This is a genomic window from Halogranum amylolyticum, from assembly GCF_900110465.1.
Lineage (GTDB): Archaea > Halobacteriota > Halobacteria > Halobacteriales > Haloferacaceae > Halogranum > Halogranum amylolyticum.
Window position 1 is genome coordinate 1 of sequence record NZ_FODV01000003.1, and the last position, 57481, is coordinate 57481.

Below are 57481 nucleotides of genomic sequence, written 5' to 3' on the forward strand. Positions count from 1 at the left end.
CCCGCACCACGAATTCAGCAAGCGCCCGAGGCGGGATTTGAACCCGCGTCACAACCGTGACAGGGTTGTATGATGGGCCACTACACCACCCGGGCTTGCTACACTCTGGTATTTGCCGATGTATTAAATAAGAGTTGCTATCTATCGTCGCGGATGGTACTAAATACCGAACCACATCGTCGACAAATCGGAGTTATGAGACCTCGCCAGTGAACTCGTATTCACGGGCCCAGTTGATCGAGGGATGGTCGATTTTACCTTCGAATCGAAGTTCCATCTTCTGCTCAGTCGCGTCGCCGATTCCGATCCAGTACAACGTCTCGGTTTCTGGATACCGAACGAGGAACGCATCGATCTCGCCGTGATACGTATGCTCGTGATATTCTCCGCCTTTCGTCGTCTGCGAGTGGGTATTGAATCGAATCGTCTCCTCTTTGTTCTGCCACGCAGTCTTACATTGAACTCGATAGAGGCACTTGCCAGTGTCGACAACGAGGTCGTACTTGTCGTTGTCACCGAACGGCACGGATACACTGTAGCCATTCGCAATCAACTCGGAGAGAACCTTTGCCTCAGTCTCGTCACCGGCATCTTTCGTGTTTTTCATCCGAGTACAGTTGATCAACGAAATCGGCCACTCGGCGATAAGATGCTTTGCTCGAGACTGAGAGTCAGAGAAGCGCCCGAGGCGGGATTTGAACCCGCGTCACAACCGTGACAGGGTTGTATGATGGGCCACTACACCACCCGGGCTTGCTGCACTCAGTGCTTTTTCGGAGAGAGAGATAAGGCTTCTCATCTCGTCGCACCGTGGGTCGCTGTGCCGCGATTGAGATGGGCATAACGACTATATCATCGGGAATCATGAGTGGACGTAACACGAGTCTCGTCGGCCGCCCTCCACGGCCGCAGAGCGGCGCGTCAGCGGCGGTTAGCAAGGACTAAATGGATGGGCCGTTTACGCCGCTGTAGTATCTCGTGATAGCTTCTCCCCACAGCCAACCCCATCCAACATGGTAGACGTAAGCCAACACAATCTGGTTCCGGAGCATACTGTCCTCGACGAGCCGGAGCGCGTCGAGGAGGTACTCGAAGAGTACAACGTGGAGAAAACAAACCTGCCGAAGATCAAACGCAAGGACCCGGCACTCCGCGACACCGACGCGGAACCGGGTGACGTCGTAGAGATCGTACGAGACTCTCGAACGACTGATCAAGCGGTCGTATATCGACTGGTGGTCGAGTAATGGATCGACAAGCACGACGAACGGTTTCACGCGAGTACTTCTCGCAGGAACGGCTCGCAGAACATCACTTCCGCTCGTTCAACAACTTCATGGAGCGGGGGATGCAGGAGGTCGTCGCCGAGAAGGAGACGATCGAGACCGACATCGGCGACAAGGAGGGCGAAGAGCCCGTCTACGTCGAACTCGGCGACGTCCGCGTCGTCACTCCGCGTGTTCGGGAGGCCGACGGGTCGGAGGAACTCCTCTACCCGCAGGAAGCACGCCTGCGGAACATCACCTACGCCGCGCCGGTGTTCATGGAGATGTCCATCATCCGCGGCGGCGAAGAGGAGGAGGAGGTCGTCGTCGACTCCGCGGAGACCAAGGTGGGCCGGATGCCCATCATGGTCGGCTCGAGCAAGTGTAACATCTCGGGGTTCGACGACGAGGAGCTCGTCGAGATCGGCGAGGACCCCGTCGACCCCGGCGGCTACTTCATCGTCAACGGTTCCGAGCGCGTCCTCATGACCTCGGAGGACCTCGCACCCAACAAGATCCTCGCCGAGTACGACACGAAGTACGGCGACGAGATCCAGGTCGCAAAGACCTTCTCGCAGCGCCGTGGCTACCGGGCACTCGTCCTCTGCGAACGCAACCGTGAGGGGATCCTCGAAGTGTCGTTCCCGTCCGTCTCGGGCAGCGTCAACTTCGTCACCCTCGTCCGGGCGCTCGGACTCGAGTCCGACGAGGAGATCGTCCACCGCGTCTCCGACGACCCGGAGATCGTGAAGTTCATGCTCGAGAACCTGGAGATGGCCGAAGTCCAGACCCAGGAGGAGGCAATCGAGAAGCTCGGCAAGCGCGTCGCCAGCGGACAGGGCAAGAACTACCAGCTGAAACGCGCGAACTACGTCATCGACCGCTATCTCCTGCCGCATCTCCACGAGGAGGGCGTCGAGGACGAGGAGGTCCGCAGCAACAAGGCGTTCTACCTCTGTCGGATGGCAGAGGCGTGTTTCGAGCTCGCACTCGGCCGCCGCGACTCCGACGACAAGGACCACTACGCCAACAAGCGCCTCAAGGTCTCGGGCGACCTGATGAAGGACCTGTTCCGGACGGCGCTGAACAAGCTCGCACGCGACGTGAAGTACCAGCTCGAACGCGCGAACATGCGGAACCGGAACCTCACTGTCAACACCGTGGTTCGCTCGGACGTGCTGACCGAACGGCTCGAACACCCCATCGCGACGGGCAACTGGGTCGGTGGCCGCTCCGGCGTCTCCCAGTTGGTCGACCGAACCGACTACATGGGCGTGTTGTCGCACCTGCGTCGGCTCCGTTCGCCGCTGTCGCGCAGCCAACCCCACTTCGAGGCGCGTGACCTGCACGCGACCCAGTGGGGTCGCATCTGTCCCTCCGAGACCCCGGAGGGACCGAACTGTGGGCTCGTGAAGAACTTCGCGCAGGCGATGGAGCTCTCACAGAACATCGAAGACGAACAGGCACTCAAACGCGAACTGGCGTCGATGGGAGTCGAGGGTATCCCGGGTCTCGAAGGCGTCGAACCACAACCGGCAGACGACTAACATGGCTCAGGCACGAGAGGCGAAAGTTTACGTCAACGGGAGCTTAGTCGGGACGCATCCGGACCCGAACGAGCTCGCAGCACAGATTCGAGAAGCACGACGTCGCGGCGACGTCAGCCAGATGGTGAACGTCTCGGTCAAGGAGCGAACCCGCGAAGTCATCGTCAACGCCGACGCGGGTCGTGCTCGCCGACCGCTCATCGTCGTCGAAGAGGGCCAGCCGCTCCTCGGTGACGATGAGATCGAGGCCGTCGAGAACGGCGAACTGGAGTTCGAGGACCTCGTCGAACGCGGCTACGTCGAGTTCATCGACGCTGAAGAGGAGGAGGACATCTACGTCGCCGTCGACGAAGAGGAGGTCTCCGAGGACCACACGCACCTCGAGATCGACCCACAGCTCATCTTCGGTATCGGCGCCGGGATGATCCCCTACCCCGAGCACAACGCCTCGCCCCGCATTACGATGGGCGCAGGGATGATGAAGCAGTCGCTCGGGCTCCCGTCGGCGAACTACCGTATCCGCCCGGACACGCGTCAGCACCTGCTGCACTACCCGCAGCTGTCGATGGTGAAGACGCAGACGACCGAGCAGATCGGCTTCGACGAGCGCCCCGCCGCACAGAACTTCGTCGTCGCGGTGATGTCCTACGAGGGGTTCAACATCGAGGACGCGCTCGTGATGAACAAGGGGTCGGTCGAGCGCGCGATGGCTCGCTCGCACTTCTTCCGGACCTACGAGGGTGAGGAACGGCGTTATCCCGGCGGTCAGGAGGACCGCTTCGAGATCCCGAGTCAGGACGTCCGCGGTGCACGCGGCGAAGACGCGTACACGCACCTCGACGAGGACGGCCTCGTCAACCCCGAGACGGTCGTCGACGAGAACTCCGTCCTCCTCGGCAAGACGTCGCCGCCGCGGTTCCTTGAGGAACCGGACGACATGGGCGGGCTCTCGCCGCAGAAGCGCCGCGAGACGTCCGTCACGATGCGCTCCGGCGAGGACGGTGTCGTCGACACCGTCACGCTGATGGAGGGTGAAGACGGCTCGAAGCTCTCGAAAGTCTCCGTCCGCGACGAGCGAATCCCCGAACTCGGGGACAAGTTCGCGTCGCGACACGGCCAGAAAGGTGTCGTCGGTCACCTGGCACCCCAGGAGGACATGCCGTTCACCGAACAGGGCGTCGTCCCCGACCTGGTCCTCAACCCGCACGCACTACCGTCGCGGATGACGGTCGGTCACGTGCTGGAGATGCTCGGTGGCAAGGTCGGTGCCCTCGAAGGGCGCCGCGTCGACGGGACCGCCTTCCAGGGCGAGTCCGAAGAGGAACTCCGTGGCGCGCTCGAAGACCACGGGTTCAACTCCGCCGGCAAGGAGGTCATGTACTCGGGCGTGACCGGCGAGAAGGTCGAGGCGCAGATCTTCCTCGGCATCATCTTCTACCACAAGCTGTACCACATGGTGAGCAACAAGCTGCACGCCCGTTCGCGCGGGCCGGTGCAGGTGCTCACTCGCCAGCCTACCGAGGGGCGCGCCCGCGAGGGTGGGCTCCGTGTGGGTGAGATGGAGCGTGAGGTGCTCATCGGTCACGGTGCGGCGATGGCCCTCAAGGAACGGCTGCTCGACTCCTCGGACCGCGAAGAGGTGTACGTCAGCGCCGACACCGGGATGGTAGCGGTCGAGGACAGAGAGCAGCGCCGTATCTACGACCCCATCACCGGGGACGAGGACAACATCCACAAGATCGAGGTCAGCTACGCGTTCAAGCTCCTGCTCGACGAGATGAAGGCGCTCGGCATCCGACCGAAGATCGAACTGGAGGACGCAGTCTAAGCGGAGGTATCACGAATGTCAATGCAGACACCAAAAGAGATCGGCGGCATCCAGTTCGGGTTGATGGACCCAGAGACGTATCGCGACATGTCCGCCACGAAGGTCATCACGGCGGACACGTACGACGACGACGGCTACCCCATCGACATGGGGCTGATGGACCCGCGGCTGGGCGTCATCGACCCGGGGCTGGAGTGCCGCACCTGCGGGCAGCACTCGGGGTCCTGTAACGGCCACTTCGGCCACATCGAACTCGCCGCGCCAGTGATCCACGTCGGCTTCACGAAGCTCATCCGTCGCCTGCTGCGGTCGACCTGCCGCGACTGCGGTCGACTCGCACTCACGGCGGAGGAACAGGAGGAGTACCACGAGAAGCTCCAGCGGACGAAGGAGCTCGGCGAGGACTGGAGCGACGTGATGAAGGCCGCGGTCCGGCAGGCCCGCAAGGCCAAGCGATGTCCCTACTGTGGCTCGCCGCAGCACGACATCAAACACGAGAAGCCGACGACCTACTACGAGGTCCAGGACGTCCTTTCGGGCGACTACTCGGAGCTCATCGCACAGGCGATGCAGCCGGACCCCGACGACGAGGACGACGAGGGGATGTCGCCGCAGGCGCTCGCCGAGAAGACCGGCATCGACCTGCAGCGCGTCAACGAGATCATGTCCGGGTCGTTCCGCCCGCGGAAGGACGACCGCAAGGCGCTGGAGAAGGCGTTGGACGTCGACCTGACCGAGGAGGACATGAACAAACTGATGCCCTCGGACATCCGCGACTGGTTCGAGGACATCCCGGACGACGACCTCGCCTCGCTGGGTATCGACCCGAGTCGGTCCCGACCGGAGTGGATGATCCTGACCGTCCTGCCGGTGCCGCCGGTGACGGCCCGTCCCTCCATCACGCTGGACAACGGCCAGCGTTCCGAGGACGACCTGACCCACAAGCTGGTCGACATCATCCGCATCAACCAGCGGTTCATGGAGAACCGCGAGGCGGGTGCGCCCCAGCTGATCATCGAGGACCTGTGGGAACTGCTGCAGTACCACGTCACTACGTTTGTCGACAACGAGATCTCGGGCACGCCGCCGGCGCGTCACCGCTCCGGTCGTCCGCTGAAGACGCTCTCTCAGCGCCTGAAAGGCAAGGAGGGTCGCTTCCGTGGCTCGCTGTCCGGGAAGCGCGTCAACTTCTCGGCACGGACCGTCATCTCGCCGGACCCGACGCTCAGCCTGAACGAGGTCGGCGTCCCCGAGCGCGTCGCTCGGGAGATGACCCAGACGATGAACGTCACCGAGCGCAACATCGACGAAGCGCAACAGTACGTCCGTAACGGACCCGAGGGCCACCCGGGTGCCAACTACGTGAAGCGGCCCGACGGTCGTCGCCTGAAGGTGACCGAGAAGAACTGCGAAGAGCTCGCAGAGAAGGTCGAACTCGGCTGGGAGGTCAACCGCCATCTCGTCGACGGCGACATCGTCATCTTCAACCGACAGCCGTCGCTGCACCGGATGTCGATCATGGCGCACGAGGTCGTCGTGATGCCGTACAAGACGTTCCGGCTGAACACCGTCGTCTGCCCGCCGTACAACGCAGACTTCGACGGCGACGAGATGAACATGCACGCGCTGCAGAACGAGGAGGCCCGCGCGGAGGCGCGCGTCCTCATGCGGGTGCAGGAACAGATCCTCTCGCCGCGCTTCGGTGAGAACATCATCGGCGCGATCCAGGACCACATCAGCGGGACGTACCTCCTGACGCACGAGAACCCACGGTTCACGGAGACGCAGGCGCTCGACCTGCTGCGTGCGACGAGCGTCGACACGCTCCCCGACCCGGACGGCGAGGAGGACGGCGAGCCGTACTGGACGGGACACTCCATCTTCTCGGAACTGCTGCCCGACGACCTCTCGCTCGACTTCACGAGTTCGACCGGCGACGACGTCCGTATCGTCGACGGTCAGCTCGTCGAGGGGACGATCGACGAGGACGCCGTCGGAGCGTTCGGCGGGGAGATCGTCGACACCATCACGAAGGTCTACTCGGAGACGCGCGCTCGCGTGTTCGTCAACGAGATCGCCGCGCTGGCGATGCGTGCCATCATGCACTTCGGGTTCTCCATCGGAATCGACGACGAGTCGATCCCGCCGGAGGCCAACGAACAGGTCGACGAGGCCATCGAGAACGCCTACGAGCGGATCCAGGAACTCATCTCGACGTACGAGGCGGACGAACTCGAGTCGCTGCCGGGTCGTACCGTCGACGAGACGCTCGAGATGAAGATCATGCAGACGCTCGGGAAGGCCCGTGACTCTGCCGGTGAGATCGCCGACGATCACTTCGGCGACGACAACCCGGCGGTCATCATGGCTCGCTCGGGTGCCCGTGGGTCGATGCTCAACCTGACGCAGATGGCCGGCTGTGTCGGCCAGCAGGCAGTTCGGGGCGAACGCATCAACCGCGGGTACGAGGACCGTACGCTCAGCCACTACAAGAAGAACGACCTCTCGGCGGAGGCACACGGGTTCGTGGAGAACTCCTACCGTGGCGGACTGACGCCGCGTGAGTTCTTCTTCCACGCGATGGGTGGCCGCGAAGGGCTGGTCGACACGGCAGTCCGTACCTCGAAGTCCGGGTACCTGCAGCGTCGGCTCATCAACGCTCTCTCGGAGCTCGAAGCGCAGTACGACGGTTCGGTGCGCGACACGTCGGGCACCATCGTCCAGTTCGAGTTCGGCGAGGACGGCACGAGTCCGGTGAAGGTCTCTTCGAGCGAGGACGGCGACGTCGACGTCGAACAGATCGCCGACCGCATCATCGAGTCGGAGTTCGACAGCGAAGCGCAGAAAGAGCGGTTCCTCGGCCGACGCGAGCCGCCGACGAACCTCTCGGAGCACGCCGGTCCCGGTCGGAACAAGGCCATAGGGACGGAGGTGGAGTCCGATGACTGACGAAGAGAAGAGCGTCAACCAGCTCGTCGGCGAGTACGACCACGTGACGGAAGATATCGCGCTCGTGGTCGAGGATACGGAGCTACCGCGCCGTCTGAAGACGCGCGTCTACAAGACCATCGAGAGCCGCGAGGGGCTCGTGACGCCCGAGCAGGCCAACGAGATCGCCGAGGCGGTCGAGAACCGGTACATCGACACCCGTGTCGACCCGCTGGACCCGGTCGGCACCGTCTCCGCGCAGTCGATCGGTGAGCCGGGGACGCAGATGACGATGAACACGTTCCACTACGCCGGTGTGGCCGAGATCGACGTCACCCAGGGGCTCCCCCGTCTCATCGAGCTGGTGGACGCCCGGAAGACGCCGGACACGCCGATGATGACCGTCCACTTGGAGTCCGCCGAACAGAACGAGGCGGACGTCCCCTACGCGACGGACCGCGAGCGGGCCCACGAGGTGGTCTGGGACATCGAGGCGACGAAGATCCTCGCGCTCGGTGACGTGTCGACGAACGTCGCCGACATGCTGGTCCAGATCGACCTCAACGACGACACGCTGGCCGAGCGATGGCCGCGTGCGAACGACGTCACCGAGGTCGCCCAAGAGATCGCAGAGACCATCGAGGACGCCCTCGGCGTGAAGACGCGCCGGTCCGGCACCGTCATCGAGTTCGGCCCCGACCAGCCGAGCTATCGACAGCTGCTCCAGCTGGTCGAACAGCTCCGCGAGATCACGTTCAAGGGGATCGAAGAGATCAGCCGCGTCGTCATCCGCAAGGAGCAGACCGACGAGGGCGACGAGGAGTTCGTCCTCTACACCGAGGGGTCGGCCTTCGGCGACGTGCTCTCGATCGAGGGTGTCGACGCCTCGCGAACGACGTGTAACAACATCCACGAAGTGTACCGTGAACTCGGCGTCGAGGCCGCCCGCGAGGCGATCATCGAGGAGACGATGGACACGCTGCGCGAACAGGGTCTCGACGACGTGAACATCCGTCACCTGATGCTCGTCGCGGACATCATGACGAACCGCGGCACCATCGAGTCCATCGGCCGTCACGGGATCTCCGGCAGCAAGGACTCCGTGCTCGCACGTGCGGCGTTCGAGGTCACCGTCAACCACCTGCTCGACGCCGCCATCCACGGCGAGAACGACGATCTGGACGGCGTCATCGAGAACGTCATCGTCGGCAAACCCGTCGCCATCGGCACGGGCGACGTCGACCTGAAGATGGGGTCGTTCAGCGCGACGTCGGACGACTAGATGAAGGTCACGCTGTCGGACGAAGCGATGCGACTCATCGGCCTCTTCGACGAGTTGGCCGAAGTCAGCGCCAAGGACTGCCTCGTCGACGACGATCGGGTGGTGATCCTCGTCCCCGCCGGCGAGATGGGGAAGGCGATCGGACCGGCCGGCAAGACGGTCAAGCGGTTCGAAGAGCGCGTCGGCAAGGCGGTCGAACTGGTCGAAGACGCCGACACGCCGGAGGCGTTCGTCGCCAGCGCGCTCGCTCCGGCCGCGGTCCGACACGTCACCGTCTCCGAGCAGGACGACCGGGTCGCCTACGTCGAGGTCGAGGAGGCCGACCGCGGCGTCGCCATCGGGAAGGATGGCGCGAACATCCAGACCGCCCGCACGTTGGCCCGTCGTCACTACGACATCGACGACATCCAACTGACGTGACGGCGGTTCGTCCGACTGCGAACCGCCGCTCGTCCCGACGCGAGACGTCACTCCTGGCCGAGTGAATCGTCGGGTAAGGACAACCTAACCGACGAAAGTCGGCGGAGAACGGTCGAATACGACCGCTCACCGGCGTGCGGCCGTCGAACGTTTATCTAACTGATAACTAAGCCGATATAGAGCGTTCTGCGGGGTATGTCACAGCCACCAGTCCCCATCTCGTGTCCCTCGTGCGACGTCGACCTGCCGGCGACGCTCGCGGTGGCCGACGGGGGAAGTCCCGAACTCGGCGACACCCTCTACGGCGAACCGGTCACCTGCGAGCACTGCGCCGCCGAGTTCGAGGTGCTGTTCTATCTCGAGTGAGAGGGACTGTCGCAACTGGTATCGGTGTTCGTCGACCCTGCGCCGGCGAACACCGGAACGACTCACGACCGTCCCTCTGACGGCCTGTGCAGGCCGTTCGTTCCCTCTGCTCTCCTGAGCGGCCGTAACTCGAATCACTGAGACGCCCTCAGAACCGAGTAGCGGGGTGAAAGAAGGAATCTGAGGCCGTTTCTCCCGGAGCGAAAAGGGAGGCTTAAGTAGCTCCGTCCGGAACTCACGTTCACTATGGCGAACGGTAAGTACGCAGCACGCAAACTCAAACAGGACCGTCAGAGTCACCGATGGTCCGACTCGAAGTACGCGCGCCGTGAGCGCGGCCTTCGCAAGAAGTCCGACCCGCTCGAGGGTGCCCCGCAGGCCCGCGGCATCGTTCTCGAGAAGGTCGGCATCGAAGCAAAGCAGCCCAACTCGGCGATCCGAAAGTGCGTCCGTGTCCAGCTTATCAAGAACGGTAAGCAGGTCACCGCCTTCTGTCCGGGTGACGGTGCGATCTCCTTCATCGACGAACACGACGAGGTCACCATCGCCGGGATCGGTGGCGCGAAGGGTCGCGCGATGGGCGACCTCTCGGGTGTCAACTACAAAGTCGAGAAGGTCAACGGTGTGTCGATGATCGAGCTCGTGCGCGGTAACGCGGAGAAGCCTGTCCGATAATGTCCGAGAGCGAACCCCCCGAGCCGGAATCACCGGCCGACAGCGACGAAGCGGAGTCGAACGCACAGCTCTTCGGCGTCTGGGACGTCTCGGAGATCGAGTACGCCGACCCGAGCACCCAGCGCTACCTGAACGTGACCCCCATCGCGCACACGATGGGTCGTCACGCCTCCAAGCAGTTCAAGAAATCCGAGATCAGCGTCGTCGAACGCCTCGTCAACCGTCTGATGCAGACGGAGGACAACACGGGCAAGAAGCAGAAGACGCTGCAGATCGTCCGCGACGCCTTCGAGATCGTCCACGAGCGCACCGAAGAGAACCCGGTGCAGGTGCTCGTGACGGCCATCGAGAACGCCGCACCTCGCGAGGAGACCGTCCGCCTGAAGTACGGTGGCATCTCCGTCCCGAAGGCCGTCGACGTCGCGCCGCAGCGACGCGTCGACCAGGCGCTGCGCTACCTCGCAGAGGGGACGAAGTCCGCCTCCTTCAAGTCGAAGACGAGCGCCGCCGAGGCGCTCGCCCAGCAGCTCGTCGGTGCGTCGAACTACGACGTCCAGACGTACGCCATCTCCCAGAAGGAAGAGCGCGAACGCGTCGCCGCCGCGGCCCGCTAAGCAGTTCATCTCTCTCTTTCGACGCCGACTCCCGCGAGCGGCGGCACTGAAGTTCGCTTCAGCGAGTACTTTTCCGTTCGGTCGCCGAACCGTCGAGTATGACCGCAGGCGGGCGTCTCGTCACTCGCTACTACCTGTATCAGGCGACGCGGTCAGCCGGGTTCATCTACCCGGTGTTCACCCTGTTTCTCCTCCGGACGCTCTCGTTCACACAGGTCGGACTGCTCGGCGCACTCTCGTCTGCGGTGGTCGTGCTCAGCGAGGTTCCGACCGGATACGTGGCCGACCAGCTCGGTCGGCGGGCGAGTCTCGTCCTGTCGGTCGTGTTCACGGTGCTCTCGCTCGCCGGGTTCGTCGTGTTCCAGTCGTTCGTCGCGTACGCGGTCCTCTACGTGTTGTGGGCGCTCGCTCAGACCTTCGTCTCCGGGAGCGCCGACGCGTGGCTGTACGAACGGCTGGAAGAGCAGACCGACCCCTCGGCGTTCACCCGCGTTCGGGGCCGAGGCGAGTCGGTGATGCGGGCGACGTCCGTCGCGACGATGCTCGCCGGTGGCGTGTTGTACACCCTCGATCCGAGGTTCCCGTTCGTCGCTTCGGTCGCACTCAACGCGCTGGGTCTGGTCGTGCTGGCAAGCTTTCCGAGTACCGACCGGGCGGCGGCCGACGGGCACGTCACCGCGACCGATACCTTCAGGATCGTCCGCAAGCGGTTCACGCGACAGCCGATGCTGTCGGTCGTGCTCTACACGAGTCTCTTCTTCGCCGTCGTCAGCACCGGGGACACCTACATCCAGCCCGTGGCGAGAACGCTCTTCGAGCGGACGCTCTCGTCGGGTGTGAGTGGGTTCGGAGCACTTCCCGAGAGTGTCCTCCTCGGTGTTCTCTACGCGGCATTCACCGGCGTCTCCGCCGTGGCGAGTTATCACGCAGGGACGCTGGAAGCGACACTCGGGTTCCGGGACGCGCTGCTCGTCGTCTCGCTCGGGACGGCGGGACTCTTTCTCCTCCCGCAGTGGATCCTTCTCGCGTCGCTGCCGATGTTCGTCGCACTGCGCGGATCGACGACGCTCTTGTCGCCGCTCGTCAACGGGTTTCTGAACGGGCAGATAGAGACAGTCGGGCGAGCGACGACGCTGTCGGCGTTCTCGATGGTGACCCGACTGGCCCGGATTCCGCTGGCGGTGTTGGCGGGCGTCGTCGGTGACGTGTACGGCGAGACGACGTCCGTCGCAGTGCTTGGCGGGGTGTTCCTCGTGGCTGCAGCGATCGTGTGGGGAGTGCGGACGGTCGGCGACGGTAAGCGTGTGGCGTCGCGAGCGCAGGCGACTCAGTCGGCCGCGGGCGACGACCCCGAGTGAACCGCGTAGGCACGGGTGACGTCGACGAGCGCCTTGCGGTAGTCGCTCTCGGAGGGGTTGGTGACGAGCGACTTGAACCGGCGTTTGAACGCGTCGACGTCGACGTCGGGGGCGTCGTCGCCGGCGACCGCCGCGAAGTCGTAGAGCGGGTGGGTCGGGTCGACGAGGTCGTGTCGCTCGACGAGCGCCAGCGCGAAGGCGGCGTTGACGGCGGTGATGTCGGGGTCGGCGGCGGCCGTCAGCCGCGTCCAGTCGGTTCGGCCGGCTGCCGACGGTCGGTCGGCGACGGCGGTTGCCAGTTGCGACTCGAGGAAGGTCAGGAGCTTGGTCGCCGGCGCCAACGAGAGCGTGATGTCGTCGGCGTAGATGTCCTTCATGTGGTTCGCGATCTGATAGCAGTGGGCCAGTTTGCGGCGCTCGACCGACCGTCCGGTGAGTGCGAGGAAGAGCACCTCGTCGATGGACTGGGTGTGAGAGGGGTGAGACTCCTCGTATCGAGCCATGTGAGCGAACTCGTGGAGGGCGAGTTCGCGTGCCATGACGCTCGTGGCGGCCTGTCGAGAGATGTTCAACACGTGGTGACCGTCGTAGTGGGCCGCCCACGTCCGTTCGTCGGGGTCGTCCCTGACGCGGACGCGAACCGGCCACTCGAGGTCGTACTCGGTCTCGAACAGGTCTGCCGCGCTGAGAAACGGGTCGGGGGCGGCGGCCCCCAGCACGCGCACGTCCATGTGTAGTGGTATCAAGTGATACGGGAGTATGACTCTTGTGCCCGACGCACCGTCCGCGTATCGGTGGGTTCTCCGTTCCGTTCTCGCGGAGTGTGTCACCGTGACGCTCGCTCGGTCGAAACACTACCCTTTTGACCCTCCTACCGGAAGGAATCAGTATAATGGGCCGACGAAAGAAGATTGTTCAAGAATGTGAGAAACTGATGGACAAGCCGGAGCAGATCCGGAACATCGCCATCGCTGCTCACGTCGACCACGGGAAGACGACGCTCTCCGACAACCTCCTCGCAGGTGCCGGCATGATCTCCGACGAGACGGCCGGACAGCAGCTCGCCATGGACACGAAGGAGGACGAGCAGGAACGTGGGATCACCATCGACGCGGCGAACGTCTCGATGACTCACGAGTACGAGGACCAGAACCACCTCATCAACCTCATCGACACGCCGGGCCACGTCGACTTCGGTGGCGACGTGACCCGTGCGATGCGTGCCGTCGACGGTGCGCTCGTGGTTGTCGACGCCGTCGAGGGCGCGATGCCGCAGACGGAGACGGTGCTCCGGCAGGCGCTCCGCGAGGGTGTCAAGCCCGCACTGTTCATCAACAAGGTCGACCGCCTCATCAACGAGCTCCAGGAAGGGCCCCAGGAGATGCAGGAGCGGCTCTTCGACGTCATCTCCGACGTCAACGAGCTCATCCGTGGCATGACCGAGGAGAAGGACTACGACTGGACGGTCTCCGTCGAAGACGGCACCGTCGCCTTCGGGTCCGCACTCTACAAGTGGGGCGTCTCGATGCCGTCGATGCAAGAGACCGGCATCTCGTTCGGCGACATCATCGAGATGGAGCAGAACGACAAGCGGCAGGAGCTCCACGAGCGGACGCCGCTCTCGGACGTCGTGCTGGACATGGTCGCCGAGCACTTCCCGAACCCGCTCGACGCCCAGCCCCGCCGCATCCCCGCCGTCTGGCGTGGTGACGCCGAATCGGACATCGCGAGGCAGATGCGCGAGGTCGACGACGACGGCGACGTCGTCTTCATGGTGACCGACATCTCGATGGACCCCCACGCGGGCGAGATCGCGACCGGTCGCCTGTTCTCGGGGACCATCAAGAAGGGTCAAGAACTCTACGTCTCCGGCACCGCCAAGAAGAACCGCGTCCAGTCCGTGGGTATCTTCATGGGTGGCGAGCGCGAGGACCTCGACCGCGGCGTCCCCGCAGGCAACATCGCCGCCGTCACGGGTCTCCGCGACGCTATCGCCGGTTCCACCGTCTCCTCCGTGGAGATGACGCCGTTCGAGTCGATCGAGCACATCTCCGAGCCGGTCATCACGAAGTCCGTCGAGGCGACGAACATGGACGACCTGCCGAAGCTCATCCAGACGCTCCAGCAGGTCGCGAAGGAGGACCCGACCATCCGTGTGGAGATCAACGAGGACACCGGCGAGCACCTCATCAGCGGTCAGGGTGAGCTCCACCTCGAGGTCATCACGCAGCGTATTCAGAAGAACCAGGGTATCCCGGTCCACACCGGTGAGCCGATCGTCGTCTACCGCGAGGCACCGACGCAGAGCTCCCGCGAGGTCGAGGGCGTCTCCCCGAACCGCCACAACAAGTTCTACATCTCCGTCGAGCCTCTCTCGCAGGACATCATCGACGACATCAAGATGGGCAACATCGCGAACGACATGCCCGAACTGGAGCGCCGCGAGGCGCTGCAGGAGGCCGGCATGGACAAGGACGCCTCCCAGAACTTCGAGCACATCTTCGGGACGAACGTCCTGCTCGACGAGACGAAGGGTATCCAGCACCTCAACGAGACGATGGAACTCGTCGTCGAGGGGATGGAAGAAGCACTCAACGACGGTCCGCTCGCCGCAGAGCCGGTCCAGGGTGCACTCCTCCGTCTCCACGACGCGAAGCTCCACGAGGACACCATCCACCGTGGTCCCGCACAGGTCATCCCCGCCGCTCGCGAGGCTGTCCACCGTGCGCTCATCGACGCGAAGGTGAAGCTGCTCGAACCCATCCAGAACGTCCGCATCGACGTTCCCTCGGACTACATGGGCTCGGCCTCCGGCGAGATTCAGGGTCGTCGCGGCCGCGTCGACGACATGTACCAAGAGGGTGACCTCATGGTCATCGAGGGTATCGCACCCGTCGAAGAGATGATCGGCTTCTCCTCGGACGTCCGCTCGGCGACCGAGGGTCGCGCCTCCTGGAACACGGAGAACGCCGGCTTCCGCGTGATGTCCGACAGCCTTCAGACGGACAAGATCATGGAGATCCGAGAGCGCAAGGGCATGAAGCTCGAGCTCTCGCCCGCCGTCGACTACATCTAAGCGGCGACGCGCGCCTCGTCTTCTGCGGTTCTTCTCTCGGTGTCGACCAGCGTCGGCCACGTCGGAGAGAGCGACGTCGACACGACGAGTCGGAGAGCGACGCTACTCGTCGGGGGCGAACCCGTACGGTTCGCCGCGCGCGTGGCTCTCCGTCAGCAGAATGTACATCGCCTGACTCCACTGGAGGTTGCTGTTCCAGCGGACGTCGCCCTCGCCGTCGACCTGTTCGGGGAGGAGTCCCGCCGCCGTCGTCCACGCGAGCGCGTGCTCGAACACGTAGTCGGCGACGGCGTCGTCGTCGTGCCCGCGCTGCCAGCGGGCGACGTCGGCGTAGGCCTCACAGAGCGGCCACCCGCCGTCCTCGGGGTCGCCCGTGGGGGTGTAGTCGTCCTCGGGGTAGCGGGCGAGACACCGCGCACCGGGCGACGTCCACGACTCGTCCTCTGCGGCGGCGAGCGTCGAACCCAGCTCGTCGCTGTCGACCGCCGCGACGTTCCACGGCCAGTAGGCCACGAACGCGGCGGCGTCGGGCCGCTCGTTCGGCGAGACGTCGTCGTCGCGCTCGGGGCTGTCGGCGGTGACGTAGTGGTCGCCGAGGTAGGCGTCCGGGTGGAAACAGTAGTCGTCGAAGTTCCCCGCCCACGTCGCGGCGTGCTCGCGGCACTCCTCGGCGAACTCCTCGTCGCCCTTCTCGTCGGCGAGCGCCGCCATCGACCGTAGACCGGCGATGCCGGCGGCGACGCCCTCGGTGCTGTACCCCCACACTTCCTCCCACGGGTCCTGATGTTTCCCCGGGAAGCCCGCGCCGTTGTCGTACGCGAGCAGGAACTCCGCGGCCCGCTCGCTCATCTCGTAGTGGGCGTCGACGACGTCGTCGTCGCCGGTCTCCTGCCAGAGCAGCCAGTGGGCGTAGATCGGACCGCCGATCTGGTCGAGTTGGAGCACCGTCCAGTGGGCCTCGCCGTCGGTCCGGTAGTTCTGCCACCACGTCCCCTTCCGGTCGATGCCGCGGTCGTCGGTCACGTCGTCCGTGATCTGCGCTTCCTCGAGCCACCCGAGCGCTGCTCTCGCCTCCTCGGTCGCCCCCGCGGCCAGCGCAGCCTGGACGAGGATCACCTGGTCGCGCGGCCAGACGTAGCGATACCCCTGCTCGTTGGGGGCGAACGCGCCGGCGATCATCGGTCCGCGAGGGTCTTGAGCACATTTCAGACTCGTCAGCGACCGTTCGTACATCCCGGTGACGGTGTCGTCGTCGAGCGGCGACCCCGCGGTCGACTCGTGCCACGTTTCCCAGGCGTCGGCGAACGCGTCGCGTTCGGCCTCGTAGCCGTTGTCGAGCACCGTCGTCGCGGCCTCGAGGGCGTCCGCTTCGCTCCGCCCGAACCCGACGGCCGTCACCCACGTCGCCGACGCGTCGTCGTCGAGGAAGAGACCGACACCGACGTCGACGTGGCCCTCGTTGCCGTCGTTGTCGTCGATCTGGCCGTCGTTCTCCTCGTAGATGTCGGCCCAGGCGCTCTTGTCCGGTCCCTCGTCGGTGTCGACGAGGCCGACGCGCCGGCCGTCGAAACCGGTCTGGTCGGTCTCGGGCCGACGCTGTGCCAGGGCGACGTAGCGTTCGTTGTCCGCGTCGTGGGCGACGACGCAGTCGTAGCCGTCGGCCGTCGTCACGGACGCCTCCTCGCCGTCGGCGTCGGCCTCGCTCGAGTGGATCGCCGAGTTGAGCAGAGTGTAGGCGGTGTGGCTGTTGGTCTCCGACTGGTCGAAGGAGACGTCGCTGCGGACGAGCAGGGCGGCCGTCTCCGCGCTGACGAGGACGTCCTGTTCGAGGTCGGCGGTGGAGTCGTCGGCGAACTCGAAGCGGTTGCGGATGTGGACCTCGGGGACGCGACTCGACTCGTACTCGACGTCGCTGTCGACGGCGTCGTTGCGCACGTCGAGCGTCTGTTCGAGTTCGGCGTCCCACAGCAGCGTGTGCAGGTCCGTCGCTTGCAGGACGTCCGAGCGGAAGGCGGTCGGTTCCTCGATCAACGCACCCTGCCAGCCGGCGTCCGTGCTCGAGGGGTACTGGTTGACGGTGGCGAGGACGTAACTGCCGTCGCCGCTCGGTGCGCTGACGATCGCGTCTTTGTCGCTGGGGAGATGGTCTTCAGTCAACATGGCTGCGCTAGGGAGTACAGTTGTGTCTCAGTGCGGTAGTCGTGGCCAGACGTGTCAGATCAGTTCTCACAGAGCACGTCCAGGCGACTGCGACGGACGAGACGTGCCTTCACCGGACCGTACTCGCGAGACAACGTTAAGCGCGCTGGCCGTTCACGTCGGAGGTCGCGTCTCGCCACTCGGTCAGTCGTCGAGTACCCGTGCCGCGTCGTCGCGGGGGTCGTAGCCGAGCGTCCGGAGCGTCTCGGTCAGCGAGAGCACTCGGTCGGCGTTCCGCGAGATGGCGTGGGCCGTCACCGGCGTCTCCGGGAGGTCGGCCGTCGCCGACGCCACGATCGCGTCCCGACAGTCGCGCGGACTGAGCCACATCGCTCGCGCGAAGCGGACGGCGTCCGACTCGTACTCCGAGGGGGGGTCGTCGACGGTCTCGCGGAGTTCCGACTCGGACATGAGCCACCCGATGCGGAGGTTCACCACGTCGAGACCATGCCGGTGGGCGTAGAACTTCCCCATCGCCTCTCCGGCGACCTTGGTGACGCCGTAGTAGGAGTCCGGTGCGGTGTCGTCGTCCGGGTACATCGCCGACGCGTCGGCGGTGAGCGTCTCCGGTTCCGTCGGGTCGGCGACCGCCGTCGCGTTGATCGTGTGGTTCGAACTGGCGTAGACGACTCGCGAGAGGTCGTTCTCGACGGCCGCGTGGTAGGCGTTGTAGACGCCGTCGACGTTCACCTCGCTCACCGCGTCCCACTCGGCGTACGGCGAGGGGTTGGCGGCGAGGTGGACGAGGACGTCGGCGTCGTCCGGCAGTTCGTCGACGAACGCCTCTCGTTCGGTGACGTCGAGGACGGTGCTGTCGAGGTCGTCGTGCTCGCTGTGCGTGAACAGGGTGAGATCGTGGTCCGTCTCCGCGAACGCGTCGACGGCGACCTTCCCGACGTTGCCGGCGGCGCCGGTGATAGCGACGTGTGTCATCTCGGGCGTCGGTTCGGCCGGGTGGACTACATACGTGATGGCCACGTCGCCGGGACGGCGACCCCGATACCGGGCGTCGGAGAGAGCTTACCTCTACCACCTCCCTCGAAGCGTCGTCGCTACGGCCGTCTTCGAGCCGAGACGCCCCACACGTTCATCTACCTGCCACTCACATCTCGAAGTGATGGTACGGAGACACGAGCGTCATACGGATCGGCCGGTGCGTTCGTCACGTGATAACAGTCGCGCGACGGCGGAGAGAGTTGCGACCGACGAAGGCTTATACCGAGAGCAACGAGTGGTGTACAACATGCAACGGGGCACGCATCACCCGACCTGCATCGGCACGGAACTACGACACACGCGGTTCCTGCCGACAACAACAGTGGCGACGCGTGCCACGGAGGGTGGACGATGAGCGACGACACGACCGTCCTCGACGCGGAGGCAGACGAGAACGACGAGGAGATCGCTGAGACCGACGGCGGCGAGCCGGCGCACGCCCACACCATCCGACTCGAACTCGTCGACGAACCCGGGCAACTGCTGGCGGCGCTCGCGCCCATCTCCGAGAACGGCGGGAATCTCCTGTCGATCTTCCACGAACGGGGAAACCTCACGCCGCGCGGCCGCATCCCGGTCGAAGTCGACCTCGAGTGTCCGCCGGAGCGCTTCGAGACCATCGTCGAGGCACTACGGGACAACGGCGTCAACGTCATCCAGGCCGGCGCGGAGCGCTACGGCGAGGAGCTGAGCATCCTGCTCGTCGGCCACCTCATCGACACGGATCTCTCGGATACGCTCAAGCGCATCCAGAACTGTACGGACGCGACCGTGACCGACTTCTCGCTTTCGGCACCACAGGGGACCGACGACGTCTCCAGCGCCCGACTCCGACTGGCGACGCGCGCCGGCAAGACCGAAGAGGTACTCGCGGCCGTCCGCGACGTGGCCGACGAGAAGGAGTTACACGTCGTCGAACCGCTCACGGAGGTGGCCGCATGAGTCTCCGTATCGCCGTCCTCGGTGCGGGCGCGGTCGGCCGGTCGGTAGTCGAACTCGCCGGCGAGTACGGCCACGTCGTCACAGCCGTCGCCGACTCGGGTACGGCGGTCGTCGACGCCGACGGCCTCGATCCGGCGACGGTGCTCGACCGCAAGGAACGGGAGGGCATCGTCGGCGACCTCGACGCCGAGGCGGCGCTCACCGCGGAGTACGACGTCCTCGTCGAGGCGACGCCGACGACGCTCGGCGACGCCGAACCGGGGTTCTCGCACGTCCGACACGCGCTCGAGACCGACCGACACGTCGTGTTGGCGAACAAAGGACCCGTCGCCGAACGCTACGACGACCTCCGCGCGCTCGAAGCCGAGAGCGCGGGGACGGTCCAGTTCGAGGCCGCCGTCGGCGGCGCGATCCCCGTGCTCTCGACTATCGCGGACTTCGGATCGACGCATATCACCGCCGCACGCGGCGTGCTCAACGGGACGGCCAACTTCATCCTCTCGCGGATGGCCGCCGAGGGACTCGGCTACGAACACGTGCTCGCGGAGGCACAGGACCTCGGCGTGGCGGAGGCCGACCCCTCCTTCGACGTGGAGGGGACCGACGCCGCCCTGAAGTTCGTCATCCTCGCGAACGTGCTCGGCGACGGCGGCTACAGCCTCGCGGACGCCGAGGTGGAGGGGATCCAGAGTATCCCCGGCAGTGCGCTCGATCTCGCGGCCGAAGACGGTCGGACGGTCCGACTCATCGGCGAGGCGACGCCCGAGGGCGTCCGGGTCGGCCCGCGGCTCGTCCCGCAGAACGGGACGCTCGCGGTGAGCGGCACGCGAAACATCGTCCAGTTAGAGACGGAGTACGCCGGTAACCTCAACCTCAGCGGCCGCGGTGCCGGCGGTCCGGAGACGGCGACGGCCGTCCTCTCGGACGTCAGCCGACTGAGCTGAACCGTCCCGTCCGGTTTCTCTCCCAACTACTCGAACTCGGTCGTCTCCGAGCGGACGACCCGGTCGACGTCGCGGTCGCTCTCGTGGGCCGCCCGGTAGGCCTTCGTGTAGCGGCGGATCTTCCGGAAGAGCAGTAGGGCGAAGAAGCCGTCGTAGACGACGATGTAGACGATGAACGCGACGATACCCGGCAGCCCCGTTATCGCCGCGATCGCACCTGAGGCGACGCCGACCGTGGAGTTGTAGGTGGCGTGGATGAACGCCGCGATGATGAGCCCCTTGATGACGATGGGTCCGGCGTCCTCGCGGTTGAACTTCGCGAGGCCGAGATAGTAGCCCGCGAACGCCGAGTAGATGACGTGTCCCGGACCGGCCAGTGCGCGGACGACCGCGATACCGTTGCCCGCGCCGATGAGTCCGAGTCCGAAGTCGACGTTCTCGCCGAGCTGTTGGGCGATGTAGAGGGAGTTCTCGATAGTCGCGAAGCCGAGGCCGGCCATCGCGCCGTAGACCGCCCCGTCGACGACGGCGTCGAACCGGCTACTTCGGTAGGCGTAGAGGCGGACCGCGAGCAGTTTCACCGTCTCCTCAATCGGCGCGACGACGAGGAAGAAGAACAGCACCGACCCCACGACGGCGATCGACCGGAACATCGGGCCGAGCAGGCTGTTCACCACGGCCGCGAAGCTCGCCGTCAACACGCCGAGCATGAACGTCGCGACGAGCAACGAGAGCGGTTCGCCGGTTGTGACGTCACTGTAGTAGACGTACGCCGCGAGTCCGAGCGCGGGGATCGCCGACAGCAGTGTCAACACGCTGGTCTGGAGATCCGTCAGCGCGGCCAGTCCACCGATACCCAAGAGGATGAGAAACGCCGACGCGACGACGACGAACCGTGCGGACCACGCGAGGAGTCGGTACAGCGCGACCGCGAGTCCGTCGAGCGATGTCCGTTCCTCCCACGTCGAGATGTCGTAGAGGTCGACCGATTCGTCGGTCTCTTCTTCGACTGCATCCCGTCTCTCTGCCATGACGGCCACTACACACGGGAGGGGAATAACTGACCGGGCTCCGACCGGAGCGGCCGGCCGAGGGTTACGAGCCGCCGCTCCGACGACCGCCCGCAGGTCGAGAGCTCGCGGCCGACGAGATAGGCTGAAAACCCCGGCACTCCAAGGGAGCGTATGCACTTCGACCAACGCACGCAGCAGGCGCTGCGGGAGGTCGGTCTCGGCCGCGAGGAGCTCCGAAAAGCGTCGAAGCTCGTCACCGAGGCCGTCCAGCGCGACGCCGAGCAGTTGGAAGCGTTCTTCGAGGACGGCGGGACGTTCTACTCGGACATGGAGATGGCGCACAGTTCGACCGACGTCCAGGAACACGAGGTCGAGTATCTCGATCTGTTCACCCACGGTGCGGACCTGCGGGGGTACCTCCGGTTCGACTCCTGGGGCGTTCCGGTCGAGGACGGCCGCGTGCTGAACGACGAGACGGTCGAACTCCGACTGGGACCGACCGTCGACGCCCGCGTGCGGTTCGCCCGCGACAGAGACGCCCTATGAGCGTTCGGGTCCGCGTTCGCGGCATCTACACCACGTCGCTGACCCACCTCCTGTTGGAGGCGGGCCACGACGTCGTTCAAGCGTCCGACCCCATCCGCGAGCGGTTCGACGCCGGCCTCCCCGACGAGGACCACGACGTCGAACTCGCGACGACCGACGACCGACAGGGCGTCGGCGTCGAGGGCGACCCCACGGCGGTCGAGACGATGCGTTCGCTGCTCCGGGACGTCGGCGTCGACACGCTCGTCTGGCAGGAACCCGCGCCGACCGGAGCCGTCTTCGACGGCGTCGTTCGCGAGACGCTCGGCAGCGGCGCAGTCGTCGACCTCGGCGACGGCGGCGAGGGCTTTCTCCCGTTCCGCAACGCGACGAACCACATCGGCGACGACGACGCCGTCCGCGTGCAGGTGACGGAAGCCGCGCCGCCGTGGGACGACGACCGGCCGCTCCTCGACACCGAACTGAAGGCGTTCGCCGGCCTCGCGACGCTGGTCGCCGGACAGGAGGGGACGCGGGTCGACACCCGCGACGACGCCGCCGGACGCGAACTCGCCGGGATGACCGACCTCCTCGGCGCGGAGGTTCCTGAGGGATGGGGCGTCCGGTGGTCCCACTCGGCCACCGACGCGAGTATGGACGCGCTGGACGGTGCGCTCGAACGGGCCGCAGAACGGGCGGCGGCACTCGACGAGGTGCTCGGAGCCGACGTCGGCGACCCGGGACGGTTGGTCGCACCGACCGAGACGGCCTGGTGTTGGTTCGGCCGTGAGTCGCGGTTCGCGCTCGACGAACACCGCCGGGCGGTGACGACGACGATGCCCGGCCACCACCGCATCAAGGCGTCCCACGAGTCGGCCAGTGCCGGCGTCGACTTCGCGGAGGCGCTGTGCGAGATGGACGGGGACGCCGCGTTCCCGTTCGGCGTCGTCACCCGGCAGTTCGGCCCCGTCGAGGGCGACACGGTCCGTATCGGGCACGGGAAACCCGACGGGCGACTCATCCTGCTCGGTAGCGGCGAAGTCGTCGACTACGACGGCGCGGAGGGGACGCTCTCGGTCGAACGGACGATGTCGCCCGGCGGGAGCTACGACGCGCTCGGCGTCTCCCGAGAGTCCGGCGACACCGCCTTGACGAAGTTCCGCGAGGGCCGCTGGTGGTATCCGACGGTCTACCGCAACTCGGAGGGCGAGCGGAAGGGGACCTACGTCAACGTCTGTACGCCCGTCGAGTGCTTCCCGGAGACGATCCGGTACGTCGACCTCCACGTCGACGTGGTGAAACACGCCGACGGCCGGGTCGAGCGGGTCGACGACGACGAACTCGACGAGGCGGTCGCCGCGGGGGAGCTGTCCGAAGAACTGGCCGAGAAGGCTCGGAACGTCGCCACCGCGTTGGAACGGGCGCTCTGAGCACGCGCGCCGGACGCTCGGGTCGTCGCTCCCGTCAGTTCGCGAGCGACCCGCAGTGGGTGGCCGTCGAGAGCGCCCCGCCGTCGGCGATGCGGATCGCTATCTCCGCGAACTCGCTCTGCCCGCAGGTCGCCGCTCCCCACGACCGGGTCGGGTCGGCACCGTCGGGTTGCGTGACGAGGTAGACGACAGTCGTGTTCTGCGGCGTGTCCGCGAGTTCGTCGCCGATACCAGTCCCCGGTTCGAGGACGTATCGCTTCGTCGTGACGTCGGGCCCGCTCGCGGTGAACCCTGTGGCGTTGCCGAGCACGGCCGACGGGACGACGTCGAGACTGTCGACGTCTCGATAGGTCCGCGTCTCTCCGTCGACGCCTATGATGCGGAGGGTGTCGACGGTAGTGGGGGCGACGGCGACGGTCACCTCGTACCGCTGGGAGTCGGCGTTGTCGAGCGAGAGTCGGACGTCCGACGTCGGCGGGTCGTCCGTGGCGGGTGCGGTACAGCCCGCGAGGACGAGAAGCGCGACGCAGCAGAGGACGACTAGTGGGTGACGCATGATCCGAGAGAGATAGTTCGTTCGAGGAGAAAAACGTGTGGGCGAGACACTCCGTCCGGACGTCGAGCTTTAGAAGTGCTCGGCAGACTCGTTGGAGAACTGGAGGTCGCCGCCGCGGCCACCCTCGACGGTACTCCCGCTCTGAGTGTCGCCGGTGCTCGGCACGCGGACGGTGACGTCCTCGACCTCCTCGAAGTCGAGGATGAGGTCGCGTTTTATGTTCTGGGCGGTGATGTTGCTGATGCCACAGCCGGAGCAGGTGCCGCCGAGTTCGACGGTGACCTCGCCGGTCTCGGGGTTCGCCTCGCGTACGACGCTCGTCCCGCCGTGCATCTGGATAATCGGCATCTGCCCGACCATCCAGTTCTCGATGCGCTCTTGGAGGCTCTCGTCGGTCATTACCTCCCCTTTGGACTGCAGCTATGGGTATGTTGTGGTTTCCACAGGGAGACCAGAACCGTGAGAGATTCGCGTCAGTCGCGACGGCGGGTCGCGAGTCGCCAGCCGGCGACGCCGAGTGCGGCGAGACCGACACCGACGCCGAATCCGGGGGCGTCGACGTCGCTCGACCCGGTCGACGCCGCCGACCCTGTATCGGCGTGGCCCGTCGGCGTCGGCGACGCGGTGACGACGCCCGACCCGCCGGACGCCGTCTCGTTGCCGAGCGGCGGCGGGTTCTGCTGGTCGCCCGCGTGGTCGGGAAAGACGTAGAGTTCCGCTCCCTCGTTTCGTGGGACGCCCATGTCGCTGGCGACGAACGTCTCGCCGGGGACGGCGAGGCGGGCGGTCCAGAAACTCGCCGCCGAGGGGTCGCGCCACCAGGTCAACTGCTCGGGGTTCGACGGGTCCGAGACGTCGTGTCGCTTGACGCCGCCCCGATACCACGAGGAGTAGAGACGCCCGTCGCGGAACTCGAAATTGTGGGCGGTGGTCCAGACGCCACCTCGTGTCTGGTCGTCCGCCGTCGGCGGATCGACGGTCGCCAGTCGCTCCGGTGTGGTCGGATCGGCGACGTCCCAGAGGTCGATACCGCCGGGCCCGCCGACGAGCCCGCCGTCGTCGGTCCGCCGTGCCCACGTCTCGCGGCCGACGCCGAGAAGGGTCGCGTCCTCGTCGGCGGCGACGTAGTGGTGGTTCCCCGGCGGGGTCGTCCCCTGTCGCTGCACCTCACGCTCTGAGAGGTCGACCAGCTCCGGCCGTGGGACGCCGCCGAAGTTGGCGACGTGGGTCGGCGCAGTCGGGTCAGACACGTCCACGAGCCACGTGCCGGCGTCCCACTGGGCGAGGTAGGCGACGCCGTCTTGCACCCACACGTCGTGCGTCGAGCGGAGCCACGCCGGCACGTCGCGCCACGCCTCGTCGTACTCGGGCAGCGACCAGCGGGCGACCTCCTCGGGGCGCTCGCCCGAGGCGTCGACGACGACGAGGGGGTTCTCGCCGCCGTCGTTGGCGGTCAGATACGCGTAGTCGCCGTCGAGAAAGCAGTTGTGGATGGGGTAGTTGGTCTCGAGAAACCCGATCGTCTCGGGGGTCGCCGGGTCGCTCACGTCCGCGACGAGTATCCCCGCGAGCGCACCCGGAAGCGGGTTGGCGGGGCCGACGACGAGCAGTCGGTCGCCGTCAAGTTTGACGTCGTAGATCATGCGTAACGGACCGCCGTCGCGCTCCGAGAGGAGCTCTCGGCGCTCGGCGACGACCTCCGGGCGGTCGGCCACGGAGACGTCGACGACGGCGTAGCCGTCGGTCGCGGCGACGAAGACATACCGACCGTCCGGACCGACGACGGCCTCCTTCGCGCCGCCGACCGCGACGCTCCCGTAGGGGCGATAGGAACCGGGGTGAGCGGCGGTCGGACTGCTGCCGAAAACGGAGAGGCCAACTCCTGCGAACCCGGCGCGCAACACGTCGCGGCGTCGCATGTCACGAGGCAAGTGACGGACGGTGATAAGCCACGTGGGTCGACACCGTGGCGCGGGGGCTCGTCGGACGAACTGACCGAGGTATCCCGCCTACAGCCGCGACCGGTCGCCCGTTCCTCCGGTGAGTGCGCTTGCGACGGCACCTTTCAGGACGACCTCGTCGCCGAGCGTCGTCAACTGGATCTCGGGAACGTTGATGAACACCATGTCGTCGATCTTCTCCTTGATCGGTTTGAGGATGAGCTCGGGGTTGTTGGTGGCGACCGCACCGCCGATGAAGATGATGAGCGGCGCGTACGCCTGGATGACGTTGGCGACGCCCATCGTGTTCCAGTGGTTCACCTGGTCGATGACGTAGTCGGCGAAGTCGTCTTCGCCGGCGTGTTCGAAGACGTCGATGGCGTCGAAGTCGGGGTCCTCGATGGGGAGATCGGTGTCGATGGTGTCCTCGTTGTAGATGTACTCGGCGTACTGGGGGATGTTGTTCCCGGAACAGTACGCCTCCCAGTGGCCGTCGCGGCCACAGCCACAGCGCATCTCGCCGTTCGGGTCGACCGTCATGTGGCCGACCTCGCCGGCGTTGCCGTCCCACCCCGAGAGGACGTTGCCGTCGACACAGACGCCGGCACCGATACCGGAGGAGATAGTGATGTAGACCATGTCGTCTGGGTTCCGGTCGCTGTAGAAGCGCTCGCCGATGACGCCGGCGGCGGTGTCGTTGTGGAGATAGATGCGGTCGGTGTCCAGCAGTTTCGAGAGCGGACCGGTCAACGGGATGCGGTCGATAGTGTCGGGGAGGTTCGCGGGGTTCTCGACGACGCCCTCCGCGAGATCGAGCGGTCCGATCGAACCGATACCGGCGGCGACAGCCTGCTCGGGGTCGACGTCCGCCTCCTCGAACGCACCGCGGGTGACTGCCAGCACGGCCTCGGTGACCGCGATACCGGTCGGGCCGCGTGGCGTCCCGCGCTTGCTGACTCCAAGGATCTCTGCGTTCTCGTCGGCGACGGCCGCCCGGACGTTCGTCGCCCCCAGGTCGACGCCCACGTAGTAGGCCATTGTCTATGTAGGCACGTCCCCGGCACTTAACTACACGCGTTCTAAATTCTTTGTGCGACTGTCTAACCCGGAAATCGACCGGGAGAAGCGTGCTACCGTCCCCCTAACTCACTGCCCGTTGGGCGTGTTCGACGGCAGCTTCGGGACGAGCCACGCGAGGAAGGCGTCCTGACTGCGCGACTGGAGCCACACGGTTCCGGGACCGGTGAACTCGCAGACGAGCCCCTCGCCGCTGAACAGCGTCGACTTCAGCCCGCCGACGCGTCGCACCTCGAACGTCGTCGACTGCTCGAAGGCGACGATGTGGCCGGTGTCGACCACGTACCGTTCGCCCTCCGCGAGATCGACCTCGTGGATCGCCCCGTAACTGGAGAGAAACGTCGGCCCGGTCCCCGTCAGCCGTAGCAGGAACAGCCCCTCACCGCCGAAGAAGGTGCGGCCGCCGCCGAACTCCGTGTCGAGTTCGACGGTGTCGTCCGCGGCGAGGAACGACCCCGACTGGACGAGCAGCGTCTCGTCGTCGATGTCGTGACGAACCACGTCACCCGGGAGTGGCGGCGCGAGCGTGATGTGGCCCGCCTCGCGGGCAGTGTAGGTGTTCTGGAAGAAGCTCTCGCCGCCGAGGACGCTCCGCTTCAGCGATCCCAGGATGCCGCCGTTGGCGTTGGTCTCGACGTCGAGACCCGGCGTGTGACTCACCATCGACCCCGCCTCGGTGCGGAGGCGTTCCTCGGCGTCGAGGTGGATCGTCAGGAGGGCGAAGGAGGGACGGTAGTCGATCTCGTGCTCCATACTCGGTCGTCGCACGAACAGGCCATAACTCCTCGCTCGAACCGAACGACGAGAAAGGCTATCAATCTCCGTGTCCAAAGTTGACATATGTCGGACTCCAGTACGTCGACCGATCTGACGGCCGAAGAACAGACCGCGATGCACGAAGTCGAGGTCGGCCTCGAGTGGATGCTCCGAGCACAGGGACATCTGCTCGCGTTCCACCACGCCATCGGTCACGGGATGGACCACCTCGACGTCGCCGAGACAGAGCTCCGAGCGGCCGAGTATACGACACTCGCGGATCGCATCCGAGACGACATCCTCCCGCGCGGTGTGACCGCGGACGACCGCTGGTCGTACAGCGTCGTCGAGGAGTTCCAAGCGTCGTTTCTGGCGCCGCTCACCGAGTTCGAGCGCGTCGCACGCGACAGCGTCACCGACGGGGAACGACACGTCGCAGAGCGAGCACAGGAGAGAGCGTGGCGCGAGCGCGCCCGTCGGTAGCCACGTCGCTACTTCGTGTCGGCGCGGACGAAGGTGACGGGACACGGCGCCGAGAGCATGACCTCCTGGGCGACGCTGCCGAAGACGGCCTTCCCGGTCGGCGAGCGCTTGCGACCGCCGACGACGACGCGGTCGGCGTCGACCGCTTCTGCGAGGTCGACGATGGCTTTCCCGTGGTCGCCGACGGCACCGCGGACCTCGTAGTCGACGCCGGCGTCGTCGAGTCGTTTCGTCAGTTCGCGGATGGTCGCGTGTCGGGCGGCGACGTCGTTCGGCGAGACCTCGTCGGCCGTCGTGTCGAACTCCAGTTTGTCGAGTGCGTCGTCGTACTCGGACTTGGTGAAGACGTGGCCGAGGACGACCGTCGAACCGGCGGGGCCGGCGACGTCGATAGTCTCTTCAGCGAGTCGATCGATGCGGTCGCTGTCGCTCGGACCGACGGCGAGTAGAATCGTATCGAGTGACATACGACTCGGTTATCGCCTCTGCTTCTTAAACATGGCGGAGGGTTTACTCGGTGCTGAATAAAGATTTGTCGAGAAGGTGCGTTACCACTCGTCGCGACAGAGAGTATCATGTTACTTGTAGCTTTCCCCGACCGGGAGGGCTTTGGGAGACGCGGACGAGACGAGAGACATGTTGTCGCCCGACCTAACGGGACGGACGGTGCTGGTGACGGGGAGTGCGAAGGGGATCGGTCGTGAACTGCTGCTCGCGACCGCCGAGGCGGGTGCGTCCGTCGCCGTCCACTACCACACGAGCGCAGAGGAAGCGAGGGAGACCGCCGCGGCGGCCGCAGAGCGCGGCGCGCCGGAGACGACGACGGTCCGTGGCAACGTCACCGAGCCGGACGCCGTCGACGCCATGTTCGACGCCGTCGAGAAGGATCTCGGCCCGGTCGACGTGCTCGTCAACAACGTCGGCGCGTTCGCCCCCTCGCACTGGGAGGAGATCGACTTCGAGACGTGGAACACGGTGCTGGAGACGAACTTCAACGGCACTTACCTCTGCTCGAAGCGCGCCCTCCCCGCGATGCGTGAACAGGGGTGGGGACGGATCGTCAACGTCGGCTACGCCGGCAGCGAACGGGCGCTCGTCCACCCGAAGAACTTCCCGTACTTCGTCGCCAAGACGGGCGTGCTCATGTTCACGCGGATGCTGGCGACGGATACGCAGGACGACGGTATCACCGTCAACGCCGTTTCGCCGTATGTCGTCGAGAACTCCGACGAGTTCCCCGCGGACGCCCCCCGCGGGCGGTGGGCGCGGTTCGAGGACCTCCGGCAGGTGATGCTGTTCTTCCTCGACGAGGACAGCGACTACATCAGCGGCGAGAACGTCGAGATCGACGGCGGGTGGCAGCCCGAGCGGTTGTAGGTCGGTGACGGCGCTGTCGCCGTCGTGGTGGCAGTGCGGAGAGACGAGAACGTCGTACCGCGAGTCGTACCGCGAGCGGGGGTCGAAGACCCGAGTCTCGTGGAGCGGGGTTTTCCATCCACGGGAAGACGCATCGCGTCTTCCAAGCCTTCGCGGTGAAACCGCGAAGAGAGCTTTTTTAGTGGGGCCGAGCGGGCCAAAGGCCGGCGAGGCCCCACGCTGAAAAAAGGTCGAGGTTCAGTAATCCGGTGCGTCGTCCTCGACGGCGCGTTTCATCGAGTCGCGGCGGGACTTCGCGTCGCGACCGGTCGCCTCCAGCAGGAACTCGTTTTTCACGTTGACGGCGTCGGCGGCGTGGTCGGCGAGCCCCTCGGCGATGACCTCTTCGGCGGAGCGCTCCTCGAAGTGGACGGCGAGTTTGTCCTTCTTGCCGCTGTACTCGACCGCGCCGGCGACGATCTTCGTGAAGACGGGGTTCTTCGGTTCGCCGACGACGAACAGGTCGCTGCCGCGGTACTCGTCGGTCCCGGTGATGGGGCCGAAGTACTCCTCGATACTCGCCTCGAGGTCGGGCATCCGTTCGTCGAGCGTCTCACCGCGTCGCATCTTGTACTCCTTCATGACAGGCCGTTCGGTAGGGGATGGTTTACCTGTTTCGTCGTTCGAATCGCGTGCAGACTGTTGTCAGCCGTCGAAACCGGCGTCAGCAGCGAGTTCGTACAAAAAGGTTGCTACTGGAACCGCGGTGGGTGAGCGACACGTCTCCGTGCGGCGGCCGGTCACCGTTCGCGTTCGGTGATGTAGCCGTGTTTACACTCCGGGCAGATGTCGCCCGCGCGCATCGACGACTGGTCTGCGTCGCGCGTCATCTCGCAGGCGGGGCAGAAGTACTCCGTCGGCAGTTCGGACGCGTCGGTTCGTGAGAGCGTCTCCGCGCGGGTGAACCCACCCGAGGACCCGCCGGTCCGGTCGGTCGGCTCGTCTTCCGCGTTGCCGATGAACTCCGCGTCGTACCCCGCTTCGACGGTGTCGTCTTCAGAGAGCTCGGGGGCGAGTTTGTCGCCGAAGTCGACCTCGACGTCGCCCTCGTCGGCGGCGGGCGGGTCGGCCGCGAACCCCTCGTCTTCGCCCTCTTGCGCCGGCCACGCGCGCGACTCGCTCTCGCCGGCGTCGAGTTCGGTCTCGACCTCTTCGAGCGTCGGCATCCGACCGTCGCCGCGGTCGACTTCGTCCGCGTCGGGCCACTCGCCGGGCTGGCGTTCGGCCGGCTCCTCCTCCTCGTCGAGGATGATACCGTCGTCCTCCTCGGCGCTCTGGGGTGGGTCGAACGACTCCGCGTCGGCTTCGACCGATTCCACGTCGGCCTCGAACGACTCCGTGTCGGCTCCGAACGACGAGTCGACGGTCGCAGTCTCGTCGGCGATCCCCTCGGTGGCCGGATGGGGGTTCGGTTCGGACCACTCCGACTCCTCGGCGTTCGGGACCTCAGCCTGTCTCTCCGGTTCGGTGGCTGTGGTCTCGCCCTCACCGTCCTCGAACCCTGTCACCTCCGAGGCCGGTCGGATCGAGGTTACCTCCTTGTTCTCGCTGATGATCCGTGTGTGGCCACACCGCGTGCAGGTCTTCACCTCGCGGACGGTGACGACCATCTCCTCACCCTCCTCCTCTCGTTCGCGCTCGATCTCGGGGTCGGCGAAATCGTGCCCGAGTAGACACCTGAGTCCCATTGCACGCACCTTCCGAGGTCCAAGACTAAAACCTACCTCCTCTCCGTCTGCCGAGCGTCAGACGTCCCCGGTCGACGGACGTCGCTCACGCCGGTAAGCGTAAAACCGCCGCGCTCGTTGGAGAGGGTATGAGAGCGAAGCGGGAGTATCGGGACCGCGGCGACGTCGAGGTCGCCGTCCTCGATGCACTCGTCGACCGCGCGGAGGAGGGGATGACCGTCTTCGAGCTCCGTGCGGCAGTCGACGCTGACATCGACACGATCGAAACGGCGCTGGGCGAACTCAAGGACGACAACCTCATCAACGTCGAGAACGCCCACGAACGCATCCGTATCCGCCCGGACGATCGTGTCGTCCCCGACCCGGAGGAGCGACAGGACGACGAACAGGGGATTCTGGACGTCGTCCGCGAGAAGTTCGGACTCTGAGCCGGCGTCGACGAGCGAGCGGACCCCCGCGAGCGTCGCGACCGATGACGGGACGTTTTACCCACCGCCCCCGTACGACTCAGCGATGACTGTGCTACGCGACTTCCATGCGGACCACGGCGCGACGTTCGAGGAGCGTGGCGGCCGAGCGGTCGTTCGTGACTACGGCCGCCCGGCAGTCGCACACCGGGCCGTCCGCAACGGGGTCGGTGCGATCGAGATGGGCTACGGGGTCGTCCTCGTCGAGGGCGACGACCGCGTCGAGTTCGTCGACAACGCGGTGTCGAACCGCGTCCCGACGACCGACGGCGAGGGCTGTTATGCCCTCCTCTTGGATCCCCAGGGTCGCATCGAGACCGACATGTACGTCTACAACGCCGGCGAGCGGCTGCTTCTCTTCACGCCGCCGACGCAGGCCGAACCGCTCGTCGCCGACTGGCGGGAGAACGTCTTCATCCAAGACGTCGAGATCCGCGACGCCTCCGAGGACTTCGCCGTCTTCGGCGTCCATGGCCCGCAGTCGACCGAGAAGGTCGCGAGCGTCCTCAACCACGCCGGCGCGCCCGAACCCCACCTCTCGTTCGTCCGCGGCTCGATCGCCGACGTCGGCGTCACCGTCGTCGCCAGTGACGGACTCACCGGGGAGGAGGGGTACGAGATCGTCTGTTCGGCCGACGAGGCCGAGACGCTGTTCGACGCACTGCTCACCTACGGCAACGCGTCGGCCCCCTTCGGCTACGCCACTTGGGAGTCGCTGACGCTGGAGGCCGGAACGCCGCTGTTCGAGACGGAACTGGCCGGCCGACTGCCGAACGTGCTCGGCCTCCGGACCGCGCTCGACTTCGACAAGGGCTGTTACGTCGGTCAGGAGGTCGTCTCGAAGGTCGAGAACCGCGGGCAGCCGAGTCAGCGACTCGTCGGGTTGCGACCCGAGTCGCTGCCGGCCGGCGAGGCGGCCGTCTTCGCGGACGACGCCGCCGTCGGCGAGGTAACCCGCGCCGTCGACAGCCCGAGTCTCGACGGACCCGCCGCGCTCGCGCTCGTCGACTACGACCTCGACGCCGACGCGGCGCTCACGGTCCGCGTCGACGGCGACGAGGTGACCACAGAACGAACCGAACTCCCGTTCGTCGAGGGGAGCGACCGGTCCGGCCGACTCCCCACGTACCGCTGAACGCCGAGGCGACCGAGATCAGGAAGTCGGACTACGACCGCGAGAGGAGCGCCCGGAGGTGTTCCCGCGAGAAGAACGAGGAGGGTCTGTCCATGTGGACGCCGATCTCGCCGGCCAGCGCACCGAGTCCGAGTCGCTGGACCGGTTCCGGAAGCGAGTACGCCCGTCGGACGAGGTGGCCCAACTGGATCTCTCGGGAGAGCGCGTCCCGCCACGCCCGTTCGTAGTCGGCCAGCGTCCGCGGGTGGTCGGGGTCGATCTCGGCGACGGCGTGGTCGGCGGCGGTCATCCCGTAGAGGATGCCGCCACCGGTGAACGGTTTCGTCTGGGCGGCCGCGTCGCCGAGCAGGAACACCCGTCGAGTCGTCACCGTCTCTGGCGGGCCGATGGGGATGGCACCCGAACAGAACCGGTCGGTCTCGACGCCATACGCCTCGGTGAGCACGTCGAACAGCTCGTTGACCTCCTTGCCCGGCGGCGCGGCGAGGCCGTACTCGACGCCCGCGTCGCCACGGGGAATGCGCCACGCGAAGAACCGCGGGACGGTGAGGTGGACGGCCACGTCGTCGCCGAAGTCCGGCTCGTCGGTGAACGCGAGCACGCCGTGGAGCTTCTCGGCGGGTTCGGGGAGCCCGACCTCCCGACGGACCCGAGAGATCGGCCCGTCGCTGCCGGCGACCATCTTCGCCTCGAACTCTCGGGTCTCGCCACCGACGCTCGCCGTCACGGTGACGTGCGTCGCGTGTTCGTCGATGGCGGTGACCGTGTGCCCCTCGCGGACGTCGGCACCGGCGTCGCGGGCGACGTCGGCGAGCGTCCGGTCGAGTTCGACGCGGTCGACCACGTTCGACACCTCCTCGGTCTTGTAGAAGCGGTTGGCGTCGCTCTCGGGGCCACCGACGTGGAAGTTCGCGCCGTAGACGCGGTTCTGTAGCAGGCGCTCTTTGGCGTTGTCGGGGACGTAGGACCAGATGTCGGTGCTGACGTGTCCGGAGCAGGCCAGCGGCGTCCCCACCTCACCTTTCTCCAGCGCGAGCACGTCGTATCCGGCCTCGGCGGCGCGGCGGGCGAACCGGGCGCCGGAGGGACCGACGCCGACCACGACGAAGTCGTACATACGCCGGTGTGACGGGGCGTGCGGTAAATACGTTCCCGGTTTCCGGTTAGGTTCGGTCACCCCAAGTACGGGCCGGTACGACGTCCGGCGTACGATTCGAAAAAAGAGACCGTGGTGCTGTTCGTTCAGTGGCTGCTCGTGTCGAACTCGTCGGTGAGGTGGACGTTCCGGACGCGCGGATGTTCGCCGTCGGCGATGGCCGACCATGGGATCTCGTACCGTGCGCACTCCGAGTCGACGACGAGACAGGAGGTGCTCCCCTCGCTGGCGTCGCGGATCTCGACCGACGTTCCCGCTCGCTCACAGGCCTCTATCCCGACGAACCGGACGTCAGCGCCGGTCAGGTCCGTGATCTGGCTGGTGTCGACCGGGCCGGTGAACAGGTAGGCTGCACCGGCCTCGGTGGCTTCCTGGGCGCTCCACGGGACGCCGATGAGGACGTCGATCGTCCCGTCACCGGTCAGGTCGCCGCGAGTGACGTTCCACCCGGGGCGGCGGTCGATGGGCGTCGCACAGCGGTCCGGCAGCGGCTGGACGGGTTGCTCGAAGTCGTGCTGTCTGTCGCCGACGCGGAGGAACCCCCACTCGCCGGACTCGAGTTTGAGTCGCTGTCTCGTCTCCTGATAGATGAAGTCGCCGGTGCTCCCGGCGAGTCCGCCGGCCCCACCTTTCGGTTCGACGATGTCGCTTTTGGTGACGCTCGTCTGGTCGTCGACGCCGATGTCCTTGGACTGTTCGACGTTCCGGAGTCGGTTCCACTGGTGGGCCGCGAGGTGGAACACGAGTCCGTCGGCCTTGTCGGCCGTCTTGTGGATGTCGAGACGGATCGGGTCGCCGAGCATCGCCCGCAGGATCGGCGTCACGGGGTCGCCGTGAGCACCTGAATCGTAGACGTCCCACGGGTCGTCGTCCGCCTCGAACCGACGGGAGAACGGTTCCGAGCGGTAGTTGACGGCCGCGAACCCGTGGTCCTCGGCGTCGCCGAGCTGGTTACACGGCGCGTCGGCGTCGAACTCCTCGTCGTCGCCCGGCGGGACGACGCAGTCGTCTCTGTCGTTTCTGTTGACGATGTACTGTCCGTCGGCGAACGCGAGTGCGTAACTGCGGTAGTCGTCGCCGTTCGGCACCTTCGCGATGACCGAGTCGTTGCGACCCTGCGGTGCGGGTTCGCCCGTCGTGGCGTCGAGATACTCGACGCCCTCCTCGCCGATGACGAGTCGGCCGTAGGCGCCGTGGTGACGGTTGCTCCTGACGTCCGCGTGGTCGTGGAGGACGGCCGAGCCGATCTCGCCGTTGGCGTACCAGCGGTAGGTGATGCTCTCGCCGGGACCGATCGTCTGGTCCCAGTTGAAGCCGGCGGTCGTCCCGTCGGACCCGAGCACGTCCATCTGGACGCGCTTGGGGTGCAGCGAGATGCGCTTCGAGCGCTCCCACTCTTGGTCCGGCCCCTGCATCTCGGGGTGAGGATGATCCTCGTCGATAGCGTCGAAGTCGATGTCGTTGGTCAGCGTGACCTCGATGCAGTCGTTCTCGCTCGCCCAGAGCGTCAGCGGCGCCAGCGGCAGGTCGCCGTTCTTGATCGCGTCGACGTCCCGGGTGAGGGCGTAGGCGATGCCGTACGGGTCGTAGTCGCCGTACTCGTTGTACTCGATCTCCGCGTCGAACGCCGAGACGTTGAACTCCTGGACCGTCGCGTCCTCGGGACACGGGTCGCCGGGGATCGGTGCCTTCGGCGGCGGGTTGCCGTCGATGGCGCTGTTCTGCCGAGCGTTCTTGTCCGGCGGGAAGTCCTTGCAGTCGTCGTCGCCGTAGAGGAGTCGGGCGAGTTGGCCGTACTCGCTCCAGTCGCAGTCAGAGTGCGCTGCGGGGTGACCCATCTTCCGAAGCTCCTGCTTGGAGATGGAGCCGTCCGGCGCACCTTGGTCCGGCAGCGGTTCGATGTGGTCGACCTCCGCGCCGATCTCGCGGAACAGCCCCCACATCCCGTCCCAGAGGTCGTCGACCACCGTCGAGCCGTACATGTAGTCTCTGATCGGGAGCCCCGACGGGTTCTCCTCGAGGTTCTCGAAGATGTTCTCGAGGTCCTCGAACTCCTCTTCGGGTTCGAGGTCCATCGTGTACGCTTCGGACGTGCCGATGATCTGCGAGGTGGCGTCCTGCGGGTCGACGCCGACGGTGGGGAACTGCCGGCCGTGGATGGAGAAGTTGTGCTGCTCCTCGTAGGCGGCCTGCCAGAGGCGGAACCGGACCGGGTCACCCTCGTAGGCCTCGAAGACGGGCGTCGAGGGGTCGCCGTGGACGTACGAGGAGTGGACGTAGGCCGGGTCGGCGTCGTCGCGGTGGTAGTACGGCGCGTTGCGGTAGTTGAGCGCCATCACCCCCGCGTTCTCGCCGTGTTCCACCTGTGGGTTGACGAGCTCGCCGTCCCGGTCGACCAGCTGCGCGAAGTCCTGGTAGGCGACACAGAACTCCCGGTAGTCGGGACCGTCGTCCTGCTGGATGATCGCCTGGGTCCCGCTCCGGATGGGGTCGCCGCTGTAGGGGTCGAGCCACCGCGAGTTCGGCGGTTCGACCACGAGCGACGCGAACGACCCGTGCATCACGTCGTCGATGCCGGTGATGTGGTCGTGGAAGAAGATGGTCCCCTCCTCGTCGGCGTACCAGCGGTAGTGGCTGGTGGCACCGGCCTCCGTCTCTTGGTTGTAGTTGAAGCCGGTCGCCAACGAGTCTGACCCGAGCAGGTCGTAGGAGACGAAGTGGATGTGCGTCGACTTGCCGCCCGCCTCGATCGGAACGCTCTCCGCGCCGCCGTCCTCGCCCTCCGGGTTCTCGGGGAACCGGTCGCCGGGCAGCGCGGCGACGTTCTCGTCGGTCACCTCGTTTTTGAACGTGATGTCGACGCAGTCGCCGACGTTCGCGCGGATGACCAGCGGTTCGGGGTTCATCTTCCCCTCGCGCACCAGGTCGGCGTGCTCCTCGAGCACGTAGACGATGCCGTTGGGGTCGTGGTCGCCGGCGTCGTTGTAGACGATGTCCGCCGGCAGGGCGACGATGGTGTACTCGCGTAGCTCGCCCTCGAACGCCGGTTCGTACTCGTCGATCTCCGGTTCGCACGGATCGGAGTACGGCGCGCCGGGTTTGATCTCGCCCTTTCGGGTGAGTGCCCGCTCCTCCTCCGGTTCCGGGTCGCGGAACTCGTCGAGTCCGGCGGCACCGTAAGGCGGGTACGGCGGTGTTTCGCCGAACTCGCCGGGGATGAACTCGGGGAAGCCGGGGATGTTACTCTCCTTCGGGAGCGGCGGGTCGTTGCAGGGGAGCTTCTGCAGACAGTCGCGTTCCTTGTCGAGAACGCGCATGATCCCCCACATCCCCTCCCCGTAGTGCGGGAAGAGGTGGCAGTGGAACAGGACGTCGCCGACGGAGCCGTGGGCGCCACCCGCACCGACCTCGAACGCCTCGTCGAACGACATCTCCGGCCGGAGGGAGGTGAAGTCAGTGATGCCTGCCTCGGGGGTGCCGAACGCGACGTTGTAGGGGCTCTCGTACACCGACCCGAGACCGATCGTCTGCGAGTCGATGGTGTCGGAGGTCTCTCGACCGGGTACCTCCTTCCAACGGTGGCCGTGGAGGTGGTGGACGTGGTTCTCCTCGACGGAGGCCCCGACCGGGATGGCCATCACCGGGTCGCCGACGTACATCGGGTAGACGTTGTCGCCGCCGCCGGGGTCGCCGTGCGCCCACGAACTGTAGAACGGCGCGGCGTCCTCGCCGACGTTACCGAACTCGGTCTCCCCGAAGCGGTTCCCCGTCGGGTCAGCACGGTAGTTGATGGCGTGCGTCGTTTGCAGTTCGTCGCTGCCGGGGAGGGTGAGATCCTCGCCGTCGGCAGTCTCGATCCCCTCCGGGGTGTGGTAGTGGACGAGGAACTGCCGGTAGCTCAGACCGGGGACGAGACCGGCGTCCTTCGCCTCCTGCGAGATGCTCTCGGGGTGGTGGATGTCGGCCTGTACGCGACCCTGTACCTCCTCGCCCGTGTACGGGTCGGTCCACGTCGTCCCCTGCGGATGGACGACCACGGACCCGAACAGTCCGCGGGCCAGCAGGTTCGTCTCCTGCGGCGAGTCCTCCTCGCTACTGAAGAACGACTGGTTCGCCCCGTCGAGGAAGAAGTGGCCGCCGTACTCGCTGGCGTACCACCGATAGGTGCGACTCTCGCCGGGCGGGACGACGGTGCTGGGGTTCTGACCGACCTCCATCCCGTCGCTCTCCTCGACGTCGTACGGGAGCCCCGTCTGGTGCATCGACGCACAGCGGTCGAGATCGTTGTGGAACTCGATCTCGATGAGGTCGCCCTTGTTCGCCCGCAGGGTGAGCGGCTGGATGAGCCGCGTGTCGCCGTCGGCGCGCTTCTCTTCCGGGATGTCTTCGCAGAACACTTCCGCGTCCTCGTCCTCGAAGACTGTGTTGTTCCCGCAGGGGACCTTCCCCGAGAGTTTGTTGATCTCGTCGAGGTCGTCCTCCAGGGCGTACATCACGCCGATCGGCTGGTGGAGTCCGTAGCGGTTGTAGACGATGTCGACGTCGATCGCGTGAACGTCGAAGTGTCGGACCTCCCCACCCTCGTCGGGCTCCTCGGGGACCGATTCCTCGTTGGCCGACAGTTCGCCGGAGCCGTCGGTGCTGGTGGGAAGACCCGCACCGGCGGCGAGCGCACTGCCCGCGGCGAGAAACGATCGCCGTGACGTCGTCAGCTCGTCTCCGAGCCGGGCGTCCTCCGGCTCACTACCTCGTGTCGTCGGATTCTCTCCGTTGTTCGACTCGTCGTGTTTCATCGACGGTCAGCCAGAACATTGTGACGGTATTTATTATTGGAAATATAAGAATATCATAACTACTTGTTTTTTGAGTAACGACGACTTACATTTTAGCAAGTAAGTATTTGGTAAGTTCCTATAGTGATAGTCTGGTTAGAAAATAACTCTTCGAGCGTAGTATGTTACCGTAGCACGAACATCACCGACGGCGATAGTTCCTCTCAGTCGACGACGACGAGCCCGCGAATCGGCTCCGACTCAAAGGACTCCGGCCACTCGATGGAGAGTCGCCGCCACGAGTCGCCCGAATCCGTCGTGTGGAACAGCCCCTGGTCGTTCGCGGCGTAGAACTCGCCGCCCGTGTCGCCCGCGGCGAGCACCGCCCGCGTCACGCCGTCGCCCGTCGGCAGTCCGCGGCCGTCGAGCCGCTCCCACTGCACTCCCTCCGCGTGTTCGCGTTTCCGATAGACGTACGTCTCCGCCCGCGAGGCCGTGTGCGCCGCGTACGCCCCCGACGCCGACGAGACGAGTACCGTCCTCGGGTCGGCCTCGTCGACGACGACGCTCCAGCAGTAACGGTGGCTTAACCCCTTCTGTGGATACTGCCACGTCTCGCCGCCGTCGCTCGTCTCCGCGTACCCGTCTCCCGCGGCGGCCCACGCACGACCCGGTACGTCGGGGTGCGTCGCCATGCTGTGGGTGTCGATGCGCGACGAGTCGACGCGGCCCTCCCACGTTTCCCCGCGGTCGTGCGTCTGGACGAGCGCACCCGCCTCGACGGCGACGTAGAGGTGCGACGGGTCGACGGGGTCCACCTCGATCCATCTGACGTGGTGCGTCTCGGGCCGCGGCGGGAACGACCAACTCGAGGCGGAGGGGAGGTCGGTCAGCCCGGTCTTCTCGGTCCAGACGTCGCCGCCGTCGGTCGAGTGGTAGACGGCGCTCGGTTCCGTCCCGACCCACACCTCCTTGGGGTCGTCGGGGTTCGTCGCCAGTGCCGTGACCGCGCCGCTGTCGACGACGCTCTCGCCGACGCGTGACCACGTGTCGCCGCCGTCGTCGCTCCGGAGCACGCCGGCGTCGGACGTGCCGCAGAAGAGTCGCCGTGGCTGGTCGGGGTGGACCGCGAGACACGCGAGTGCGTGCTCGGAGAGTCGCGTCGAGGGCTGCCAGTCGCCGGGACCGCCGTCGACGACGAGGAGGGCGTCTCTCGTCGCCACGTAGAGGGTTACCATGGCTGACGGTAGGCGCAGGAGGTGGGAAAAGGCTCCGTCGAGGAAGTCGTCTCAGTCGTCGTCGCTGATCGGCTTGGCAGGCTGCCGCTTGTCCGCACGCGGCCCCTCCGCGTCGACGTCGGGGAGCAGATCGCGCAGATACTGACCGGTGTGGCTCTCCTCGGTGCGGGCGACCTCCTCCGGCGTGCCCATGGCGACGACCTCGCCGCCGTTCTCGCCGCCCTCGGGACCGAGGTCGACGACGTTGTCCGCGTTCTTCACGAGATCGAGTTCGTGTTCGACGACGACGATGGTGTTACCGTTGTCGGTCAGTCGCTGCAGCACGTCGATGAGCTTGCGCTCGTCCTCCTTGTGGAGCCCCGTCGTCGGTTCGTCCAGCAGGTAGAGCGTCTCGCCGGTCTGCTTCTTCCCCAACTCTTCGGCCAGTTTGACGCGCTGGGCCTCGCCACCCGACAGCGTCGTCGAGGGCTGGCCGAGCGACATGTAGCCGAGGCCGACGTCTTTCAGCAGTTCGAGACGACGGCGGATCTGGGAGTTCGCCTCGAAGAACGCGTGGGCCTCGTCGACCTCCATGTCGAGGACGTCGGCGATGGTCGCGCCCTTGTAAGTGACGTCGAGCGTCTCGTCGTTGTAACGCGCGCCGCCACACTCCTCACAGGGGACGTAGACGTCCGAGAGGAAGTTCATCTCGATCTTGACGGTTCCCTGTCCGCCGCACTCCTCACAGCGACCGCCTTTGACGTTGAACGAGAAGCGACCCTTCTCGTAGCCGCGCTGCTTGGCCAGCTTCGTCTCGGCGAACAGCTCGCGGATGTAGTCGAAGACGCCGGTGTAGGTGGCGGGGTTCGACCGCGGCGTCCGGCCGATTGGCGACTGATCGATGAGTCGCACCGTCTCGATGTCGTCGTGTCCTTCGATGGCGTCGTGTTCGCCCGGGTCGACGCTCGTGTTGTCGTTCATCTGTCGGGCGAGCCCCTTATAGAGGATATCGTGCATCAACGTCGACTTCCCGGACCCCGAGACGCCGGTGATAGCCGTGAACTGGCCGACTGGGATGGGGACGTCGAGATCCTTCAGGTTGTGCTGGCGTGCGCCCTTGACGACGAGTCCGCCTTCCGACTCTCGGCGTTCCTCGGGGACCGGGATATCCCGTCGCCCCGAGAGGTAGTCGCCGGTGACGGAGTCCTCTGCCGCACAGACGTCGTCGAAGTCGCCCTGCACGACGATCTCGCCGCCGCGTTTGCCCGGACCGGGGCCCATGTCGATGATGTTGTCCGCCCGCCGCATCGTCGCCTCGTCGTGTTCGACGACGATGAGCGTGTTGCCGAGGTCACGCAACCCTTCGAGCGTGTTCAGCAAGCGGTCGTTGTCCCGCTGGTGGAGACCGATCGAGGGTTCGTCGAGCACGTAGAGCACGCCGACGAGCCCCGAGCCGACCTGTGTGGCGAGTCGGATTCGCTGTGATTCGCCGCCCGAGAGCGTCGCCGCCTCGCGGTCCAAGGTGAGATACTCGAGCCCGACCTCGGTCATGAAGCCGAGTCGAGCGCGGATCTCCTTCAGGATCTCCTCGGCGATGGTGCGCTGGCGGTCGGTGAGATCCGCCTCCATCCCTTCGAAGTGGTCGAGCGCGTCGCCGATGCTCAACCGGTTGACCTCGGTGATGGCGGTGCCGTCGACGAGCACCGACCGGGACTGCGGTTTGAGACGCGTGCCGTCACAGGCGGGACACGTCGTCACGGCCATGTAGTCCTCGATATGCTCGCGCGTGCTCTTCGACTCGGTCTCAACGTGGCGGCGTTCGAGGTTCGGGATGACTCCCTCGAACCGTTTCTCCTTGCGGCGGGTGCCGTTCTTCGTCGACCGCTCGAAGACGACCTCCTCGTCGGTGCCGTAGAGGAACTGTCGCTGGACGTCGTCGTCGAGGGTCTCCCAGTGGGTCTGGACGCTCACGCCGAAATGTTTCGCCACCGACTTGATCCGGGTGCGGTAGTACGAGCGTTTGTAGCTCCACGGCTCGAAGACGTCCTTCAGCGGCTTGCTGGGATCCTGGACGACGAGCTCCTCGTCGATCTCCTTCGTGTTGCCGATCCCCTCGCACGCCGGACAGGCGCCGTGCGGCGAGTTGAACGAGAACGACCGCGTCTCGATCTCCGAGAAGTCGATGCCACAGTGGGTACAGGCGAGTTCCTCGGAGAACTCGACGACCAGTCGGCCGTCGTCTTCCCCCGCGAGGTCACCCGTCGCACGAGCGGTAGAGCCGCCGAGTGCCGTCGCGGCCTCCTCGCTCGGGTCCGGGACGACGACTTTCAGCACGCCGTCGGCCCGCTCGAGCGCCGTCTCGACGCTGTCGGTGATGCGCGACCGCGCCTCCTCTGCGACTTTGATGCGGTCGACGACGACGTCGACCGTATGGTCGTAGTTCTCGTCTAACTTTGGCCGGTCTGTGGTCAGGTCGTACTGCTCGCCGTCGACCTCGACGCGGGCGTACCCGTCGGCGACGAGGTCGTCGAACAGATCCTCGAACGCCCCCTTCTGGTCGCGGACGACGGGCGCGGCGATCTTCGCTTTCGTCCCCTCGGGGAGGTTGAAGATGCGTCGAACCATCTGCTGGGCGCTCTGCTCGCCGACTTCGCGGCCACACTCCGGACAGTGCGGCGTTCCCACGCGCGCGTAAAGAAGACGGAGGTAGTCGTGGAGCTCGGTGACCGTCCCGACCGTCGAGCGGGGGTTGTTGGCGGCGTTCTTCTGGTCGATGGAGATGGCCGGAGAGAGCCCCTCGACCGATTCGACCTGCGGTTTGTCCATCTGTCCGAGGAAGTTCCGCGCGTAGGCGCTCAACGACTCGATGTAGCGACGCTGGCCTTCGGCGTAGATCGTCTCGAAGGCGAGCGACGACTTCCCCGACCCGGACAGGCCGGTGACGACGGTGAACTGCTCTCGCGGGATAGCGACGTCGAGGTCCTTGAGGTTGTGCTCCTCGGCCCCTCGGACCTCGATGTAGTCTTTGCTCATCTGGAACTCTCGTAAGGGGAGGACGCCTGAAAACTCGTCGGTTCCCGAAGGTCGCGAACCGTACTGTCACGCCGTGACAAGGGTACGGACGGGGAACGAGAGGTCGGGTGCTCGCGAGAACGGCGAGGAGGGACGTCGTCTCAGCTCAGTTTCTGTCGGGAGATGGAGATGCCCGTCGGAGTGACGATGAGTTGGTCGTCGCCCTTCTGGACGATGTCGCCGTCGACCTCGTGGGCGACCTGCTGCAGTTCGTCGATGATGTGTTCGACCGTCCGGTCCTGCGTCCGGAGGCGCGTGATGTCGGCGATGACGAAGTCGCCGTCGTAGACGGCGTCCTTGATAGCGACGACGTCCTGCTGGCCGCTGATCTCGGCGATGTGGACCGTCGTCCCCGCCTCGCCGCGGGCGGTGTCGAAGTCGTCGAGATCCAGTTCGACGTAGTCCTCGTTGGTGTGGTTCTCGCCGCCACCAGTGAGGAGTTTGTCCATGATGCCCATGCGATGTACATCTCACTCTCGCCCCATTAGTTCTTACGTCAGACGACGGGCTGACGTGGAACCGGAACGGATCGGCAGAGGACGGACGTCAGCGGCGACAAGGGGAGCTTTTTGCGACCGGAAGTCGACTGCCGACTGTGACCTTCAGTATCTGCGTCCGCGAAGAGTACGTCGACAGCGACGGTGACGACCAGACTCGGTTCGGCGTCGCCGTCACCACCCGACTGCCCGGCGTGGGAGCGCTTTGCCCGTTCGCGAGCGAGGACGGCGCCGTCGCCACACAGAGCTACACTAACGTCGAACTGGGTCGCAAGGGACTCGACTATCTCGCCGACGGACTCGCCGTCGACGACGCGCTGCAGGCGCTGCTGAACGCCGACGACGAACGGGAGAAACGCCAGCTCCACGGCCTCGGCCGCGAGTCGACGTTCGCCTTCTCCGGCGAGGAGTGTCGCGACTGGTACGGGCACTACGAGGGCGAGAACGTCACCGTCGCGGGCAACCTGCTCGCTAGCGAGTCGGTCGTCGAGGCGACCGCCGCCGCCTACGAGGGAAGCGACCGCGGAGAACCGCTCGCGAAGCGACTGATAGACGCGCTGGCCGCAGGCGACGCCGAAGGCGGCGACAGACGCGAGGACCTCCCGGTGCAGAGTGCGGCGCTGGTCGTCGCGTCGACCGAGAATCAGGAGTTCGAACCGTACTACAACGATCTCCGGGTCGACGCGACGGAGACGCCGATGCGCGAGCTCCGCGAGACGTTCCACGAGGCGAGACGCGGCTACGAGTTGGCGCTGGACAAGTACACCGCCGGCGACGAGTGAGCGTCGGGTCGTCACCGAACTACGGCGGACTCTCGATCTAGACGCTGAACTCGTACAGCTCGTCGCCGACGTGGTGGACCGACTCGACGACCTTCCCGGAGTCGCCGACCATGTCGTCGCCGGCGACCAACGCGCGTCCGACGGCGAGCACCTTCCCGTGGGTCTCCTCTTGGATGACGATGAGATCGTCCTCGTCGATGTCGGCGTCGGCCTCGACGATGCCGGGGCGCATCACGTCCGCGCCGTTGCTGACGAAGGAGATGGCGCCGGCGTCGACCGTGACGACGCCTTTCGACGGCGAATGCTGGTTCGCACCGCGGACCGTGAGGAACGGTTCGTCGTCGACGTAGAGGACGAGCGGTTCGCCGTCGACGAGCACGACGTCGAACTCGGAGTCGGCCAGTTCGACCAGTTCGTAGCTGTCGCCGTCGAGGTCGACGCCGAGGCTCTCGGCCATCGTGTCTTCGATCTCGGCGACGTCGTCGCTGCGCAGGTGGTGCCGGGATTTGACCTTCATACACCCACGGTACGCCGCACGGTGGATAAATCGCCCGTTCCGTGTCGGTCTCCGCCCCGAGACGAACACCGTCGTGCTCCGTGCTAGCTATTGACATTGCAACAAATGCTAAGTGACCGAAGCGCAATGTCAGTTCCATGTGGCGCTCCCGGAGCAACCGGGACCGAGAGATGGTGGTCTGCATCGCCTGTGGCAGTTCACTCAGCCGCGCGGACGCCCGCGAGTACGACAAAGAGGGCGACCGCTGGGAACGACACGGCAAGGAGTTCGAACACCTCTGTAAGGCGTGCTACCGCGATCTCTGTCATCAACCCCGGAAGGAACTCGAGGCGCTCCTGGGCGACATCGAGGAGCACGGTCTCTCTCAGGAGGAGTTCCTCCGCCGCTACCTCGCCGAGGTCGAGGCCCGGTACGACCCCGAGAGCCGAGAAGAACGCGAACGGTAGACACGCAGACGTTTTCTCCGCCGCCTCCCATCTCGAGCTATGCAGTTGCCCTTCTTCGGCGTTCGGACGCTCGTCGCCGTCGCCTTCGTCGCCGTCGGCGGCTACGTCGTCGTCCGGTCGTTCGAGTCTTCGATCCTCGCCGTCCGCCTTCTCCGCACTGGTCGTGTTCCCGTCCGCGAGTTGATGGAGGAGACCGGGCGACAGATGACGCTCGTCGGGACGGTCGAAGCCGTCTCGGACCACGACCCGCTCGTGGGACCGTTCTCCGGACGGCCGGCGGTCGTCGTCGGCTACGAGGTGAGAGAGGAGCGGACCAGCCACGACGCGAACACGAACACCACCCGACGACGGTGGGAGACGATCGACGAGGGGTGGGCGGGCGTCCCGTTCGTCCTCGCGGACGACACCGCGAGCGTCCGCGTCGACCCGGCCGACGCACAGTTCACCCTCGGCGTCGACGAGTCGACTCGCGTCGCCGGCGGTCGGCGGCCGCCGGAACGCATCCGTTCGTTCGTCGAGACGAACGACCGCATCGACTCCGAGGAGACCGGGTTCGACGTCGGACCGATCCGCCTCTCGACGGGGCGCGACCGGAAGTACGTCGAGTACCGTCTCGAGGTGGACGACGAGGTCACCGTGCTCGGGACGCCCCGGCCCGCCCGCGGCGAGGTCGGACGAGTGAACGCCGTCGTCGACGGCGGGTCGCCGTTCGTCGTCGTCGACACAGACCCGTGGTCGGCCGCCGTGCGTCTCCTCGGAGGGTCGTTACTCCCGCTCCTGTTCGGCGGCCTGTTCGCCGTCGTGGGGTTACTGTTGCTGTTCGGTGGTCGGTTCTTCGCCTTTTTCCCCTGACCGCACCCCGACACGCATAACTACCTCTCTACCTTTGTCGAAACTATGTCAGACGAGACGACGGACAGAGACGAGCAGGCCCATGCGGGGACGGCGGAGGGACAGGGGCCGGTCCGCATCTCCGAGGAGATCGACCGCCATCTAGCGAACAAACGCGAGGAGCTGTTCGAGGAGTTCGAGATCCGTGACAAGTTCCCCTCGGCGGTACTGGAGGAGGCCAAAGAGCGAACCAGCGACGTCCAACAGGAGATCCAAGACGAACTCGACCACCGGCAGGATCTCCGCGAGCTGACCACGTGGACGACCGACCCGGTCGACGCCCAGGACTTCGACGACGCCATCAGTATCGCAGAGGAGGAGGAGCACTACCGCCTGTGGGTTCACATCGCCGACGTGACCCACTACGTCCACCCTGGGTCGGAGATGTGGGACGAAGCCGTCAAGCGTGGTAACACGGTCTATCTCCCCGCCTACACTATCCACATGCTCCCGCCTGCGCTGGCCGAGACGGTCTGTTCGCTGGTCCCGAACGAGGACCGACTGGCGCACACAGTGGAGATGGAGATCAAGAAAGACACCCTCTCGTTCGAGAACATCGAGATCTACAAATCCGTCGTGCACTCCGACGAGCGTCTGACCTACACGCAGTGTGAGCGCCGCCTCGACGACCCTGACCTCCCACTCCACGAGGAGAACGTCCTCGTCTACGACCTCGCCGAACAGCTCCACGAACAGCGTAAGGAGGACGGCTCGCTCGTGCTCAACCCGAGTCGCGACCGTGCCCACACCATCATCGAGGAGTGCATGCTGAAGGCCAACAAAGCCGTCACGCACGAACTGATGTGGAACCGCGGCGTCGAGGCGATGTACCGCGTCCACCCCCAGCCGACACCCGACCAGTGGGACAAAGCCCTCAAAGAGATCGCCGAACTCGACGGCATCAACATGTCCGGGGCATCGTGGGACGACCCCCGGAAGGCGGTCAACCAGGCACTGGAGAGCGCCAGCGGTAAGAACCTCAACAAGGTCCAGCGGGCCGTCCTGAAGGTGATGCCGCGCGCGAAGTACATGAACGACCCATTCGGCGGTCACTACGCGCTGAACTTCGACATCTACGGTCACTTCACGTCACCCATCCGACGGCTGTCGGACCTCATCAACCACTGGATCGTCCACGAGAACGACGTTCCGGAGGATCTCATCGAACTCTGTGACCGCGCTTCCGACAAGCAGAAGGACGCCGAGACGGCCGAACGGCTCTACAAGCAGTTCATGGAGGAGATCGGACTCAACCCCTACGACGTCAACAACCGCGGCGTCGAGGTCGTCGAGGACGACGAGATCGACGGCGACGTCGAGTACTGAACCCGTCGACCCGTTCCGCCCTCTGTCCCGTCGTCTCCGGGATAAGTGACTCACGACGTCGTGTCCCCGATTATCGCAGCTGGCTTGCCGGGTGGTGTCGGGGATGTCCCCGGCCGTCACTCAAAGGGGTCTTTGACTCTACAGAAGGGGTTTATCGCGTCCTCACGCAGTAGTCGATATGTCCCCGAATCGACGCGACCTCCTCGCCCTCTCGGGCGCACTCGCCGCCGGTGGGCTGCTCGCTGGCTGTCTCGCTCCCGTTCAGGGAGACGACACAGTCACCGTCGAGAGCGACGAGAGCCCCGTCACACCGGACGACGTCGGAGACGACGTGCTCCGGCGTCTCGTCGCCGACAACACCGACTTCGCGCTTGACCTGCACGGCACGCTCGCCGAGGCCGACCCGAACGCCAACCGCTTCGTTTCGCCGTACAGCGTCTCGGTCGCACTGGCGATGACGTACGCCGGTGCGCGTGGGGAGACTCGCCAGCAGATGGGCCAGACACTCCGGTTCTCGCTCGCCCGTGAGAAACTCCATCCGGCGTTTCACACCCTCCGGGGACAGGTCAACGGAGAGACCGACGGCGACGCCGAGAGCGACGACAGCGAACCGCGTCCCTTCACGCTGACCGGGGCGAACGCGCTCTGGGGACAGGAGGGGTATCCGTGGCGCGACGCCTACCTCGCGACGGTGGAAGCGAACTACGGTGCCGGGTTGCACGCGGTCGACTTCGCGTCAGACGCCGAGGCGGCCCGCCAGACGATCAACTCGTGGGTCGCCGACCGGACCGAAGATCGGATTCGGAACCTCCTCCCGAAAGGGTCGGTTCACGGCCTGACACGACTCGTGCTCACCAACGCTATCTACTTCAAAGCGAACTGGCAGCACGAGTTCGACGAGGAGAAGACGACATCGCGGGAGTTCACCGCGCTCGACGGGTCGACCGCGGAGGTACCGACGATGGAGGTGACCGAGGACTTCCAGTACGCGGCAGTCGACGGTCACCAACTCGTCGAGCTCCCCTACGTCGGCGGCGACGTGAGCATGGTCGTCGTCTTGCCGCGTGACGGCCGGTTCGAACAGTTCGAGCAGCGCCTCGACGCCGCGCGACTGTCGACCCTGCTCGAAGCACTCGACGAGCGCGAGGGGACGCTCCGACTCCCGAAGTTCACCTTCGAGTCGGCGACGAGTCTGAAGCAGACGCTCTCGGAGCTCGGGATGCCCGTCGCGTTCGACCAGAACGACGCGGACTTCTCCGGGATGGCTGATCCGGAGGCAGGGAAGCTGTTTATCGGCGACGTGATCCACAAATCGTTCGTCGGCGTCGACGAGAAGGGGACGGAGGCCGCCGCGGCGACGGCGGTGACGATGGAGGTCTCCTCCGCCGAGGTGGACCCGCCGAAGCCGTTCGAGATGACCGTCGACCGACCGTTCCTGTTCGCGATTCGTCACCGTCGGACCGACGCGGTGCTGTTCCTCGGGCGGGTCGTCGACGCTGCGGCAGCACGGGAGTGAGCGCAGCACTCGCAGCCACGCGTAGCTTTTTCTCGACTCGCTCGGTCACACCGACCATGCATCCCAGCGCCGAGCGGTTCGTCGGGGAGGCCCACGACCGCTACGGGTTCGACCCGGTCGTTGAGGAGTTCCCCGAGGGGACGAAGACCGCCGCCGACGCCGCCGACGCCGTCGGCTGTCAGGTCGCACAGATCGCGAGCAGTATCGTCCTCGTCGCCGACGGCGAGGTCGTCGTCTCGGTCACGTCGGGGGCGAACCGTGCCGATCTGGAGAAGGTGGCCGCGGCCGTCGGTGCCGACACGGCGCGGATGGCCGACGCCGACGAGGTGAAAGACGTGACAGGGTGGTCGATCGGCGGCGTCCCGCCGATCTGTCACGCGACGTCGCTGCCGGTCGTCTTCGACGAGACGCTGACGGGGTTCGAGACGGTGTGGGCCGCCGCGGGGACGCCGACGGCCGTGTTCGCGGTGTCGCCGGCGGAGCTGATCGAGATGAGCGGCGCGGAGATCGTCGACGTCGCCGAGTGAGAGACCGGTTGCCGGCCGAAACAGACTCCAGTCCGCCGCCCGTCGCATCGACCATGAGTACCCGATACGACACCGGAGACGTCGTTGCGACACCGGACGGACGGGGCGTCGTCGCCGCCGTACTCACCGAGGAGTTCGAGTTCCCACAAGGGACCGACGAGACGACGTCGGTCGACGCGAGCGACGACAGCCCCGCCTACGTCGTCGGCCTCGACGGGTCGGGATCGGCGGTGTACCGTGCGTCGGCGCTCGAAGCGACGGAGTTCGACGGCGACGTGCCGGACGTGGAGGGCGACGCCGAGACCGCGGTGGTGAACGAGGACGTGAACGGCCTCGACGACCTCCCGGAGGGGTGGGACCGCGAATCCGTGTTGGAGTACTGGTCCTCAATCGGCGGGAGTTGGGAGTCGGCTGTCGACGACCTGACCGACGAGTTCGGCGAGGAGCGCGCGAAGCAACTGGCGAGTGCGACGAAAGACGAGTTGCTCCGGACCGAGCGGTGGCGGAACCGGTTCTGAGGCTCGGCGCTGTCTCTCTGTCGACGACGAGTGGGTTGATCGAACGGGTCGAAGACGACTGTTCTCGGTCGCGAGCGACAGCGAACCGACGCCGGCTCCTCGCTTCGCTCACGGCAACACCGTTGCAGCGCTCATAGAGCGTCGTGGAGAACGTGACTGGACTTGGCAGGATTTGAACCCGGGGTCTCTCCCGCCTCGGCACGGCACCCAAAGGTACGCCTCGGCGGGCCGCAAGCCGAAGGCCGGGCGATGACATTGCCCGGAGCCACAGACGTAACCATTCCGTCTGATTGGTGGTCACCCACGACAGCCAACCGTGACGAACCTCGAACCACTCCGACCGGAGAAGGCCGTTGAGCTGTACCTGATCAGCTGCGAGGACGGAGTGGCGAAGAAGTCGCTAGAAACAGTCGAAAGACGAACAGATGGAACCTCGGCGGAAATACCTCGACAGCCTGTAGGCAGATAGCCGGGCCGCATCCCTCTTTTCGGATAGCGTATCACCAACACGGTCGTTGCTCACTGTAGAGCGTGTACTTATAGAGACTATCAGGTGCTAATACCATGTCCTTCAGGGCGTGGATACAGCACCATCTTTGGTTGTGAACACTGTAGCCCGAATATACAACTGCTCACACGTCGTTTCTGTGATTGTCGTTGCGATGGTTCTCCATCGTGATAGACTGTCCGAAAACTGGCAGTTGATTTGGTGTTTGCCTCATCAAAACGTAAGCCTTCGGACGACCCAACCGACACAAAATAATCAGGTAACTCCGAGTCCTTTACAGGAGTAACGGTAGCGTGGCCCTGCCAGCACTTGTCGGATGTTAAACCGTAACTCTCCCAACTCAGCGGGCCTTTACTCGTGGGAGGCCCGCGTCTTTAGGCGTGGGAGGAGGTCACGATAAATCGTTTAGCAACCGCGTTCCGGAAATATCGCGATCCGTATCGGAATGGCAACATTACGCAGCGGACACTGACTACCGTTACGAGATTCAGTCCGCTGTATTTCTTATTACGAGGAATAAACGATAGAAAACTTTTCGTGTGCTATTTGTTAACAGGTAACAATAGTTATGTGGGTGTGGATTGTTAGTATGACTTCACACAAAACTGTCTCACGCCGCAGTGTCCTTCGAAAAGGAGCGGTCGCCACAGGAGCGGTCGTCTGCGGTAGAGCAACAGCCGTCGGGAACGCAGTCGCGGATGACGAGCAAACGGGGGTCGCGGCCCAAATCGAGGGTCACGGCCATTACGCGTGGTTTCCGAAAGGACCCGAGACGTGGGGGCGGTCAGCAAAACCGTACGATATGCAAGACGGGGATAGTCGATGGATGGCAGAGCCCCAATCTGATGGGAGCGTGCGCTGTCTCGCGCAGAACCTCGGGACGGAGCCGCCGAACCGGAATACGGGATTCGACGTCCATCTCGGGCGGCTTGGCACGATCGAAACCGTGACCGTCACCTCGCGAACCCTCCAGACCCCGCGGTGGAGACCCGCCGAATTGTTCTTCGGCCTGTACTTGGACAAAGATGAGAGCGGCGAGTTCGGGAGTTGGGAGCGCAACGACGACGGGACGGAGAGTGCCCTCGGCGCCGATACTGACGAGGAAGGACTCCTGTCTTCAGCCGCAAGCGGGGAGGTGACCATCGACGGCGACACCGTATTCGGCCTTTTTAATGCGGAATCCGAGGCGACACTGGCCGAGTTGCAGGAGGGAACTGTTGAGAATATCTCTGGGGAGACACTTACTGCTCTCTATATCGGCGTCGTCAACCGCGGAGAGGGCACAGACGAAGTAGTTGTCCAAGACCTGCGCGTCTCTCGGTCGTAGACGACGTGGTTCCCTCTTCTGCGGTAGTTTTCTCCCGCTCATCAGTGGGGATGAACTACACATAGAGACGGACGTCGTATGACTATCGAACGATGCGGCCTGCTCGATTTGCACCACGTATCTCTCGTGACGGTTGACTGAACAGCATCAACTCGTGATGAACTGAGGCTGGTTCTCTCGGGATTAGAAGGGGTGCGATATAGTCCGAACGTGTCTATTCTACCGTCTTTCTTCGCAGGCTCCTCGCTTCGCTCGTCGCGTAGCGCCGCGAAAATCGTGATGGACTCGCCGGGATTTGAACCCGGGGCCTCTCCTCGCTTCAGTCAGCATCTCCCGTGTTAGACAGGAAAGGCCATGACCCGACTAACACCGGAGAAAGCAGTAGAACAGTACCTGAAAGCACAACACGACCTCACACAGAGTACCCTCACGAACCACAGGTACAGGCTGGGGAAGTTCCTCGACTTCTGTGAGACCAAAGGAGTGCGTTCTATGAGTGAAATCACCGGGATGCACTGTGAGGAGTTCAAGAACTGGAGAGTAGAACAAGGACTCAAACTGGTTACTCTCCAGTATCATATGCAGACGTTACGGAAGTTCCTACGCTGGTGTGAGGGCGTTGGTGCGGTTGAAGCAGGGCTTTCCGAGAATGTGATGATTCCTAAGGTGGACCCAGCAGACAAAGCCAGAGATGACCACATCAGTCATGAGACTGCATCGGAGATAATCGACTTCCTGTGCAAGTACCACTGGGCCTCCAAGGAACACCTCATTATTCACGTTTTGTATCACACAGGAATACGCCGGTCATCTCTGCATTCACTTGATGTGGAGGATTGGAACTCTGAGGAAGGTTATCTCGCAGTCAGGCACAGGCCACATCAGGGCACGAGTCTGAAATTGAAGGCAGAAGGCGAACGGAACATTTCAGTAGCAGATGAACGGTTAGCACAGGCCTTAGACGACTGGGTGACCGAACGCAGGCCAGATGTAGAGGACGAGTATGGGAGACAGCCTCTGTTAGCCACCAGCCACGGGAGAATGCACTTCGAGACCATTAGCAAGGTCTGCTATAGGGTGACCCGTCCGTGCTTCTATGCAGGCTTCTGTCCACATGAGAAGGATATAGAGACATGTGAATGGACACGACATGACCAACATAGCAAATGTCCCTCGTCTATCTCCAGCCATCCAATCCGGAGGTCCAGCATCACCCATCATCTTGACTCTGATGTACCCAAGGAAATCGTGAGTGAAAGGATGAACGTCTCTCAGAAGGTCTTGGACCAGCATTATGACGCGAGAGACTACGAACAGAAACGCGAGAACCGGAGGAAGTACTTGGGTGATGTGTAGCACATCGTATCTTTATGGGACGAAGACAGGATAGTCTAGTCGAGCACTCATTCGGTTTTACAGGACTTTCAGGTACCCCCTCTCGAAGTACACAGAAATTCTACGCTGGACAATGCGAATCCATATTCAAGCAATCAAGTCCTGAAAATGTATATTGACCAAATCACCAGACAATGGGCGGATTCGGGTTCCGAACTGCGAACTCTCTATCTCACGCAGGTCTCTCTGTGGATGTTGGTATACACCATGAACAGTCAGGGACATGGTTTATCTCTGTGTTCCACAGTTATCTTCCCCAGGAACGTAGTGTCACACGTTCCCATTCCCCCTATCATTCCCATGTCAAGCAAGCAGTCGTCTCTCGGTAGCTGTCCGGATTGTAAGTGTTCCCTGCCATCATCATCCCTCCTAATCGAGTATGAGAAAGCTGATGGCAGTATTGGCAAGTTTGCTGACTGTTCCCACTGTGATAAGGTTGTCCGGCCCCAATGACCGGGTCCTTCTCGAAGTCCAGAATAGTTCTAGTTTTGTGTGATGCCACCCTTTATCACCTGTGAATATTACTCTGTGAACCCGGCGATGGAATCCAGAAACTGCGGTAATATGTCAGAATATCATCTTTCAAAGTACCCTCTTTGTGGGCATGACTGTGGACATGAGGCGAATCTCCGCGAACACATCATGGTTGGTCATCGGAAGAGCGCAGTGGTCAACAAATTAATTTCTATCCTCCAAGACAATTAGATTATATGATGTATGATGCACTAGGAAATATGCCTACTGAGGAGAATAAGGAGAATGACAAGGATGTCACGCCACCACAAGATGGAGATGGGAACTACATTTGTGGGAGAAAGTGCGAGGATGGGAGCATCTGTAAACGAACCATCCGTGTTGCGTGGATGCCCTGTTATGACCACTTTGGCCAACCCGTGAAGACGGCTGATGAGGATGAGTAAGATGCCTGACCTTCAGCACATAACTGTGATCAAGTATCTACGGTACCAACTGTGCCTCAGAAGTGTCTAAATTGTGGTGTTCCTTCTTGTCAAGAACGGCTGCTTCGATTTTCGGGTGAGGACCGAATCGTAATGCATCTCTGTGAGAAGTGTTTTCGGGCCTATCTCACGCTGTCTTGGGTAGAGAGTGTGGAGAGATAGTCGACATTCCAGAAACATCTACACTCTCTGAAGACAATATACGCCCTGATTTACAATGTGCAGGATTCTCTTGCGTGGCGTTACTACTTCCTTTGGGGCGTGCGAGGCAGGTCCACTCTGTGCCTCAAGGACTCTGCGTCACACGTCCCGACTCTGTCAACCACTCCTTCATGTGAGATATCCAGATGGACCAAAGCCACAGAAAGGCCACAGTGGGCCTTCTTCCTTCAAACGTACCATAGGTAAGGAAATCATTCGGACACATCTCCAACGGCTAGCACGGCCATGTGGTGGATTCTGATGACCTCTCAGCAGGTACCCTGTCTCTTGAACCCAGAATCTACCCATATCCCTTCAAAATCCTCCTTCATAGGTATTGATAGGAAGATTTCGGGCATGATGGCTGGAACACCCACTGTGACTGTCACACTGATGTTGGTCAATGTTCTCCCCACTTCCCTCTATGATTCTGCACAACAAGAGGTATGAGTAGGCCAACAGGTGTCACAACGCCTATTGCGTATGATTTCATCTCTCCAGCTGTCTAACGCGGGTAGAGTGGAAGCCGAATTGAGGCACAGTCCAAGCCGGACACGAGTGGACTCAAGCTACTGAGACCCAGCAAATGGCGGCACGGTTTGCCTGCTGTTGGGTGCTGTAGTACGATTGTGAAGAAAGCGGGAAGGAAATGGACTCGCCGGGATTTGAACCCGGGGCCTCTTCCTTGCGAAGGAAGCGATCTGCCACTGATCTACGAGCCCGCGTCAGGACGATGCCTGCGTGCGTACTTAGTGTCTTCTGTTTCTGTTCGTCCTCTCTCGAAAGAGAGAGCGGAACTGCGGCGGCGCAAACGCCTTAGCGCCGGTCCCGTGCGTCAGTCTTCGAGAACGATCTCGATGCTGACGTCGTTGGGCACCTGGATGCGCATGAGCTGGCGCAGTGCGCGTTCGTCGGCGTCGATGTCGATGAGACGCTTGTGGACGCGCATCTCCCAGTGCTCCCAGGTCGCGGTCCCCTCGCCGTCGGGGGACTTCCGGGCGGGCACCTCGAGCGTCTTCGTCGGCAGCGGAATCGGGCCACTGAGGGCGACGCCCGTCTTGTCCGCGATCTCGCGGACGTCGTCGCAGATGTCGTCGAGGTCCTCCGGGCTGGTCCCGGCGAGCCGAACGCGAGCCTGCTGCATTATCGCTCGTTGACTTCGAGGACCTTCCCGGCCGCGATGGTCTGACCCATGTCACGGACAGCGAAGGAACCGAGTTCCGGAATCTCACCCGACGGCTCGATGCTGAGCGGCTTCTGCGGTCGGACCGTCACGACGGCGGCGTCGCCGGACTTGATGAAGTCCGGGTTCTCCTCGGCGACCTCGCCCGACTTGGGGTCGAGCTTCTGGTCGATCGCCTCGATGGTACACGCGACCTGCGCCGTGTGGGCGTGGAAGACCGGCGTGTAGCCTGCCGTGATGACAGACGGGTGCTGCATGACGACGAGCTGCGCCTTGAACGTCTCGGCGACCTTCGGCGGGTCGTCGGCCGGGCCACAGACGTCGCCGCGGCGGATGTCGTCCTTGCCGATGCCGCGGACGTTGAACCCGACGTTGTCACCGGGCTCTGCGCGCGGCACTTCCTCGTGGTGCATCTCGACGGTCTTCACTTCGCCGCCGACGTCCGACGGCTGGAAGGAGACGTTCGCGCCCGTCTCGAGGATACCGGTCTCGACGCGGCCGACCGGCACCGTCCCGATACCGGAGATGGTGTAGACGTCCTGGATGGGGAGACGCAGCGGCGCGTCCGTCGGCGGCTCGACCTCGGGGAGGTCGTTGAGCGCCTCGACCAGGTGCGGACCGTCGTACCAGGAGGTGTTGTCCGACTTCTCTGCGATGTTGTCACCCTCGAACGCGGAGATCGGGATGAACGTCGCGTCGTCCGCGTTGAAACGGACCTGCTTGAGGAGGTTCTGGACCTGCTCCTTGACCTCCTTGTACTTGTCCTCGCTGTAGTCGACGACGTCCATCTTGTTCACGCCGATGATGAGCTCGTTGATACCCAGCGTGCGGGCCAGGAACACGTGCTCGCGGGTCTGCGGCGCGACACCGTCGTCGGCGGCGACGACGAGGACGGCGTTGTCTGCCTGGGAGGCACCCGTGATCATGTTCTTCACGAAGTCACGGTGGCCCGGGCAGTCGACGATGGTGAAGTAGTACTCGTCCGTGTCGAACTCCTGGTGGGCGATGTCGATGGTGACACCACGCTCGCGCTCTTCGGCGAGGTTGTCCATGACGTAGGCGAACTCGAAGCCGCCCTTGCCCTTCTCTTCTGCTTCCTCGCGGTGCTGCTCGATGACGTGCTCGGGGACGGATCCTGTCTCGAACAGGAGTCGGCCCACGAGCGTACTCTTACCGTGGTCAACGTGGCCGATGATGGCCAGGTTCTGGTGGGGTTTGTCTTCGCTCATGGTTGAGTTCACGCGCTAAGGCGCTTCGTGGGGCTTCTTTCGGAGGATTCCCCTAAAACCATTTCGATACGCTGGCCGAGATACCCCGACGCCGTCGTGCGGTTATTGGAATTATGTGCCATGTGGTGAACCGACATACCGGGTCGAGCAGCGGGTGACGCTCGGGCGATGAACTCCCCGTCCGACGAAGTAACCAGGTGACGGGAGCGGTGTCCCGCCTCCGGTCGTCGACCGCGCGGCGACGCCGTCTCGCGCGCGACGAAAAACCCGGAACAGAGTCGACCGGCCAGCCGTCACCGATACCCGTCGAGCATGCTCTCGACGTACTTCGCCACGACGTCGACCTCCAGATGGACCGGGTCGCCCAGTGCCTTCGTCGAGAGCGCGGTCAGTTCGTAGGTCGTCGGGATGATGGCGACGGTGAACCGGTCGTCGCGTTTCTCGGCGACCGTGAGGCTGATGCCGTCGACCGTCACCGACCCCTTGTTTACGACGTACTGTGCGACCGCCTCGGGG

Annotated in this window: 51 protein-coding genes and 3 tRNA genes (1 of these 54 cut by a window edge); 29 read left to right on the plus strand and 25 right to left on the minus strand. The window is 64.7% G+C overall.

Annotation, left to right across the window (positions count from 1 at the left end; all coding sequences use genetic code 11):
• Positions 1–22 precede the first annotated feature (22 nt).
• From BSG17_RS05965 to BSG17_RS05975, 3 genes are all read right to left on the minus strand, one after another.
• Positions 23–95, minus strand: a tRNA-Asp gene (locus BSG17_RS05965).
• Positions 96–193: 98 nt separating this feature from the next.
• Positions 194–607: a group I intron-associated PD-(D/E)XK endonuclease gene (locus BSG17_RS05970; RefSeq protein ID WP_089822039.1), complete on the minus strand. Its 414-nt coding sequence runs from the start codon at positions 605–607 to the stop codon at positions 194–196.
• 73 nt (positions 608–680) lie between these two features.
• A tRNA-Asp gene (locus BSG17_RS05975) sits at positions 681–753 on the minus strand.
• A 260-nt stretch (positions 754–1013) separates the two neighbouring features.
• On the opposite strand from BSG17_RS05975, the gene BSG17_RS05980 reads away from it, so the two are divergent.
• The 10 genes from BSG17_RS05980 (at position 1014) to BSG17_RS06020 (ending at position 12283) form a co-directional block, all read left to right on the plus strand.
• A complete protein-coding gene (locus tag BSG17_RS05980; protein ID WP_089822041.1) occupies positions 1014–1247 on the plus strand; it encodes a DNA-directed RNA polymerase subunit H in 234 nt (77 codons plus the stop codon).
• Positions 1247–2812: a DNA-directed RNA polymerase subunit B'' gene (locus BSG17_RS05985; protein ID WP_089822043.1), complete on the plus strand. Its 1566-nt coding sequence runs from the start codon at positions 1247–1249 to the stop codon at positions 2810–2812. The genes BSG17_RS05980 and BSG17_RS05985 overlap by 1 nt, the downstream gene beginning before the upstream one ends.
• 1 nt (position 2813) lies before the next feature.
• Entirely contained in the window at positions 2814–4640 is a 1827-nt protein-coding gene (rpoB, locus tag BSG17_RS05990) for a DNA-directed RNA polymerase subunit B (RefSeq protein ID WP_089822044.1), read from the plus strand.
• A gap of 21 nt (positions 4641–4661) precedes the next feature.
• A complete protein-coding gene (locus BSG17_RS05995) occupies positions 4662–7589 on the plus strand; it encodes a DNA-directed RNA polymerase subunit A' (protein ID WP_089822046.1) in 2928 nt (975 codons plus the stop codon).
• Positions 7582–8850, plus strand: a complete 1269-nt coding sequence (gene rpoA2, locus BSG17_RS06000; protein ID WP_089822048.1) for a DNA-directed RNA polymerase subunit A'' — start codon at positions 7582–7584, stop codon at positions 8848–8850. The genes BSG17_RS05995 and rpoA2 overlap by 8 nt, the downstream gene beginning before the upstream one ends.
• Entirely contained in the window at positions 8851–9270 is a 420-nt protein-coding gene (locus tag BSG17_RS06005) for a NusA-like transcription termination signal-binding factor (protein WP_089822050.1), read from the plus strand. It abuts the gene before it with no gap.
• Between the two features lie 195 nt (positions 9271–9465).
• A complete protein-coding gene (locus BSG17_RS26810; RefSeq protein WP_170864726.1) occupies positions 9466–9636 on the plus strand; it encodes a hypothetical protein in 171 nt (56 codons plus the stop codon).
• A gap of 246 nt (positions 9637–9882) precedes the next feature.
• Positions 9883–10311, plus strand: coding sequence for a 30S ribosomal protein S12 (locus BSG17_RS06010; protein ID WP_089693839.1), 429 nt, complete (start codon positions 9883–9885; stop codon positions 10309–10311).
• On the plus strand, positions 10311–10925 hold the full coding sequence (locus BSG17_RS06015) for a 30S ribosomal protein S7 (protein WP_089822053.1): 615 nt from the start codon (positions 10311–10313) through the stop codon (positions 10923–10925). The genes BSG17_RS06010 and BSG17_RS06015 overlap by 1 nt, the downstream gene beginning before the upstream one ends.
• A 98-nt stretch (positions 10926–11023) precedes the next feature.
• Positions 11024–12283, plus strand: a complete 1260-nt coding sequence (locus tag BSG17_RS06020; protein WP_089822055.1) for an MFS transporter — start codon at positions 11024–11026, stop codon at positions 12281–12283.
• On the opposite strand, the gene BSG17_RS06025 is transcribed toward BSG17_RS06020, so the two are convergent.
• Entirely contained in the window at positions 12253–13014 is a 762-nt protein-coding gene (locus tag BSG17_RS06025; RefSeq protein ID WP_089822057.1) for a DUF5781 family protein, read from the minus strand. The genes BSG17_RS06020 and BSG17_RS06025 overlap by 31 nt on opposite strands.
• Before the next feature lie 161 nt (positions 13015–13175).
• On the opposite strand from BSG17_RS06025, the gene BSG17_RS06030 reads away from it, so the two are divergent.
• Positions 13176–15359, plus strand: coding sequence for an elongation factor EF-2 (locus BSG17_RS06030; protein ID WP_089822059.1), 2184 nt, complete (start codon positions 13176–13178; stop codon positions 15357–15359).
• A gap of 102 nt (positions 15360–15461) precedes the next feature.
• Here BSG17_RS06030 and BSG17_RS06035 read toward each other — a convergent pair whose 3' ends face one another.
• Together BSG17_RS06035 and BSG17_RS06040 are read right to left on the minus strand one after the other, a co-directional pair.
• Positions 15462–17519: a glycoside hydrolase family 15 protein gene (locus BSG17_RS06035; RefSeq protein ID WP_089822061.1), complete on the minus strand. Its 2058-nt coding sequence runs from the start codon at positions 17517–17519 to the stop codon at positions 15462–15464.
• A 183-nt stretch (positions 17520–17702) separates the two neighbouring features.
• Entirely contained in the window at positions 17703–18491 is a 789-nt protein-coding gene (locus tag BSG17_RS06040; RefSeq protein WP_089823009.1) for an NAD-dependent epimerase/dehydratase family protein, read from the minus strand.
• 414 nt (positions 18492–18905) lie between these two features.
• Between BSG17_RS06040 and BSG17_RS06045 the strand changes: the two genes are divergently transcribed.
• Positions 18906–19496: an amino acid-binding protein gene (locus tag BSG17_RS06045; RefSeq protein WP_170864727.1), complete on the plus strand. Its 591-nt coding sequence runs from the start codon at positions 18906–18908 to the stop codon at positions 19494–19496.
• The gene (locus BSG17_RS06050; protein ID WP_089822064.1) at positions 19493–20440 is read left to right on the plus strand and encodes a homoserine dehydrogenase; all 948 of its coding nucleotides are present in this window, start codon (positions 19493–19495) and stop codon (positions 20438–20440) included. Before BSG17_RS06045 ends, BSG17_RS06050 begins: the two co-directional genes overlap by 4 nt.
• Positions 20441–20466: 26 nt before the next feature.
• On the opposite strand, the gene BSG17_RS06055 is transcribed toward BSG17_RS06050, so the two are convergent.
• Complete coding sequence (locus tag BSG17_RS06055) at positions 20467–21471, minus strand: PrsW family intramembrane metalloprotease (RefSeq protein WP_089822066.1); 1005 nt, start codon at positions 21469–21471, stop codon at positions 20467–20469.
• A gap of 153 nt (positions 21472–21624) precedes the next feature.
• Between BSG17_RS06055 and BSG17_RS06060 the strand changes: the two genes are divergently transcribed.
• Together BSG17_RS06060 and BSG17_RS06065 are read left to right on the plus strand one after the other, a co-directional pair.
• Positions 21625–21999 (plus strand): DUF7532 family protein, encoded by a 375-nt coding sequence (locus BSG17_RS06060; protein ID WP_089822068.1) that lies wholly within the window; start codon positions 21625–21627, stop codon positions 21997–21999.
• A complete protein-coding gene (locus BSG17_RS06065; protein ID WP_089822070.1) occupies positions 21996–23408 on the plus strand; it encodes a ribonuclease FAU-1 family protein in 1413 nt (470 codons plus the stop codon). Before BSG17_RS06060 ends, BSG17_RS06065 begins: the two co-directional genes overlap by 4 nt.
• A 34-nt stretch (positions 23409–23442) precedes the next feature.
• On the opposite strand, the gene BSG17_RS06070 is transcribed toward BSG17_RS06065, so the two are convergent.
• The 5 genes from BSG17_RS06070 to BSG17_RS06090 all read right to left on the minus strand — a co-directional run bounded on the left by BSG17_RS06070 (position 23443) and on the right by BSG17_RS06090 (position 27734).
• Entirely contained in the window at positions 23443–23964 is a 522-nt protein-coding gene (locus BSG17_RS06070; RefSeq protein WP_089822072.1) for a hypothetical protein, read from the minus strand.
• Positions 23965–24033: 69 nt separating this feature from the next.
• Positions 24034–24363, minus strand: a complete 330-nt coding sequence (locus BSG17_RS06075; RefSeq protein ID WP_089822074.1) for a NifU family protein — start codon at positions 24361–24363, stop codon at positions 24034–24036.
• A gap of 74 nt (positions 24364–24437) precedes the next feature.
• On the minus strand, positions 24438–25883 hold the full coding sequence (locus BSG17_RS06080; RefSeq protein WP_089822076.1) for an LVIVD repeat-containing protein: 1446 nt from the start codon (positions 25881–25883) through the stop codon (positions 24438–24440).
• 90 nt (positions 25884–25973) lie between these two features.
• Entirely contained in the window at positions 25974–26942 is a 969-nt protein-coding gene (locus BSG17_RS06085; RefSeq protein WP_089822079.1) for an ROK family protein, read from the minus strand.
• A gap of 108 nt (positions 26943–27050) precedes the next feature.
• On the minus strand, positions 27051–27734 hold the full coding sequence (locus tag BSG17_RS06090; RefSeq protein WP_089822082.1) for a TIGR00266 family protein: 684 nt from the start codon (positions 27732–27734) through the stop codon (positions 27051–27053).
• 87 nt (positions 27735–27821) lie between these two features.
• Between BSG17_RS06090 and BSG17_RS06095 the strand changes: the two genes are divergently transcribed.
• A complete protein-coding gene (locus BSG17_RS06095; protein WP_089822084.1) occupies positions 27822–28220 on the plus strand; it encodes a hypothetical protein in 399 nt (132 codons plus the stop codon).
• An 8-nt stretch (positions 28221–28228) separates the two neighbouring features.
• Here BSG17_RS06095 and BSG17_RS06100 read toward each other — a convergent pair whose 3' ends face one another.
• On the minus strand, positions 28229–28687 hold the full coding sequence (locus BSG17_RS06100) for a universal stress protein (RefSeq protein WP_089822086.1): 459 nt from the start codon (positions 28685–28687) through the stop codon (positions 28229–28231).
• Between the two features lie 169 nt (positions 28688–28856).
• Here BSG17_RS06100 and BSG17_RS06105 point away from each other — a divergent pair, with 169 nt between their 5' ends.
• Positions 28857–29597 carry an SDR family NAD(P)-dependent oxidoreductase gene (locus BSG17_RS06105; RefSeq protein WP_089823011.1) on the plus strand — a complete coding sequence of 247 codons (741 nt, stop codon included), beginning with the start codon at positions 28857–28859 and terminating at the stop codon, positions 29595–29597.
• A 237-nt stretch (positions 29598–29834) separates the two neighbouring features.
• On the opposite strand, the gene BSG17_RS06110 is transcribed toward BSG17_RS06105, so the two are convergent.
• Positions 29835–30218, minus strand: a complete 384-nt coding sequence (locus BSG17_RS06110; RefSeq protein WP_089822088.1) for a DUF5611 family protein — start codon at positions 30216–30218, stop codon at positions 29835–29837.
• 158 nt (positions 30219–30376) lie between these two features.
• Positions 30377–31324 (minus strand): DUF7093 family protein, encoded by a 948-nt coding sequence (locus tag BSG17_RS06115; RefSeq protein WP_089822090.1) that lies wholly within the window; start codon positions 31322–31324, stop codon positions 30377–30379.
• Between the two features lie 128 nt (positions 31325–31452).
• Between BSG17_RS06115 and BSG17_RS06120 the strand changes: the two genes are divergently transcribed.
• Entirely contained in the window at positions 31453–31752 is a 300-nt protein-coding gene (locus tag BSG17_RS06120) for a DUF6432 family protein (protein ID WP_089822092.1), read from the plus strand.
• Between the two features lie 85 nt (positions 31753–31837).
• Positions 31838–32926, plus strand: a complete 1089-nt coding sequence (gene ygfZ, locus BSG17_RS06125) for a CAF17-like 4Fe-4S cluster assembly/insertion protein YgfZ (RefSeq protein WP_089822094.1) — start codon at positions 31838–31840, stop codon at positions 32924–32926.
• 31 nt (positions 32927–32957) lie between these two features.
• On the opposite strand, the gene BSG17_RS06130 is transcribed toward ygfZ, so the two are convergent.
• The 5 genes from BSG17_RS06130 to BSG17_RS06150 form a co-directional block, all read right to left on the minus strand.
• Positions 32958–34043, minus strand: coding sequence for a geranylgeranyl reductase family protein (locus tag BSG17_RS06130; RefSeq protein ID WP_089822095.1), 1086 nt, complete (start codon positions 34041–34043; stop codon positions 32958–32960).
• 125 nt (positions 34044–34168) lie between these two features.
• Positions 34169–38875 (minus strand): multicopper oxidase domain-containing protein, encoded by a 4707-nt coding sequence (locus tag BSG17_RS06135; RefSeq protein WP_089822097.1) that lies wholly within the window; start codon positions 38873–38875, stop codon positions 34169–34171.
• Between the two features lie 203 nt (positions 38876–39078).
• Entirely contained in the window at positions 39079–40092 is a 1014-nt protein-coding gene (locus tag BSG17_RS06140; protein ID WP_089822099.1) for a WD40/YVTN/BNR-like repeat-containing protein, read from the minus strand.
• 51 nt (positions 40093–40143) lie between these two features.
• Entirely contained in the window at positions 40144–43104 is a 2961-nt protein-coding gene (uvrA, locus tag BSG17_RS06145; protein ID WP_089822101.1) for an excinuclease ABC subunit UvrA, read from the minus strand.
• Between the two features lie 140 nt (positions 43105–43244).
• The gene (locus tag BSG17_RS06150; protein ID WP_089822102.1) at positions 43245–43601 is read right to left on the minus strand and encodes a cell division protein SepF; all 357 of its coding nucleotides are present in this window, start codon (positions 43599–43601) and stop codon (positions 43245–43247) included.
• 137 nt (positions 43602–43738) lie between these two features.
• On the opposite strand from BSG17_RS06150, the gene BSG17_RS06155 reads away from it, so the two are divergent.
• A complete protein-coding gene (locus BSG17_RS06155) occupies positions 43739–44422 on the plus strand; it encodes a DUF1028 domain-containing protein (protein ID WP_089822104.1) in 684 nt (227 codons plus the stop codon).
• 37 nt (positions 44423–44459) lie between these two features.
• Here the strand turns inward: BSG17_RS06155 and BSG17_RS06160 are convergent, their stop codons facing one another.
• Positions 44460–44939 (minus strand): RNA-binding protein, encoded by a 480-nt coding sequence (locus BSG17_RS06160; RefSeq protein ID WP_089822106.1) that lies wholly within the window; start codon positions 44937–44939, stop codon positions 44460–44462.
• 137 nt (positions 44940–45076) lie between these two features.
• On the opposite strand from BSG17_RS06160, the gene BSG17_RS06165 reads away from it, so the two are divergent.
• From BSG17_RS06165 to BSG17_RS28905, 9 genes are all read left to right on the plus strand, one after another.
• Positions 45077–45385 carry a DUF7562 family protein gene (locus BSG17_RS06165; RefSeq protein WP_089822109.1) on the plus strand — a complete coding sequence of 103 codons (309 nt, stop codon included), beginning with the start codon at positions 45077–45079 and terminating at the stop codon, positions 45383–45385.
• Between the two features lie 39 nt (positions 45386–45424).
• Entirely contained in the window at positions 45425–46237 is an 813-nt protein-coding gene (locus BSG17_RS06170) for a GIDE domain-containing protein (RefSeq protein ID WP_089822111.1), read from the plus strand.
• 45 nt (positions 46238–46282) lie between these two features.
• Positions 46283–47602 carry an RNB domain-containing ribonuclease gene (locus tag BSG17_RS06175; protein WP_089822113.1) on the plus strand — a complete coding sequence of 440 codons (1320 nt, stop codon included), beginning with the start codon at positions 46283–46285 and terminating at the stop codon, positions 47600–47602.
• Positions 47603–47780: 178 nt separating this feature from the next.
• Positions 47781–49118 carry a serpin family protein gene (locus BSG17_RS06180; RefSeq protein ID WP_089822115.1) on the plus strand — a complete coding sequence of 446 codons (1338 nt, stop codon included), beginning with the start codon at positions 47781–47783 and terminating at the stop codon, positions 49116–49118.
• A 56-nt stretch (positions 49119–49174) separates the two neighbouring features.
• Positions 49175–49645 (plus strand): YbaK/EbsC family protein, encoded by a 471-nt coding sequence (locus tag BSG17_RS06185; RefSeq protein ID WP_089822117.1) that lies wholly within the window; start codon positions 49175–49177, stop codon positions 49643–49645.
• Between the two features lie 53 nt (positions 49646–49698).
• A complete protein-coding gene (locus tag BSG17_RS06190; protein ID WP_089822119.1) occupies positions 49699–50163 on the plus strand; it encodes a hypothetical protein in 465 nt (154 codons plus the stop codon).
• Positions 50164–51497: 1334 nt separating this feature from the next.
• Entirely contained in the window at positions 51498–51998 is a 501-nt protein-coding gene (locus tag BSG17_RS06195; RefSeq protein WP_139246557.1) for a hypothetical protein, read from the plus strand.
• Positions 51999–52352: 354 nt separating this feature from the next.
• Positions 52353–53354, plus strand: coding sequence for a tyrosine-type recombinase/integrase (locus BSG17_RS06200; protein ID WP_089822123.1), 1002 nt, complete (start codon positions 52353–52355; stop codon positions 53352–53354).
• Positions 53355–53693: 339 nt separating this feature from the next.
• Positions 53694–53846 carry a DUF7837 family putative zinc-binding protein gene (locus BSG17_RS28905; protein ID WP_449271714.1) on the plus strand — a complete coding sequence of 51 codons (153 nt, stop codon included), beginning with the start codon at positions 53694–53696 and terminating at the stop codon, positions 53844–53846.
• 1357 nt (positions 53847–55203) lie between these two features.
• On the opposite strand, the gene BSG17_RS06205 is transcribed toward BSG17_RS28905, so the two are convergent.
• The 4 genes from BSG17_RS06205 to BSG17_RS06220 form a co-directional block, all read right to left on the minus strand.
• A tRNA-Ala gene (locus BSG17_RS06205) sits at positions 55204–55275 on the minus strand.
• 113 nt (positions 55276–55388) lie between these two features.
• Positions 55389–55700 (minus strand): 30S ribosomal protein S10, encoded by a 312-nt coding sequence (gene rpsJ / locus BSG17_RS06210; protein WP_394327959.1) that lies wholly within the window; start codon positions 55698–55700, stop codon positions 55389–55391.
• On the minus strand, positions 55697–56965 hold the full coding sequence (tuf, locus tag BSG17_RS06215; protein ID WP_089822127.1) for a translation elongation factor EF-1 subunit alpha: 1269 nt from the start codon (positions 56963–56965) through the stop codon (positions 55697–55699). The genes rpsJ and tuf overlap by 4 nt, the downstream gene beginning before the upstream one ends.
• A 293-nt stretch (positions 56966–57258) precedes the next feature.
• Positions 57259–57481, minus strand: the 3' end of a protein-coding gene (locus tag BSG17_RS06220; protein WP_089822128.1) for a riboflavin synthase. The gene runs 365 nt beyond the window's last position; only the last 223 of its 588 coding nucleotides appear in the window; its start codon lies off the right edge, out of view; the stop codon is at positions 57259–57261.

Bases quoted from the DNA above. Each gene is read 5' to 3' on its own strand.
- BSG17_RS28905 (WP_449271714.1), top strand. From the start codon at position 53,694: ATGTCAAGCAAGCAGTCGTCTCTCGGTAGCTGTCCGGATTGTAAGTGT.
- BSG17_RS06200 (WP_089822123.1), top strand. From the start codon at position 52,353: ATGACCCGACTAACACCGGAGAAAGCAGTAGAACAGTACCTGAAAGCA.
- BSG17_RS06015 (WP_089822053.1), top strand. From the start codon at position 10,311: ATGTCCGAGAGCGAACCCCCCGAGCCGGAATCACCGGCCGACAGCGAC.
- BSG17_RS06050 (WP_089822064.1), top strand. From the start codon at position 19,493: ATGAGTCTCCGTATCGCCGTCCTCGGTGCGGGCGCGGTCGGCCGGTCG.
- tuf (WP_089822127.1), bottom strand. From the start codon at position 56,965: ATGAGCGAAGACAAACCCCACCAGAACCTGGCCATCATCGGCCACGTT.
- BSG17_RS06150 (WP_089822102.1), bottom strand. From the start codon at position 43,601: ATGGGCATCATGGACAAACTCCTCACTGGTGGCGGCGAGAACCACACC.
- BSG17_RS06130 (WP_089822095.1), bottom strand. From the start codon at position 34,043: ATGTACGACTTCGTCGTGGTCGGCGTCGGTCCCTCCGGCGCCCGGTTC.
- BSG17_RS06120 (WP_089822092.1), top strand. From the start codon at position 31,453: ATGAGAGCGAAGCGGGAGTATCGGGACCGCGGCGACGTCGAGGTCGCC.
- BSG17_RS06180 (WP_089822115.1), top strand. From the start codon at position 47,781: ATGTCCCCGAATCGACGCGACCTCCTCGCCCTCTCGGGCGCACTCGCC.
- BSG17_RS06065 (WP_089822070.1), top strand. From the start codon at position 21,996: ATGAGCGTTCGGGTCCGCGTTCGCGGCATCTACACCACGTCGCTGACC.
- BSG17_RS06100 (WP_089822086.1), bottom strand. From the start codon at position 28,687: ATGTCACTCGATACGATTCTACTCGCCGTCGGTCCGAGCGACAGCGAC.
- BSG17_RS06035 (WP_089822061.1), bottom strand. From the start codon at position 17,519: ATGTTGACTGAAGACCATCTCCCCAGCGACAAAGACGCGATCGTCAGC.
- BSG17_RS06045 (WP_170864727.1), top strand. From the start codon at position 18,906: ATGAGCGACGACACGACCGTCCTCGACGCGGAGGCAGACGAGAACGAC.
- BSG17_RS06185 (WP_089822117.1), top strand. From the start codon at position 49,175: ATGCATCCCAGCGCCGAGCGGTTCGTCGGGGAGGCCCACGACCGCTAC.
- BSG17_RS05970 (WP_089822039.1), bottom strand. From the start codon at position 607: ATGAAAAACACGAAAGATGCCGGTGACGAGACTGAGGCAAAGGTTCTC.
- BSG17_RS05985 (WP_089822043.1), top strand. From the start codon at position 1,247: ATGGATCGACAAGCACGACGAACGGTTTCACGCGAGTACTTCTCGCAG.
- uvrA (WP_089822101.1), bottom strand. From the start codon at position 43,104: ATGAGCAAAGACTACATCGAGGTCCGAGGGGCCGAGGAGCACAACCTC.
- rpoB (WP_089822044.1), top strand. From the start codon at position 2,814: ATGGCTCAGGCACGAGAGGCGAAAGTTTACGTCAACGGGAGCTTAGTC.
- BSG17_RS06105 (WP_089823011.1), top strand. From the start codon at position 28,857: ATGTTGTCGCCCGACCTAACGGGACGGACGGTGCTGGTGACGGGGAGT.
- BSG17_RS06090 (WP_089822082.1), bottom strand. From the start codon at position 27,734: ATGGAGCACGAGATCGACTACCGTCCCTCCTTCGCCCTCCTGACGATC.
- BSG17_RS06165 (WP_089822109.1), top strand. From the start codon at position 45,077: ATGTGGCGCTCCCGGAGCAACCGGGACCGAGAGATGGTGGTCTGCATC.
- BSG17_RS06160 (WP_089822106.1), bottom strand. From the start codon at position 44,939: ATGAAGGTCAAATCCCGGCACCACCTGCGCAGCGACGACGTCGCCGAG.
- BSG17_RS06055 (WP_089822066.1), bottom strand. From the start codon at position 21,471: ATGGCAGAGAGACGGGATGCAGTCGAAGAAGAGACCGACGAATCGGTC.
- BSG17_RS06005 (WP_089822050.1), top strand. From the start codon at position 8,851: ATGAAGGTCACGCTGTCGGACGAAGCGATGCGACTCATCGGCCTCTTC.
- BSG17_RS06070 (WP_089822072.1), bottom strand. From the start codon at position 23,964: ATGCGTCACCCACTAGTCGTCCTCTGCTGCGTCGCGCTTCTCGTCCTC.
- BSG17_RS06110 (WP_089822088.1), bottom strand. From the start codon at position 30,218: ATGAAGGAGTACAAGATGCGACGCGGTGAGACGCTCGACGAACGGATG.
- BSG17_RS06080 (WP_089822076.1), bottom strand. From the start codon at position 25,883: ATGCGACGCCGCGACGTGTTGCGCGCCGGGTTCGCAGGAGTTGGCCTC.
- BSG17_RS06095 (WP_089822084.1), top strand. From the start codon at position 27,822: ATGTCGGACTCCAGTACGTCGACCGATCTGACGGCCGAAGAACAGACC.
- BSG17_RS05995 (WP_089822046.1), top strand. From the start codon at position 4,662: ATGCAGACACCAAAAGAGATCGGCGGCATCCAGTTCGGGTTGATGGAC.
- BSG17_RS06170 (WP_089822111.1), top strand. From the start codon at position 45,425: ATGCAGTTGCCCTTCTTCGGCGTTCGGACGCTCGTCGCCGTCGCCTTC.
- BSG17_RS06025 (WP_089822057.1), bottom strand. From the start codon at position 13,014: ATGGACGTGCGCGTGCTGGGGGCCGCCGCCCCCGACCCGTTTCTCAGC.
- rpoA2 (WP_089822048.1), top strand. From the start codon at position 7,582: ATGACTGACGAAGAGAAGAGCGTCAACCAGCTCGTCGGCGAGTACGAC.
- BSG17_RS06135 (WP_089822097.1), bottom strand. From the start codon at position 38,875: ATGAAACACGACGAGTCGAACAACGGAGAGAATCCGACGACACGAGGT.
- BSG17_RS06195 (WP_139246557.1), top strand. From the start codon at position 51,498: ATGGCAGAGCCCCAATCTGATGGGAGCGTGCGCTGTCTCGCGCAGAAC.
- BSG17_RS26810 (WP_170864726.1), top strand. From the start codon at position 9,466: ATGTCACAGCCACCAGTCCCCATCTCGTGTCCCTCGTGCGACGTCGAC.
- BSG17_RS06190 (WP_089822119.1), top strand. From the start codon at position 49,699: ATGAGTACCCGATACGACACCGGAGACGTCGTTGCGACACCGGACGGA.
- BSG17_RS05980 (WP_089822041.1), top strand. From the start codon at position 1,014: ATGGTAGACGTAAGCCAACACAATCTGGTTCCGGAGCATACTGTCCTC.
- BSG17_RS06030 (WP_089822059.1), top strand. From the start codon at position 13,176: ATGGGCCGACGAAAGAAGATTGTTCAAGAATGTGAGAAACTGATGGAC.
- BSG17_RS06085 (WP_089822079.1), bottom strand. From the start codon at position 26,942: ATGGCCTACTACGTGGGCGTCGACCTGGGGGCGACGAACGTCCGGGCG.
- BSG17_RS06060 (WP_089822068.1), top strand. From the start codon at position 21,625: ATGCACTTCGACCAACGCACGCAGCAGGCGCTGCGGGAGGTCGGTCTC.
- BSG17_RS06115 (WP_089822090.1), bottom strand. From the start codon at position 31,324: ATGGGACTCAGGTGTCTACTCGGGCACGATTTCGCCGACCCCGAGATC.
- BSG17_RS06075 (WP_089822074.1), bottom strand. From the start codon at position 24,363: ATGACCGACGAGAGCCTCCAAGAGCGCATCGAGAACTGGATGGTCGGG.
- ygfZ (WP_089822094.1), top strand. From the start codon at position 31,838: ATGACTGTGCTACGCGACTTCCATGCGGACCACGGCGCGACGTTCGAG.
- BSG17_RS06040 (WP_089823009.1), bottom strand. From the start codon at position 18,491: ATGACACACGTCGCTATCACCGGCGCCGCCGGCAACGTCGGGAAGGTC.
- BSG17_RS06020 (WP_089822055.1), top strand. From the start codon at position 11,024: ATGACCGCAGGCGGGCGTCTCGTCACTCGCTACTACCTGTATCAGGCG.
- BSG17_RS06010 (WP_089693839.1), top strand. From the start codon at position 9,883: ATGGCGAACGGTAAGTACGCAGCACGCAAACTCAAACAGGACCGTCAG.
- BSG17_RS06175 (WP_089822113.1), top strand. From the start codon at position 46,283: ATGTCAGACGAGACGACGGACAGAGACGAGCAGGCCCATGCGGGGACG.
- BSG17_RS06140 (WP_089822099.1), bottom strand. From the start codon at position 40,092: ATGGTAACCCTCTACGTGGCGACGAGAGACGCCCTCCTCGTCGTCGAC.